Raw genomic sequence first — 57,671 nt, forward strand, 5'->3', positions numbered from 1 at the left:
GTTGATAGGCCGGATCTGGAAGCACCGTGAGGTGTGGAGGTGACCGGTACTAATAGGCCGAGGGCTTGTCCTCAGTTGCTCGCGTCCACTGTGTTGGTTCTGAAACCACGAACAATCTGACTGTGTTGGTCACCGGTTGGTTGTCTGTTTCATAGTGTTTCGGTGGTCATAGCGTAGGGGAAACGCCCGGTTACATTTCGAACCCGGAAGCTAAGCCTTACAGCGCCGATGGTACTGCAGGGGGGACCCTGTGGGAGAGTAGGACGCCGCCGAACAATTATTACGGGAAAGCCCCGCACCGGGAACGGTGCGGGGCTTTCTGCGTTTAGGGGTCATTGGGTTTTGCTTTGGGCGGGGCCTTTTGGCCCCGCCGTCTTTACAGGCGGCCTGCCGCTTTGAGCTCCAGGTAGGCGTCTGCGAGTGCCGGGGGAAGCTCGTCGGGGGTGGCGTCGACGACCGTCACGCCGTGCCGGCGTAGTTGGTCGGCGATGTGACGGCGTTCCGACTGAGCCTGTGCGGCCGCCGCGGCCTCGTAGACGGCGTCCGGGTCGCCGCGGGCTTCGGCCATCCGCGCGACGTGCGGGTCGGCGACCGAGGCCACGAGGACCGAGTGGCGCTGGGTCAGTTGAGGCAGGACAGGGAGTAGCCCCTCCTCGATCGGGGCCGCGTCGAGGGTCGTGAACAGCACGATCAGGGACCGGCGGGGAGCCGAGCGGAGCGCGGTGGCGGTGAGACCGCGCGCGTCGGTCTCCACCAGCTCCGGCTCCAGGGTCGCCATGGAGTTGACCAGGGAGGGAAGGACGTCACCCGCCGTACGGCCCTGGACCCGGGCGCGTGCCCGGCGGTCGTAGGCGAGGAGGTCGACGCGGTCGCCCGCGCGGGAGGCCAGGGCGGCCAGGAGCAGAGCGGCGTCCATGGCGGCGTCGAGGCGAGGGGCGTCGCCCACACGACCGGCCGAGGTACGGCCGGTGTCGAGGACGAGCAGGATGCGCCGGTCGCGTTCCGGGCGCCAGGTGCGTACGGCGACGGTGGAGTGGCGGGCGGTCGCGCGCCAGTCGATGGAGCGGGTGTCGTCGCCGGGGACGTACTCGCGCAGGCTGTCGAACTCCGTTCCCTCCCCGCGGGTGAGGACGCTGGTGCGGCCGTCGAGTTCGCGGAGTCGGGACAGCTTGGAGGGGAGGTGCTTGCGGCTGGTGAACGGCGGGAGGACGCGTACCGTCCAGGGGACCCGGTGGGTGCCTTGGCGGGTGAGGAGCCCCAGGGGGCCGTAGGACCGGATGGTGACGCGGTCCGCGTGGCGGTCGCCGCGACGGGTGGGGCGCAGGCGGGTGGTCACGCGGCGGCGTTCGCCGGCGGGCACCGTCAGGCTGTGGCGGGAGGCCGTCGGCTCGGTGCCGGGCCGCCAGCTGCTGGGCGGCCACGCGTCGCGCAGGCGGGCCCTGAGCGGGCGGCCCGACGGATTGGTGACCGTCAGGGTCACGTCGGCGGTCTCGCCCAGACGGGCGTGCGTGTCGCCGGAGCGGGTGAGGCCGAGGCGGCGTACGGGGGCGGCCAGGGCGAAGTCGCAGGCGCAGGCCGCGGCCAGCGGCGCGTTGACCGCGAGGATGCCCGTCCAGCTGGGGTCCCAGATGCCGACGGGGACGGAGGCCAGGGCCGCGATGAGCGCGGCGCGTCCGGTGAGTGCCATCAGCGGGGAACGGGGACGTGGGCGAGGATCGCGTTGATGACCGAGTCCGTGGTGACGCCCTCCATCTCGGCCTCGGGGCGGAGCTGTACGCGGTGCCGGAGGGTGGGGAGGGCCAGGGCCTTCACATCGTCCGGGGTGACGTAGTCGCGGCCCGTCAGCCAGGCCCACGCGCGGGAGGTCGACAGCAGGGCCGTGGCTCCGCGCGGGGAGACGCCGAGGGTGAGGGACGGCGACTCGCGGGTGGCGCGGCAGATGTCGACGACGTAGGCGGTGATCTCCGGGGAGACGGTCGTCTTGGCGGCCTCCGCGCGGGCGGCCTCCAGGTCGGCGGCGCTCGCGACGGGGCGTACGCCGGCGGCGTGCAGGTCGCGCGGGTTGAAGCCGGCGGCGTGGCGGGTGAGGACGTCGATCTCGTCCTGGCGGGTGGGGAGCGGCACGGTGAGTTTGAGGAGGAAGCGGTCCAGCTGGGCTTCGGGGAGGGGATAGGTGCCCTCGTACTCGACCGGGTTCTGGGTGGCCGCGACGAGGAAGGGCTCGGGGAGCGGGCGGGGCGTGCCGTCCACCGTGACCTGGCGTTCCTCCATGGCTTCGAGGAGGGAGGACTGGGTCTTCGGGGGCGTGCGGTTGATCTCGTCGGCGAGCAGCAGGTTGGTGAAGACCGGGCCGGGCTGGAAGGAGAACTCGGTGGTGCGGGCGTCGTAGACCAGCGAGCCGGTGACATCGCTCGGCATGAGGTCGGGGGTGAACTGGACGCGCTTGGTGTCGAGTTCGGTCGCTGCGGCGAGGGTGCGGACGAGCAGGGTCTTGGCGACTCCGGGGACGCCTTCCAGCAGGACGTGGCCGCGGCACAGGAGTGCCACCACGAGACCGGTCACGGCGGCGTCCTGGCCGACCACGGCCTTGGCGATCTCGGCGCGCAGGGCTTCGAGGGCGGCGCGGGCGTTGCCCGGGGCCGCGGTCCGCCCGGCGTTGTCAGTGGTCGGGTCCATCATGGACGGCGTACCTCTCTTTCGAGGGCGTCGAGTTGGTCGGCGAGTGCGATGAGGGCCGCGTCGTCGCCGGGCGGCGGGCCGAAGAGGAGGGTGTGCAGGGTCTGTCCGTCGCCATGTGCGCCGTGGAGATGGGCGGACAGGGCGGGGAGCAGGGACTCGGGTGTGTGCGCCTGGGTGACGGGGACGCCTACGAGAGGGGCGAGGCGGGTGCGGGTGGCGGAGCGAAGAGCGGTGGCGGCGCGGTCGCGGGCGTTCGCCTTGCGGTAGAGGCGGGCGCGGCCTTCGACGGTTTCGGAGGCGCGGATCGCGACGGGGAGTTTTTCGGGCACCAGGGGGCCGAGTCGGCGTGCCCGCCACAGGGCGGCGAGGGCGGCGGCGATGAAGAGCTGCAGGGTGCCCCAGAGCCAGCCGGACGGGAGCAGGTCGAAGAAGCCGCGTTCGTCGTCCGGGTCCGGGAGGTCGGAGAGGGAGGGGAGGTACCAGACCAGGTGGTCGCGGGAGCCGAGGAGTTGGAGGGCGAGCGAGGCGTTGCCGTGCTCGTCGAGGTGGTTGTTGAAGAGGATGTCCCGGGCGCCGAGGACGACGGTGTCGCCCGTGGTGCCCGCCGCGGACGCCTTCGTGGGCGGGTCGGGGATGCGCAGGAGGGTGGCCAGGCGTCGGCTGGGGTAGCAGGTGTCGGCTTCGAGGTGGGTGCTGTAGCGGATGCCGCCCGTGTCGGCGTTGCCCGCGCGCCGTGCGGCGGGCAGGTCGCAGGCGGGGGCCAGCGTCGAGTCGAAGCTGAGTGCGGGGTCGGCGGTGACGCCGGGGGCGAGGCGTTCGACGGCACCGCCGCCGGGGGCGACGAGTACGGTGCGTCCACCGGAGCCGGTCGTCGCCGAGCGCAGCCGCGTCTGCTGGCGTTCCGTCAGGAGGTCGGGCACGGCGACCAGCAGGGTCGTGTCGGGACCGGTCGCGGCCCGCGCTTCGTCCAGGGTGGTGATCACGCGCGTGGAGACCCCACGGTCGGCGAGGAGTTCGGCGACGGCGCGGCTGCCGTAGGGGTCGGCGGAGCGCGGGTCGAGTTCCCCGTGCCGGGCGTCGGAGCGGACGACCGCGATCGCGACGGCCCCGGCGAGCAGGAGGACGAGGGCGAGCGCGATGCCCCGCGCGCGGGTCCACACCTGGCGGGCGGTGGGCGAGGCCGCGGTGGTGGGGAGCGTGGCCTCGGTGGTCATTCGGCGGCTCCCCGGCGGGTGTCCCGGTCCGCGTCCCCCGTGGGTCCGCCGGCCGCGCTGCTCGTGAGGTGCGGCTTGCTGCGTTCCAGGTCGTGGTCGAGTTCGGTGAGGCGCCGGTACGACTGTTCGCTGCCGGGCCGGCCGCCGTACGCGACGTCGTCGAAGTCCCGTGCGGCCGCGCGCAGCCGGTCTCTGTGGGCGGGCAGGGCGCGGCCTGCCTCGGTGGCCGCCTCGTCGGCGGTGCGGCCGGGGCGGATGTCGAGCAGGGCGCGTTCCTCAAGGGCGCGGACGACGGCCCGCATGCGGTCCTGGACGGCCTGGTTCCAGTGCCCTTGGGCGGCGTGCGCCTCGGCGGCGGCGCGGTGGTCGGCGGCGCTGCGGGGACGGTCGTCGAAGAGGGCGGGGGCGGAGACGGGCCCGCGGCGTGGGGTGCCCAGGCGCCACCAGAGGGCGCCCAGCACCGCCACGACGGCCACGATGACGACGACCAGGCCGAGCGTCCCCCCGGGGGTCGCGGTGGACGCCTTGCCGAACAGTTCCTCGACCCAGTCCCAGAAGGCGTTCAGGGCCCGCTGGAACCAGCCGGGGTCGTTCTCGTGGTACATGCGTTTGGACAGTTCGCGCCGTGCGGCCTCCCGTGCGGGGTCGCGCGGGATCGTCACCGGCGGTTCGTCGCCGGAGCGCGACACCGTTCCTACGGCTGCGCGTGACAGCACCTCTGTGAGAACTCCCCCCGCCGGAATCACTCCGTCAGCTCCCCGGAACCGCGCCGGAGGCTCCGGAGCCCTGGGAGCCGGCGGCACGGGCCAGTTCGAGGTCGAGGGCCTCGCGGCGGATGCGCTGGTCGATGTAGAGCAGTACGGTCACGCCCGCCGTGATCGGGAAGGTGATCATGGAGCCGATCACCGAGCCGATGCCGCTGACGACGAGGAAGGTCCAGCCGAGGTCGCCGGTGCCCTCCAGGAAGCCGCCGACGCCGTCGCCGCCGAGGGTCGCGGCGAGGAAAGCGAAGGGGATCACGATGATGGACGCGACGACGTTGGCGATGACCGTGGCGAGCAACTGGATGCCGAAGACGCGCCACCAGGAGCCGCGCACCAGCTTCACCGAGCGGCCCATGGCCTTCTTGATGCCCTGCTTCTCGAGCATCAGCGCGGGGGAGGCCAGCGAGAAGCGGACCATGAGCCAGACCGCGACGACGCCGCCCGCCAGGAAGCCCAGAGCGGTCAGGGCCACTCCGGCCTCGCCGCCCGCGGTTGCCGTGACGAGGAGACCGGGTGTCATGCCGGCCGTGAGGAGCCCGGCGACGATGAGCAGCAGCAGGACGATCAGGCCGAACAGCTTCAGCACCTGGGGGCGGGCGTCCCGCCACGCCTCGCCGGTGGTCACCGGCCTGCCGAGTACGGCGCGGCTGGTGACGGTGGTAAGCAGGGCGGTGGCCAGTACGGTGCCGATCAGGGAGATCAGGAAGATGACGCCCGAGTTAATCGTGGTGTCGGCCAGCGCGTCACCGAGCTCGCTCAGGGTGGCGTCGGGGTCGTTGAGGGCCTCGCTGCTGGTGTCGTCCAGGACGAGGCCCTGGAGCAGCACGACGATGACCTCGGTGAAGATGGCGACGGTCAGGGAGATGCCGAGGACGGTGCGCCAGTAGGTGCGCATGGTGGAGACGGCGCCGTCGAGGATCTCGCCGACACCGAGCGGGCGGAGCGGGATCACGCCGGGCTTGGCCGCGGGCGGGGGGCCGCCCCAGCCGCCTCCCCAGCCGCCGGGTCCACCGGGGGCGCCGTAGCCTCCGCGCTGACCGCCGTAACCTCCGGGGCCTCCGTAGCCGCCGTAGCCGCCTCCGGGAGGTCCGGGGGGCGGGGTGCCCCAGCCCGGGCCCGGCGGCGGGGGAGGCGGAGCCTGGCCCCGGTCCGCGGGGCCGGTGGGCGCGGACCACTGGCCGGGGGGCGGCTGCTCCTTGGACCACTTCGTGCCGGGGCTCGTCGGTTCCGCGCCCGGCCGGTCCGCGGGCGGCGCGGGCTGATCGGGGCCGGCGGGGCGGTCGGCGGGCTCGGCGGGGCCGGACGCGCCGGGCTCGTGCCCGTCGGACGGGGCGGATCCGGGCGATGCCCAGCCCGGAGTGTCGTTCATCGTCGCTCCTTCACGGTGCCCGTCCGCGGTCGCGGCGGCAGGTTGGCAGCCATCGTGCCATGGGGGCGTCGGGTGCGGACCGGGCGCGGTAGGGGCTGCGCACCTTCAATTGTCCGTCGTACAGGGGGCAGACTGACCGCATGGCTGATCAGGACGCGCGAAACGGCGAGGACAAGCGGCCGACCGGGATACCGGTCCTTCGCTGGGAGGAACCCCCCGAGGGGCCGGTGCTGGTGCTGCTGGACCAGACCAGGTTGCCGGCCGAGGAGGTCGAGCTGGTCTGCACGGACCCGGCCGCGCTGGTGGAGGCGATCCGTTCGCTCGCCGTGCGCGGGGCACCGCTGCTGGGCATCGCGGGCGCCTACGGGGTCGCGCTCGCCGCCGTGCGCGGCTTCGAGGTCGAGGAGGCCGCGGCGGCGCTGGCGGGAGCCCGCCCGACCGCGGTGAACCTCGCCGTGGGTGTACGGCGGGCGCAGGGCGCGCACCAGGAGGCGCTGGCCAGGACCGGGGACACCCGGCAGGCCGCCGCGGCGGCGCTGGACGCGGCGCGGGCGCTGCACCAGGAGGACGCCCTGGCCAGCGCACGGATGGCCGCGCACGGGCTGGCGCTGCTCGACGAGCTGCTGCCCGCCGGAGGGCACCGGGTCCTCACGCACTGCAACACCGGTTCGCTGGTGTCGGGCGGCGAGGGGACCGCCTTCGCGGTGGCGCTCGCGGCGCACCGGTCGGGGCGGCTGCGACGCCTGTGGGTGGACGAAACGCGTCCCTTGCTGCAAGGTGCTCGCCTGACGGCATACGAGGCGGCCCGCAACGACATGGCGTACACCTTGCTCACCGACAACGCGGCGGGTTCGCTGTTCGCGGCGGGGGAGGTGGACGCGGTGCTGATCGGCGCGGACCGCATCGCGGCCGACGGTTCGGTGGCGAACAAGGTGGGGAGCTATCCGCTCGCGGTGCTCGCGCGGTACCACCACGTGCCGTTCATCGTGGTGGCGCCGGTCACGACGGTGGATCCGGACACACCGGACGGGGCGTCCATCGAAGTGGAACAGCGTCCCGGACATGAGGTGACCGAGGTCACAGCACCCCAGGTGCCGGTGGCGGGAGCGGGAGGCGGGATTCCGGTGGCACCCCTGGGGACCCAGGCGTACAACCCGGCGTTCGATGTGACTCCGCCCGAACTGGTGACGGCGATCGTCACCGAGGAGGGCGTGGTTTCGCCCGTGACGGCCGAGGCCCTGGCCGCGCTGTGTGCCAGGTCACGCCAGGTAACGATTAGCTAATGGGATGATGTCGTTTATGAAGGGACGAGTCCTTGTCGTCGACGACGACACCGCACTGGCCGAGATGCTCGGCATTGTGCTGCGTGGTGAGGGTTTTGAGCCATCTTTCGTAGCCGACGGCGACAAGGCGCTGGCCGCCTTCCGGGAGACCAAGCCCGACCTGGTACTGCTCGACCTGATGCTGCCTGGCCGGGACGGCATCGAGGTGTGCCGCCTGATCAGGGCGGAGTCGGGTGTGCCGATCGTGATGCTGACGGCGAAGAGTGACACCGTCGACGTCGTGGTGGGTCTGGAGTCGGGCGCCGACGACTACATCGTGAAGCCGTTCAAGCCGAAGGAGCTGGTGGCCCGTATCCGGGCGCGCCTGCGGCGGTCGGAGGAGCCGGCGCCGGAACAGCTCGCCATAGGCGACCTGGTCATCGACGTGGCCGGTCACTCCGTGAAGCGGGAGGGGCAGTCGATCGCGCTGACGCCGCTGGAGTTCGACCTGCTGGTGGCGCTGGCCCGCAAGCCGTGGCAGGTGTTCACGCGCGAGGTGCTCCTCGAGCAGGTCTGGGGCTACCGGCACGCCGCCGACACCCGCCTGGTCAACGTGCACGTCCAGCGGCTGCGCTCCAAGGTCGAGAAGGACCCGGAGAAGCCGGAGATCGTGGTGACCGTCCGCGGCGTCGGCTACAAGGCCGGACCGAGCTGACATGGCCAGGGACAGTGCCGCTTCGGCGCCCGGGTCCGGGGCCCGCGCCGGACGGCCTGTCGGCCACCGGAGCGCAGGCTCCCGCCTCTTCGGCCGAGTGCTGGAGGGCGGGCTGCTGCACGGCGGGGTGCAGGGCAGCCCGGTGCTCCGTCTGTTCATGCGCTGGGTGCGCCGTCCGCTGCTGCCGGTCATGCGGCTGTGGCGGCGCAACATCCAGCTCAAGGTCGTCGCGACCACGCTGCTGATGTCACTGGGCGTGGTGCTGCTGCTCGGCTTCGTGGTGATCGGGCAGGTACGCAACGGACTGCTGGACGCCAAGGTGAAGGCCTCCCAGAGCCAGGCCACCGGTGGCTTCACCGCGGCCAAGCAGAAGGCCGAGGAGGCGGCGAGCACCAACGGCGACGACAGCACCCCCGCGGACGGCCGTCCCTCGCAGAACGTCATCCAGTGGATGAGCGAGCTGGTGAAGTCGCTCTCCAGCGGCGGCCAGAGCGCCTTCGACGTGGTCACCCTGCCCATGGGCGGGGAGAGCGGCAGCGGACGCGGTCCGCGCGCCTCCGGATCGGTCGACTGGGCGGTCAGTGTCCCCGAGGGCCTGCGGGAGCGGATCGACGGCGACACCGCGGCCGCCCAGAGCTACACCCGGATCGTCTACAACTCCGACCAGGCGTCCCAGCCAGGACTGGTCATCGGCAAGCAGGTCAACGACCCGAACGGCGAGCCGTACCAGCTGTACTACCTCTTCCCGCTCACCCAGGAGGAGAAGTCGCTCAGCCTGGTCAGGGGCACCCTGGCGACGGCCGGGCTCTTCGTCGTCGTGCTGCTGGGGGCCATCGCCTGGCTCGTGGTGCGCCAGGTCGTCACGCCGGTGCGGATGGCGGCGAGCATCGCCGAGCGGCTGTCCGCGGGGCGGCTGCAGGAACGGATGAAGGTCACAGGCGAGGACGACATCGCCCGGCTCGGCGAGGCCTTCAACAAGATGGCGCAGAACCTGCAGCTGAAGATCAGCCAGCTGGAGGACCTGTCGCGGATGCAGCGGCGGTTCGTCTCCGACGTGTCGCACGAGCTGCGGACGCCGCTGACGACCGTACGGATGGCGGCCGACGTCATCCACGACGCGCGCGTGGACTTCGATCCGGTGACCGCGCGGTCGGCCGAACTGCTCGCCGACCAGCTGGACCGGTTCGAGACGCTCCTCGCGGACCTGCTGGAGATCAGCCGCTTCGACGCGGGCGCCGCGGCACTGGAGGCGGAGCCGATAGACCTCAGGGAGGTCGTACGGCGCGTCGTCAGCGGTGCGGAGCCGCTCGCGGAGCGCAAGGGCACGGGGATACGCGTCGTCGGCGACCAGCAGCCCGTCGTCGCCGAGGCGGACGCCCGGCGCGTGGAACGCGTGCTGCGCAACCTCGTCGTCAACGCCGTCGAGCACGGCGAGGGCCGGGACGTCGTCGTCAAGCTCGCCGCCGCCGGGGGCGCGGTCGCCGTCGCGGTGCGCGACTACGGCGTCGGACTCAAGCCGGGCGAGGCCACCCGGGTCTTCAGCCGCTTCTGGCGGGCCGACCCGGCACGCGCGCGTACCACCGGCGGTACCGGGCTCGGCCTGTCGATCGCCCTGGAGGACGCGCGGCTGCACGGCGGCTGGCTGCAGGCATGGGGCGAACCGGGAGGCGGCTCGCAGTTCCGGCTGACGCTGCCCAGGACCGCGGACGAGCCGCTCAGGGGTTCGCCGATACCGCTGGAGCCGACGGACTCGCGCCGCAACCGGGGGCTCCACGAGGCGGGCCTGGACTCCAGCGCGGTGGCGCACGGCGCGGACCGGCCCGTCGGAGTCCCGGCGCAGGCGTCGGCCGGGCAGGCCTCCTCGGTGCCCGCGCGGGGGCCGATAACGCCGCAGCAGGCCGCGGTGGCCCCCACGGCCGATCCGACGGCGCTGCCGGGCAACGGCGCGCGCGTGGTGCCGAGGCCCGTGTCGGGCGCGCGGAGACAGCACGGCGGGCCGGCACCGGAGGCGGCGGACCGCCCGGAGGCCGGCCCCGAGGACTCGAGCAGGCAAGGGGAGGCATCTCGTGGGCGCTGACCGCGGGAGGGGCGGTCGGCGCGGGCCGGTCCGCGTGGTGGCGTACGCCGTCGGCGGTGTCGTACTGCTGGCCGGGTGTGCGTCCATGCCCGACAGCGGGGACCTTCGGGGGGTGGAGTCCACGCCCCGGCAGGACCCGCAGGTGCGGGTGTTCGCGATGCCGCCGCAGGAGGACGCCCCGCCCTCCGACATCGTGCAGGGCTTTCTGGAGGCGCTGACCAGCGACGACCCGCACTACGAGACGGCGCGCAAGTACCTGACCGGCGCCGCCGCGAAGAACTGGCGGCCGGACGAGTCGGCGACGGTGCTCGCGGGCGGGCCCGGGACGGAGTCCGACCACTCGGGCAACCGAGAGGACGCCAACGACTACTCGGTGACCCTGACCGGCGCCAAGGTGGCCACGGTGGACGCCCAGCAGTCGTACTCGCCGGCCGAGGGCGCGTACCGCGAGTCGGTGCACCTCAGCCGGGACGGCAAGACCAAGCAGTGGCGCATCGACGTGCTGCCGCAGGGCGTCGTCATGGGCAAGTCCGACTTCCAGCGCAACTACATGTCGGTCAACCGGTACTACTTCGCCTCGAACACCGCGGTGCGCGCGGACACCGGGACCGGACCGGTGCGGGAGCCGGCCGCCGTCGCCGATCCCGTCTATGTGCGCCGGCGCGTGGATCCGATGACCCAGGTGGTGCGTTCCCTTCTCAGCGGGCCGACGAGCCTGCTGGGCCCGGTGGTCAGGTCCAGCTTCCCGACCGGGACGGCACTGGAGAAGAACGCCGGCGCGCTGACGCCCGACGACCGCAGCAAGCTGACCGTTCCGCTGAACGACAAGGCGGCCCGGGCCGGCGCGGACAAGTGCGACGAGATGGCCGCGCAGCTCCTCTTCACCCTGCAGAACCTCACCCCGGCGGTGGAGGAGGTCGAGCTGCGCGCGGGCGGCGAGAAGCTGTGTTCGCTCTCCGAGGACCGGGCCGAGACGGTGGCGACGCGCGGCTCGGCGCAGCGGCCCGACTACCTGTACTTCGTCGACGAGAAGGACCGCCTGGTGCGGATCGCCGCCGGCAGCAACGGGACCCGGGCCGAACCCGTGCCCGGTCCGCTGGGTGAGGGCAACCGTGCCCTGCGGTCGGTGGCGGTGTCGCGCGACGAACACAGCGCGGCCGGGATCGGTCTCGACAACAAGTCGCTGTACGTCGGTTCGCTGGTGTCGGGCGGTTCGCTCGGCGACCCCGTGCTGACCAGCCAGGGCAAGTCGGAGACGGACCGGCTGACCCCGCCCAGCTGGGACGCGCAGGGCGACGTGTGGATCGCCGACCGCAACCCGGCCGATCCGCGGTTGCTGCTGCTGAAGGACGGCGCGGGCGATCCGGTGGAGGTGCGGACACCGGGGCTCGACGGGCGCGTCCAGGCCGTGCGGGTGGCCGCCGACGGGGTGCGGATCGCGCTCGTCGTGGAGAAGGACGGCAAGCGGTCGCTGCTCATCGGACGGATCGAACGGGACGGGAAGGCGGGCGAACAGCCCGCGGTCACCGTGCTGGAACTGCGCTCCGCGACCCCCGAGCTGGAGGAGGTCACGGCCATGTCCTGGGCCGGTGACGCCCGGCTCGTGGTGGTCGGACGGGAGCGCGGGGGCGTCCAGCAGATCGGGTACGTCCAGGTGGACGGCTCGACGCCGGAGGCATCGGTGCCCGCGGCGCTGACCGGCGTCAAGGAGATCGCCGCGACCGAGGACGAGCGGCTGCCGCTGGTGGCGTACTCGGAGGACCTGATCGTGCGGCTGCCGTCCGGGCTCCAGTGGCAGAAGGTGACGGAGGGGACCGCGCCGGTCTACCCGGGGTGAGGGGTCGGGCCGCCGCACGGCCGGGCCGGGTTTTCCACAGGCCTGGCAGGGTTCCGCGGGCGTTGGCACAGTGGTGGCCATGCGGGGATTGCGGACGGTGCGGGCATGGTGGGCGGACCTCACGGACCTGGTGCTGCCGGCCGAGTGCGGTGGCTGCGGCAGGGCTCGCGAGGTGCTGTGCCCCCGGTGCCGTACGGCGCTGAGCGGGGACCCGCCGTGCCGCGTGCGTCCGGATCCGGAGCCGCCCGGCCTGCCCGTCGTCCACGCGGCCGCGCCGTACGCGGACGAGGTCCGGGCAGCGCTGCTGGCCCACAAGGAGCGGGGCGTGCTGGCCCTGGCGGCACCGCTCGGCGCGGCGCTGGCGGGAGCGGTGCGGGCGGGGCTCCGGGAGGCGTGGACGGCCGCCGGCACAGCGGGTGCCGGTGACGCGGGTGGCAGGCGGGTGCGGGGCCCGGTGCTGCTGGTGCCCGTGCCGTCGGCGCGCGGCGCGGTGCGCACCCGCGGGCACGACCCGGCGCGGCGGATCGCCCTGGCGGCCTCGGGGGAGCTGCGGCGCACCGGGGTGCCGGTCCGGGTGCTGGCGGTGCTGCGGCAGCGGCACGCCGTGGCCGACCAGTCGGGCCTGGACGCACGGCGGCGGCTGGACAACCTCGCGGGCGCGCTGGCGGTGGCTCCCGGCGGCGGCGGGCTGTTGCGCGGTGGTGGGGCGGTCGTCCTGGTCGACGACCTGATGACGACGGGGGCGTCGCTGGCCGAGGCCGCACGTGCGGTGCGCGCGGCGACCGCTGCCGCAGTCGAGCCGGGGGCGGGGTCCGGCACGTACGGGTCGGCGAGATCGGCTGTGTATCCGGCGGCGGCAGGGGAAGGCAGAGAAGAACGGAAGACCGGGCCCCGAACGGCGGGTCGGTACGGAGGCGGTGGCGTGATCCGTGGAGAGATCTGTGCGGCAGTGGTCGCGGCGTCACCAGATTCCTTCGAAACAAACCGGAACTGACTGAGAACTTAGGGCGTTGCAGGTAATGAGAAGGCCAATTCACCGGAACGGAGGTAAGCGGCGGTAGAGGGTGACGACATCCGCCCGGGCGAGATATGTTCGGTGTGAGGCAAAGCCGCAGGCCAGACCTCTCGAATCCGAATGCCGTGCTGCGGGTTTTACCGTCATCACCCGCACCGGTGGAGTGGAGATCCCGCCCGCGGGGGAGGAGGTGGACGTCACCGAGTCCGAGGTTCCGGGATGGACCGGAACCTGGTGCAAAAGGGAGATGCTCCGCCGTCGAAGCGGAGCGATCCGGGAACGGAGTTCTGCGTGGACATCGTCGTCAAGGGCCGCAAGACCGAGGTGCCCGAGCGGTTCCGGAAGCACGTGGCCGAGAAGCTGAAGCTGGAGAAGATCCAGAAGCTCGATGGCAAGGTGATCAGCCTCGACGTCGAGGTGTCCAAGGAGCCCAACCCCCGACAGGCCGACCGCTGTGACCGAGTGGAGATCACGCTCCGCTCCCGCGGTCCGGTGATCCGGGCGGAGGCGGCGGCGAGCGACCCCTACGCGGCGCTCGACCTGGCGGCGGAGAAGCTCGGCGCACGGCTGCGCAAGCAGCACGACAAGCGCTTCTCGCGCCGCGGCGCGCGCCGGATCTCGGCGGCCGAGGTCGCCGACCACGTACCCGGCGCGGCGACGCTCAACGGGAACGGCGACGTCGTCCCGACGGAGAAGCAGGACGGCGTACCCACCAAGAAGATCGGCTCGCTGGAGGTCCAGGGCGACGGCCCGCTCGTCGTCCGGGAGAAGACCCACGTGGCCGCACCGATGTCCCTCGACCAGGCGCTCTACGAGATGGAGCTGGTCGGGCACGACTTCTACCTGTTCGTCGACTCCGAGACGAAGGAGCCCAGCGTCGTCTACCGGCGGCACGCCTATGACTACGGCGTGATCCACCTGACCACGGACACGATGGTCACCCAGGCGCACGCTCCCGACGCGGGCGACGCGCTCGGCGGCTGACACACCCCGCCGGGTGACAGCGAGCCGGTGCCCCTGGAGCGCGTGTGCGCCCCCAGGGGCACCGGCGTGCGACGGTGCGTGAGGGTGTGCGACCCCAACGCTGCCCGTTCGGTCACCCCGCTGTCGGCCGGACATGGAATCATGGCGGCAACGGCCCAACCGGTGGGTCGTTGCTCTGGGTTGGCGATGGCTCAGGACCACGTGCCACAGCCTTCAGGGGGAGGAACGATGGCGGACAGTTTCGGACCGATGCGGAGCGCGGGCGTCGACCACGGGATCGACGACGGGGCATCCGGCATGGGCCCGGACGCGGACGCGGGCTCCGCGCGCGAGGAGCCGATCAGGGTGCTGGTCGTGGACGACCACGCCCTCTTCCGCCGCGGCCTGGAGATCGTGCTGGCGGCCGAGGAGGACATCCAGGTCGTCGGAGAGGCCGGTGACGGCGCCGAGGCCGTGGAGAAGGCCGCCGACCTGCTCCCGGACATCGTCCTGATGGATGTGCGGATGCCGAAGCGGGGCGGTATCGAGGCCTGCACCTCCATCAAGGAGGTGGCTCCCAGCGCCAAGATCATCATGTTGACGATCAGCGACGAGGAAGCCGACCTCTACGACGCGATCAAGGCGGGCGCCACCGGTTATCTCCTCAAGGAGATCTCGACGGACGAGGTGGCCACCGCCATTCGCGCGGTGGCCGACGGGCAGTCCCAGATCAGTCCCTCCATGGCGTCGAAACTGCTCACCGAGTTCAAGTCGATGATCCAGCGGACCGACGAACGCCGACTGGTGCCCGCGCCACGGCTCACGGACCGTGAGCTGGAAGTCCTCAAACTCGTCGCCACGGGAATGAACAACCGCGATATCGCGAAGGAACTGTTCATTTCCGAGAACACCGTGAAGAACCACGTGCGCAACATCCTGGAGAAGCTGCAGCTGCACTCCAGGATGGAGGCCGTGGTGTACGCGATGCGGGAGAAGATCCTCGAGATCCGCTGAGCCGCTCGTCGGTCACCGGTCTCCCGTATCCGGTCGTCGGTCTCTCCCTGCTGGTTCTCGGTCAAGCGAGCAGCCGGGCCAGCTCCCGGGTGAGGGGCTCGCGCAGATCCGGTGTCTCGACCCGCTCCACGCGTACGTCCGTGCAGTCCACCCAGCTCGCCGCCTCGACCAGGGCCTGGGCCACCGCCGGGGCCGCCTTCGGGCCGTCCAGCGTGACCTGCTTGGCGACCAGGGTGCGTCCCTCGCGGGCCGGGTCCACGCGGCCGACGAGCCGGCCGCCGGCCAGGACCGGCATCGCGAAGTAGCCGTGCACCCGCTTCTGCTTGGGCACGTAGGCCTCCAGCCGGTGGGTGAATCCGAAGATCCGCTCCGTGCGCGCCCGCTCCCAGATGAGGGAATCGAAGGGCGAGAGCAGCGTCGTGCGGTGACGGCCGCGCGGCGGAGTCTCCAGGGCCGCCGGGTCCGCCCAGGCCGGCCGGCCCCAGCCCTGCACGGTGACCGGCACCAGGCCCGAGTCGGCGATCACGGCGTCGACCTGCTCGGCCTTGAGACGGTGGTAGTCCGCGATGTCCGCGCGCGTGCCGACGCCCAGGGACTGACCGGCCAGGCGGACCAGCCGGCGCAGGCACTCGGTGTCGTCCAGGTCGTCGTGGAGCAGCGCGGCCGGGACCGCGCGCTCGGCCAGGTCGTACACCCGCTTCCAGCCGCGGCGCTCCACGCACACCACCTCGCCGTACATGAGCGCGCGCTCGACGGCGACCTTCGTGCCCGACCAGTCCCACCACTCGCTGGTCTTCTTCGCGCCGCCCAGGTCCGTCGCGGTGAGGGGGCCCTCGGTGCGGAGCTGCTTGACGACGCGGTCGTAGTCGCCGTCGGGGAGGTGGTGGTTCCAGTGCGGGCGGTTGCGGTACGCGCGGCGGCGGAAGGCGAAGTGGGGCCACTCCTCGATGGGGAGGATGCAGGCGGCGTGGGACCAGTACTCGAAGGCGTGGGTGTCCGTCCAGTACGCGTCGTCGACGGTCCGGCGGCCGACCGCGCCCAGGCGGGCGTACGGGACGAGTTCGTGGGACCGGGCGAGGACCGAGATGGTGTCGAGCTGCACCGCGCCCAGGTGACGGAGGACGCCGCGGACGCCCGCGCGGCGGTCGGGGGCGCCGAGGAAGCCCTGTGCGCGGAGGGCGAGGCGGCGGGCCTCGTCTGCGGACAGTTCCGTGGCGGGGGGCGGGAGGGTCGTCATACGTCCGCACGATAGGGGGTGGGTCTGACAGTGGGGGTGGGGTGCGGGCACCGGCCGGGTGCCGCCGCGCACCGGGAGAGGCACGACTGCCCGCCACTGCGCGGACGCACTGCCCGCAGCTACGCCGGTGCGGGCAAGTACGGGGACGTCGACGGGAGGGCGAGGTCTGAGGGGAGGAGGGAGCCGATCCAGCAGTCGCGGCGGACGCCCTTGTTGTTGATCGCGGAGCGCAATGTGCCCTCCATGGTGAAGCCCGCGCGTTGGGCCACCGCGCGGGAGGCCGTGTTGCCGACCTCGGCGCGCCACTCCAGGCGGTCCACGGCCCGCTCGGTGAAGGCCCAGCGGGCGACGGCGACGGCGGCCTCGGTGATGTGGCCCCGGCCGCGGTGCTCCTTGGCGCCCCAGAACCCGATCTCGCCGACGCCCAGGGAGACCATCGTGACGCCGAGCATGCCCACCAGGTCCCCGGCAGGGAGGAAGAGGCCGAAGGTGAACATCGAGTCGCTCGCCCAGCCGTCGGGGACCAGCTGCTCCGTGAAGCTCCGCGCGTGCTCCGGGAGGTAGGGCGAGGGGATCGTCGTCCAGCGCTGGATGTCCGGGTCCTGCGCGGCGGCGTACACGGCGTCGGTGTCCTGCGGGCCGACCGTGCGCAGGACGAGGCGGTCGGTGGTCAGAGTGACGGGTTCCATCGGCCGATTCTGTGCGGTGCCCGGTGGAGGCGCCAATGTTTTGCCGTCCGTGAACATCCGGTCACCTCGCGTGCGATTCGCCGGAAGAGGGCGGCACCATCCGCGGTGCCCGGACGTTGAAAGGGGTGACAGCAGACAGGGATGCTGGACGCAAGGAGTGGACGGTCCCCGTTGCGGCAGGCCTCCCGGGGCGGCGGGGTCCTCGCATACGATGGCCGTTGCTCAGTCCGTCACAGGAAACCGACCGTCCCAGGCCCGACCGGCAAGGAGACCAACCCCCGTGTCCGTCCTCTCCAAGATCATGCGTGCAGGCGAAGGCAAGATCCTGCGCAAGCTGCACCGCATCGCGGACCAGGTCAACTCCATCGAAGAGGACTTCGCTGACCTCTCCGACGCCGAGCTGAGGGCCCTCACCGACGAGTACAAGCAGCGCTACGCCGACGGTGAGAGCCTGGACGACCTGCTGCCCGAAGCCTTCGCCACCGTCCGTGAGGCCGCCAAGCGTGTCCTGGGCCAGCGCCACTACGACGTGCAGATCATGGGCGGCGCCGCCCTGCACATGGGCTACGTGGCCGAGATGAAGACCGGTGAGGGCAAGACCCTCGTCGGCACGCTGCCCGCCTATCTCAACGCCCTGTCCGGCGAGGGCGTGCACATCGTCACGGTCAACGACTACCTGGCCGAGCGCGACTCCGAGATGATGGGCCGCGTCCACAAGTTCCTGGGTCTGGACGTCGGCTGCATCCTCGCCAACCAGACGCCGGCCCAGCGCCGCGAGATGTACGCCTGCGACATCACCTACGGCACGAACAACGAGTTCGGTTTCGACTACCTGCGCGACAACATGGCGTGGTCCAAGGACGAGCTCGTCCAGCGCGGCCACAACTTCGCCATCGTCGACGAGGTCGACTCCATCCTCGTCGACGAGGCCCGTACGCCGCTGATCATCTCCGGCCCGGCCGACCAGGCCACCAAGTGGTACGGCGACTTCGCCAAGCTGGTCACCCGCCTGAAGAAGGGCGAGGCCGGCAACACCCTCAAGGGCATCGAGGAGACCGGCGACTACGAGGTCGACGAGAAGAAGCGCACCGTCGCCATCCACGAGTCGGGCGTGGCCAAGGTCGAGGACTGGCTGGGCATCGACAACCTCTACGAGTCGGTGAACACCCCGCTGGTCGGCTACCTGAACAACGCCATCAAGGCCAAGGAACTGTTCAAGAAGGACAAGGACTACGTCGTCCTCGACGGCGAAGTCATGATCGTCGACGAGCACACCGGCCGTATCCTCGCCGGTCGCCGGTACAACGAGGGCATGCACCAGGCGATCGAGGCGAAGGAAGGGGTGGACATCAAGGACGAGAACCAGACGCTCGCCACGATCACCCTCCAGAACTTCTTCCGCCTCTACAAGCGCCACGACCACAACGGCAAGGAACAGCCCGGTCTGTCCGGCATGACCGGTACGGCGATGACCGAGGCCGCCGAGTTCCACCAGATCTACAAGCTCGGCGTGGTGCCGATCCCGACCAACCGCCCGATGGTCCGCAAGGACCAGTCGGACCTGATCTACCGCACCGAGGTCGCCAAGTTCGAGGCGGTCGTCGACGACATCGAGGAGAAGCACCGCAAGGGTCAGCCGATCCTCGTCGGCACCACCTCGGTCGAGAAGTCCGAGTACCTCTCGCAGCAGCTCAGCAAGCGCGGTGTCCAGCACGAGGTGCTCAACGCCAAGCAGCACGACCGGGAGGCGACGATCGTCGCCCAGGCGGGCCGCAAGGGCGCGGTCACGGTGGCTACGAACATGGCCGGCCGCGGTACGGACATCAAGCTCGGCGGCAACCCCGAGGACCTCGCCGAGGCGGAGCTGCGCCAGCGCGGCCTCGACCCCGAGGAGCACATCGAGGAGTGGGCCGCGGCCCTGCCCGCCGCCCTAGAGCGGGCCGAGCAGGCGGTCAAGGCCGAGTTCGAAGAGGTCAAGGAGCTGGGCGGCCTCTACGTCCTGGGCACCGAGCGGCACGAGTCGCGGCGCATCGACAACCAGCTGCGCGGCCGTTCCGGCCGTCAGGGCGACCCCGGCGAGTCCCGCTTCTACCTCTCCCTGGGCGACGACCTGATGCGGCTGTTCAAGGCCCAGATGGTCGAGCGCGTGATGTCCATGGCGAACGTGCCGGACGACGTGCCGATCGAGAACAAGATGGTCACGCGCGCGATCGCGTCCGCCCAGTCGCAGGTCGAGACGCAGAACTTCGAGACCCGTAAGAACGTCCTGAAGTACGACGAGGTCCTCAACCGCCAGCGCGAGGTCATCTACGGCGAGCGTCGCCGCGTCCTGGAGGGCGAGGACCTGCAGGAGCAGATCCAGCACTTCATGAACGACACGATCGACGCCTACGTGCAGGCCGAGACCGCCGAGGGCTTCCCGGAGGACTGGGACCTCGACCGGCTGTGGGGCGCCTTCAAGCAGCTCTACCCGGTGAAGGTCACCGTCGAGGAGCTGGAGGAGGCGGCCGGCGACCGGGCCGGCCTGACCGCCGACTACATCGCGGAGTCCATCAAGGACGACATCATGGAGCAGTACGAGGCGCGGGAGAAGCAGCTCGGCTCCGAGATCATGCGCGAGCTGGAGCGCCGGGTCGTGCTGTCCGTCCTGGACCGCAAGTGGCGCGAGCACCTCTACGAGATGGACTACCTTCAGGAGGGCATCGGCCTGCGCGCGATGGCGCAGAAGGACCCGCTGGTCGAGTACCAGCGCGAGGGCTTCGACATGTTCCAGGCCATGATGGAGGGCATCAAGGAGGAGTCCGTCGGCTACCTGTTCAACCTGGAGGTCCAGGTCGAGCAGCAGGTCGAGGAGGTCCCCGTCGAGGACGCGGCTCCGTCGCTCGACAAGGGCGCGCAGGACGCGGTTCCGGCCCAGGCGGGCGCCCGTCCGGAGATCCGGGCCAAGGGCCTCGACGCACCGCAGCGCCGGGACCTGCACTTCTCCGCGCCGACCGTGGACGGCGAGGGCGGTGTCGTCGAGGGTGAGTTCACCGACGGCGAGTCCGCGCAGGCCCAGTCCGACGGGCTCACGCGCGCGGAGCGCCGCAAGCAGGCCAAGGGCGGGCGACGCCGCAAGAAGTGACGGTGCGGTGCCCGCGGGCGCCGCAGCGGTGGGAAGGGCCGGTCACCTCGGGTGACCGGCCCTTCGGCCTGTCCTGACACGCCTGTCCTGACACGCCTGTCGTCGTGCTGCCTGCCCCGGCGGGCCTGTCGCGGCCCACCGGCAGAGCGATGGACCGGCAGGCCCGTGGATCGGTGGGAACGGTCAGTCGTCGTCCGCGCGGGGCCGTCGGGGGCCGCCCAGTTCCACCGCCGTGCAGCGCCAGCGCAGGTCCCGGCCCTGCTCCAGGCGGAACGCCATGGCACGCAGCCGGTCGCCCGCGCCGATGCGCGCGAAGACCTCCAGGGCGCCCGGCCGGGGCTCGAAGTAGCCGATGTCGCGGACGACGGGGGCGGCGCCGCGGGTGCGCAGCGGGCCGCGCTCGGCGAGATCGGCGAGATCGTCGTAGGCGCGGCCCACGGTGTGACGGAGCATCGAGTGGACGGGGCGCCGGCCGCTGAGGACGCCGAGGAGAAGCTCGGCGAAGTGGTCGGTGGGGCGCAGCTGCGGGACGGGGCGGCGCGGGGTCTGCACGGGGACGAGGGGCGCCGCGGCGGGCCGGGTGTACGGGCGGGCCACCGGGGCGGCCGGGCGCGCTGCGGGGGCCGCGCCGGTCCGCACGGCGGGGCCCGGGGCGTACGCCGTGGTGGCGCCGGACCCGGGGAGCGTGGCGGCGACGGGTGTCGCGGGGTTCGGCATCGGGCCCGCTCCGGGGGAGCCCGGTGATGTGGCCGGGCCCGTCCTGGTGGCCCGGGCCTGGCCCGGCGTGGGCGGACGGGTGTCCGCCGGGCGCGTACGGGACCGCTGGGGCCGGCCGGGGGAGCCCGGCGGGCGTCCACCGGGTGCCGCGGCACGCGTGACGCGTCCTCCGGGCCTGCGGGGCGGCAGCCCGCCGGACGCGCGCGGCGGGGCTTCGACGGGGCCGGCCGGTGCTTCGCCGGGGCCGCGGGGCAGCAGTCCGCCAGACAGGCGCGGCGGGGCTTCAGCGGGATCGGCCGGTGCCACGCCGGGCCTGCCGGGCGGCAGGCCGTCGGGAGCGTGGGAGGGGGCGTCGGAGGGGCCGCCGCCCCGTGGGATGCGGCCGGGCGGCTGGGGTGCCGGCATGCGGCCGGGGGCGCGGGAGGGGCCGGCGGCGGGGCCGGTCAGGGCTGCGGGGTCGGGTGGCCGGGGGGCGGGATTGGCGCGGGAGCCGGGCGGCTGGGGGGTCGGCATGCGGCCGGGGCTGCGGGGCGGGTTGCCGGCGGGGCCGGTCAGTGGGGGGTGGCCGGGCGGCTGGGGCGTGGGGCCGTGGGGGGTGGGCGGGGTGAGGGAGTCGGCGGGTGCGTTCAGGGGTGGGCGGCTGGGGCGGAGCTGGGTCCTGGTCATGACCTTGCGCATGGGGTCCCCGTTTCGGCGGCCCGGGTGATACCGGGCAGTAACTTCGCGGTCGTGGATCTTGTACGGGGTGGAGGGGTGGCACGGCAAGGAGGTGGGCGGTCGCGTCGAGGGGGGTGAGAAGTTCACCTATCCGAGTGATCGGGACGGTCCGAGAGCCCGGGATACCAGGGGTGGTCCGGGTGAATGCGGGGCCCGGGATGGACGCGTCGGACGCCCTGGGTGGGGACCCGAAAGGGGACACCCGCACGTATCCTGGAGGCTCTCCCGCCGGGCCGCCGAGCGCTCCGGCGGCGTCCCCGACCACGAAAGCGGCAGACTCATGCGCGTCTACGTCCCCCTGACCCTGTCCGGCCTCGCCGAGGCGCACCGGGCGGGGGAGCTGGGGACCGGGCCGCTCGTCGCCTACGCCGTCACGCCGGCGCTGCGCGAGTGGTACCTGTCGGACGACATCGAGGAGCTGGAGTACGCCGCCCTCAACCGGGCCGCCCTGGCCTCGCTGCGGCTGCTGGCGGCCGACCCGGCCACCGCACGGCGCCGGGTCGTGGTCGCCGCCGACGTACCCGACGGCGCAGCCGCGGCCGACCCGGACCGGGGACTCGACCCGGCGGCGCTGGGCGAGGTCCGGGTCACCGGGCCGCTGCCGCTGGCCAAGGCGGCCGCGGTGCACGTCGACTCCGCCGACGCGGAGGCGGACGTGCGCGCTGCGGCCGAGGCCCTCGCGGCGGCGGACGGCGGGGACGACGACGCCCAGTTCGTCGTGGACGGAGCGGAGGACCACGAACTGCTCTGGTACGCGACGCAGGAGATCCCGAACCTGGTCTGACCTGGGCCTTGACGCCGCGGCATCCCGATTGTCAGTGGCGGCGGGTACGTTTTCGGGCATGGGGATGCAGACGGGCGCACACATCGTGTGGGACTGGAACGGCACGCTGTTCCACGACAACGACGCGATCATCGGAGCGACGAACGCGGCGTTCGCCGAGCTGGGGCTGGCGCCGATCACACTGGAGCGGTACCGCGCGCTGTACTGCGTGCCGGTGCCCAAGTTCTACGAGCGGCTGATGGGGCGGCTGCCCACCGACGCCGAGTGGGAGGTCATGGACGCGGCCTTCCAGCGCCACTACAGCGTGCACCGGAGCCGCTGCACGCTCGCCGAGGGCGTCACGGAGCTGCTCGACGGATGGCGGTCGGCGGGGCGCAGCCAGTCGATCCTCAGCATGTACGGCCACGACGAGCTGGTGCCGCTGGTCAAGGGCCTCGGCATCGAGTCCCACTTCATACGCGTCGAGGGACGCACCGGGCCGTCCGGGGGCAGCAAGGCCGAGCACATGGTGCGGCACCTCGCGCAGCTGGCGCTGGCCGGGGTGGAGCCCGCTCGCACGGTGGTGATCGGTGACGCCGCGGACGACGCGGTGGCGGCGCGCCACGTGGGTGCGGGGGCGGTGCTGTACACCGGGGGGTCGCACAGCCGGGCCAGTCTCGAGGGCGTCGGGGTACCGGTGGTGGACACGCTGGGCGAGGCCGTGGTGGTGGCGGAGCGGCTGGCGGGCTGACGCCGGCGCGCGGCGCCGGGGCGGTGCCCGTCACCCGGCCGTAGCCGCAGCTGTGCGGAACGTCCAAGTTGCGGGTCTGCTTTTGTACACATGCGGCTCATGACGGGGAGCCCTCGCGGGGCGATAGCCTTGTGGCGTGATCAGCGCGATAGCTCGCGGGGGCACTGGTGCCCCTGCCCTGCGCCCGGCACACACGGACGACATCCGTGGCCGGGCGGCGGTCGCTGATCCTCGCGGGCGGGACGGGGCATCGAAGACCCCCGGTACGGCGCCGCGCACTCCCCGGACGGTGACGGCGAGAGCGAAGTCACATCCGGTGGGAGCGGCGACATTGGCTGATATGCCCCCGCTCCTCTCATCTTGCGGCATAGCGTCGGAGCAGACCGGACACCCCGTGTCCCGACGTCATGCCGGAAGGCAGGAGACCGTACTTCCTTCTACGTCACGCAACGGCGCGCGACAGGAGTCAGAGGACAATGCAGACCAAGCTGGACGAAGCCAAGGCCGAGCTGCTCGAAAGGGCTGCGCGGGTAGCTGAGAACAGCCCGGTCGGGGGGCACCTACCGACCGGGACGACGGGCGAGGGAACTCCGGACACCCCGGACGGCCCGGACGGCGCCCCGGACTACGCATCCGTGTCCGCGTTCCTCCAGCGCTACTACCGGCACACCGCCCCGGAGGACCTCGCCGACCGCGACCCGGTCGACATCTTCGGAGCCGCCGTCTCGCACTACCGGCTGGCCGAGAACCGCCCGCAGGGCACCGCGAACGTCCGCGTGCACACCCCGACGGTCGAGGAGAACGGCTGGACGTGCAGCCACTCCGTCGTCGAGGTGGTCACCGACGACATGCCCTTCCTCGTCGACTCCGTGACCAACGAGCTGACCCGCCAGGGCCGCGGCATCCACGTCGTCGTCCACCCGCAGATCGTGGTGCGGCGCGACATCGCCGGCAAGCTCGTCGAGGTGCTCGCCGGTCCGCCCACCGCCGACCTGCCGCACGACGCGCACGTCGAGTCCTGGATCCACGTCGAGATCGACCGCGAGACCGACCGCGCCGACCTGAAGCAGATCACCGCCGACCTGCTCCGCGTCCTGAACGACGTCCGCGAGACCGTCGAGGACTGGGGCAAGATGCGGGACGCGGCCGTCCGCATCGCGGACCAGCTGTCGACCGAGGCCACCCCGGAGGACCTCCCCGCGCGCGAGCTGGAGGAGGCCCGCGAGCTGCTGCGCTGGCTGGCCGACGACCACTTCACCTTCCTCGGCTACCGCGAGTACCGGCTGCGCGAGGACGACTCCCTCGCCGCCGTCGCCGGCACCGGCCTCGGCATCCTGCGCTCCGACCCGCACCACGCCATCGACGAGAGCCACCCCGTCAGCCCCTCCTTCGAGCGGCTGCCCGCCGACGCCCGGGCCAAGGCCCGCGAGCACCGGCTGCTGGTGCTGACCAAGGCGAACAGCCGGGCCACCGTGCACCGGCCGTCGTACCTCGACTACGTCGGCGTCAAGAAGTTCGACGAGAACGGCAATGTCGTCGGCGAGCGGCGCTTCCTCGGCCTGTTCTCCTCCGCCGCCTACACCGAGTCCGTCCGCCGGGTGCCGGTGGTGCGCCGCAAGGTGGAGGAGGTGCTGGAGCGGGCCGGCTTCTCGCCCAACAGCCACGACGGGCGGGACCTGCTGCAGATCCTGGAGACGTACCCGCGCGACGAGATGTTCCAGACCTCCGTCGAGGAGCTGGAGCCGATCGTCACCTCCGTGCTCTACCTCCAGGAGCGGCGCCGCCTGCGGCTCTACCTGCGCCAGGACGAGTACGGCCGCTACTACTCGGCTCTCGTCTACCTCCCCCGCGACCGCTACACCACCGGTGTCCGGCTGCGGATCATCGACATCCTCAAGGAGGAGCTCGGCGGCACCAGCGTCGACTTCACGGCCTGGAACACCGAGTCCATCCTGTCCCGGCTGCACTTCGTGGTCCGGGTCCCGCAGGGCACCGAGCTGCCGCACCTGTCCGACGCCGACAAGGAGCGCGTCGAGGCCCGTCTCGTCGAGGCCGCCCGCTCCTGGGCCGACGGGTTCGGCGAGGCGCTGACCGCCGAGTTCGGCGAGGAACGCGCCGCGGAGCTGCTGCGCCAGTACGGGTCCGCCTTCCCCGAGGGCTACAAGGCCGACCACGGCCCGCGCTCCGCGGTCGCCGACCTCGGCCACCTGGAGCAGCTCGACGAGGAGAAGACCTTCGCGCTGAGCCTGTACGAGCCGGTCGGCGCCACGCCCGAGGAACGGCGCTTCAAGATCTACCAGAAGGGCGGCTCGGTCTCCCTGTCCGCCGTGCTGCCGGTGCTCAGCCGGCTCGGCGTCGAGGTCACCGACGAGCGGCCCTACGAGCTGCGCTGCGCGGACCGCACCACGGCCTGGATCTACGACTTCGGCCTGCGCATGCCCAAGTCCCCGGCCGGCGGTGTCGACTACCTCGGTGACGACGCCCGCGAGCGCGTCCAGGACGCCTTCGCCGCCACCTGGACCGGCAAGGCGGAGAACGACGGCTTCAACGCCCTCGTGCTCAGCGCCGGCCTGACCTGGCGCGAGGCGATGGTGCTGCGCGCGTACGCCAAGTACCTGCGGCAGGCCGGTTCGACCTTCAGCCAGGACTACATGGAGGACACCCTCCGCAACAACGTCCACACCACGCGCCTGCTCATCAACCTGTTCGAGGCGCGGATGGCGCCGGAGCGGCAGCGGGCCGGGCGGGAGATCGTCGACGCCCTGCTCGAAGAGGTCGACGCGGCTCTCGACCAGGTCGCCAGCCTCGACGAGGACCGGATCCTGCGGTCCTTCCTCACCGTCATCAAGGCGACGCTGCGGACGAACTTCTTCCAGGAGGCGGCGGGCGGCAAGCCGCACGACTACGTGTCCATGAAGTTCGACCCGCAGGCCATCCCCGACCTGCCCGCGCCGCGCCCGGCGTTCGAGATCTGGGTGTACTCGCCGCGCGTCGAGGGCGTGCACCTGCGCTTCGGCAAGGTCGCCCGCGGTGGTCTGCGCTGGTCGGACCGCCGGGAGGACTTCCGCACCGAGATCCTCGGCCTGGTCAAGGCGCAGATGGTGAAGAACACCGTCATCGTGCCGGTCGGCGCCAAGGGCGGCTTCGTCGCCAAGCAGCTGCCCGACCCGGGCGTCGACCGCGACGCGTGGCTGGCGGAGGGCATCGCCAGCTACAAGACCTTCATCTCGGCGCTGCTCGACATCACGGACAACATGGTGGGCGGCGAGGTCGTGCATCCCGCGGACGTCGTCCGGCACGACGAGGACGACACCTACCTCGTCGTCGCCGCGGACAAGGGCACCGCGAAGTTCTCCGACATCGCCAACGAGGTCGCCGAGTCCTACAACTTCTGGCTCGGTGACGCCTTCGCCTCCGGCGGCAGCGCGGGCTACGACCACAAGGGCATGGGCATCACCGCCCGCGGCGCCTGGGAGTCCGTCAAGCGGCACTTCCGGGAGCTGGGCGTCGACACCCAGACCGAGGACTTCACGGCCGTCGGCATCGGCGACATGTCCGGCGACGTCTTCGGCAACGGCATGCTGCTCAGCGAGCACATCCGCCTGGTCGCCGCCTTCGACCACCGGCACATCTTCATCGACCCGAACCCGGACGCGGCCACCTCGTACGCCGAGCGCCGCCGACTGTTCGAGCTGCCGCGCTCGTCCTGGGAGGACTACAACACCGAGCTGCTGTCGGCGGGCGGCGGCATCTTCCCGCGCACGGCCAAGTCGATCCCGGTCAACGCGCACGTCCGCGACGCCCTCGGCATCGAGGCGGGCATCACCAAGATGACCCCGGCCGAGCTGATGAAGGCGATCCTCAGCTCCCCGGTGGACCTGCTGTGGAACGGCGGCATCGGTACGTACGTCAAGGCGTCCACCGAGTCCAACGCGGACGTCGGCGACAAGGGCAACGACGCCATCCGCGTCGACGGCAAGGACCTGCGGGTCCAGGTCGTCGGCGAGGGCGGCAACCTGGGCCTGACCCAGCTGGGCCGGATCGAGTTCGCGCTGCAGGGCGGCCGGATCAACACCGACGCCATCGACAACAGCGCGGGTGTGGACACCTCCGACCACGAGGTGAACATCAAGATCCTGCTCAACGGTCTCGTCAAGGACGGCGACATGACCGTCAAGCAGCGCAACAAGCTGCTCGCCCAGATGACCGACGAGGTCGGCGCGCTGGTCCTGCGCAACAACTACGCGCAGAACACGGCGATCGCCAACGCGCTCGCGCAGTCCAAGGACATGCTCCACGCCCAGCAGCGCTTCATGCGGCACCTGGTCAGGGAGGGCCACCTCAACCGGGCCCTGGAGTTCCTGCCCACCGACCGCCAGATCCGTGAGCGGCTGAGCAGCGGACACGGCCTGACCGGCCCGGAGACGGCCGTGCTGCTGGCGTACACGAAGATCACGGTCGCCGAGGAGCTGCTGCACACCTCGCTGCCGGACGACCCGTACCTCAAGGGCCTGCTGCACGCCTACTTCCCGTCGGCGCTGCGCGAGCAGTTCGCCGAGCAGGTGGACAGCCACCCGCTGCGCCGCGAGATCACGACGACCGTCCTGGTCAACGACACGGTCAACACGGGCGGTACGACGTATCTGCACCGGATGCGCGAGGAGACCGGCGCGTCGCTCGAGGAGATCGTGCGGGCGCAGACCGCGGCCCGGGCGATCTTCAGCTCCTCCCCGGTGTGGGACGCGGTGGAGGCCCTGGACACCAAGGTCGACGCCGCCGTCCAGACCCGGATCCGGCTGCACTCGCGCCGCCTGGTCGAGCGCGGCACGCGCTGGCTGCTCAACAACCGGCCGCAGCCGTTGGAGCTGGCCGAGACGGTGGACTTCTTCGCCGAGCGGGTCGAGCAGGTGTGGTCGCAGCTGCCGAAGCTGCTGCGCGGCGCGGACGCGGAGTGGTACCAGCACATCCACGACGAGCTGACCGCCGCCGGGGTCCCGGACGAGCCGGCCACGCGGGTGGCCGGGTTCTCCTCGGCCTTCGCGACGCTGGACATCGTGTCGGTGGCCGACCGCATGGGCAGGGAGCCGCTGGACGTCGCCGAGGTGTACTACGACCTCGCCGACCGGCTCGGAGTCACCCAGCTGATGGACCGGATCAGTGATCTGCCCCGTAACGACCGCTGGCAGTCCATGGCCCGCGCGGCGATCCGCGAGGACCTGTACTCGGCGCACGCGTCGCTGACCGCGGACGTGCTGGCGGTGGGCAACGGTACGTCGACGCCGGAGCAGCGGTTCAAGGCGTGGGAGGAGAAGAACGCCGCGATTCTGGGACGGGCGCGGACGACGCTGGAGGAGATCCGGTCGTCGGACGAGTTCGATCTGTCGAATCTGTCGGTGGCCATGCGGACGATGCGGACGCTGCTGCGCACGCATTCGTAGGCGGCGCGGTGCTTAACGCCATTGCCGTGTGAGGTGCCCCGGGCCGGGTTCGGTCCGGGGCACCTTCGTCGTGGCCGGCGTGAGGGTGGGGACGCAGCCCGGCGTCGCGGGGTGCCTCCCCCAGTGCCTGAACGGCCTGGGAGGTACCCCCACCGCCCACCCGTGCCGCCCCAGCGGCACGACTGCCCGCAGCTACGGGGGGGCGGAGGCGGCTGCCCGCAGCTGCGTCAGTGGAGGACGTTGGACACCAGGCGGGCCGCTCTTCGTGTCCTCGGGGTGGACAGGCGGCGTGCGGCCGGGCGGAGTACGGCAGAGGTGGCCCCCGCCGGTCGCCAGGTGATCCGCAGGCGGCCCGGGTTGTGGCCCTCCGGGCTGAGGGTGATCCGGTGCGGGGTGAGGCCGGCGCGGTAGGGGACGCGGGCCGTGAGGGGTGGGAAGGCCGGCGGCGCCAGGAGGATGCCCGTGTGGGTGCGACCCCGATGGCGGAGGCGGAGCACCGGATGGCGGGTGCCGTCGAAGCCCTGGAGCGGGAGCCGGGCCGCCGCCAGGTCCAGGTGGACGCGGCCCTCGAAGAGGCCGGGGCGGACCGGCGAGAGACGGAAGGGGACCGTGAGGCGTCGGCGGCCGGGGGAGAGGTGGAGCACGGCGCGCTGGGGGCCGACGGGGAGGCGCAGGGCCGGGTCGTAGGTGCGGACGGTGAGGTCGACCGACGCACCGGGGCCGCGCGTGATCTCCGTGATCTCGTGCCGGAGCAGGGCGCTGAAGAACGGGCGGGTGTCCAGTTCGAGGTCGGTCAGGTCCAGCTCGCGCCGGGCCTCGGGGGAAGCCGGGACCTCCTCGCCCCAGTACACGCGGCCGCTCTCCCCGTCCGGCGTCACCCGGCGCGGTGCCACGTCGTGGCCGAGTCCCCGGGCCGCCGTCCGTACGTCGGCCAGGCGCCGGTCGCGCAGCAGCCGCAGGACGACGCGTTCGGCGCGGGGCAGCCGGGCGTAGGCGCCCTCGGCGAGCGTGTCGAGGTAGGGGTTCATCAGGTCGGCGAAGGAGGTCAGCCACGCGTCGTCCCGGTAGGGGAGGTCACCGGCGTACATCCGGAAGTCGTGCTTGAGGAACTTGAAGTCCTTGTCCTCGCGCAGCCCCTCGTGCCCGCTCTCGGCCAGGAACGCGTCGATGAGCCGCTGCACGTGGACGCGGTCGCGGACGTTGGTGAGCTTGTGCCGCTGGTTGGAGATGGAGGCGGAGTCGGAGGCCGCGTAGGGGGCTATGTACCAGCGGTAGACCGGCTCGGGGACCACGGTGAACGTCTTGGCCAGGCAGTACGCCTGTGCCGAGAAGAGCTGGTCCTCGTAGTGGATGCCCTCGGGGAAGCGCAGGCCGTGCCGGTCGAGGAAGGCGCGGGCGTACATCTTGCTGGTCGACAGGTGCTCGAAGAACAGCCGCGGGTCGGCCTCGATGCCGTCGAGGGTGCGGCGCTCGGCGACCAGGTGCGGCATCCAGGTCGTACGGCGCCCGCCGTCCACCCGGACGCGGTGCACGGCGCCCATCGCGAAGTCCAGGTCGCGTTCGCGGTGGGCGGCGAGCAGCACCTCGACGGCGCGCTCGGGGAGTTCGTCGTCGCTGTCCAGGAACATCAGGTACGGCGCCCGCGCGATCTCCAGGGCGCGGTTGCGCGGGGCGCTGCACCCGCCGCTGTTGCGCGGCAGCCGGAGGTAGACGATCCGCGGGTCGTGGGCGGCGAGTTCGCGGGCCACTTCCTCGGTCGCGTCCGTCGAGTGGTCGTCGCTGATGACGACCTCGATGTTCGCGTGGGTCTGGCGCAGCACGGACGCGACCGCGCGGGGGAGGCGCTCGGCGTCGTTGTAGACGATGACCGTGACGGTGACGTCCGGGGTCCTCAGGGGGAGGAGTGTGCCCGTGGCCGGGCTCGTGGTGGCTGTCCTCATGACGCGCAGGCCTCCTCTGGGCTCGGGGCCGGGGTGCGGTCCTCGACCGGCAGGACCGGGGGCAGGGTCCGCTCGTCCTCGCCGAGGAAGACCCGGCGCACGACGCGTTCGGCGGCGCGGCCGTCGTCGTACTCGCAGAACCGGCGCCGGAAGGCGGCCCGTGCCTTCGCCGCGCGCTCGTCGTGCCAGGCGTCGGTGGTGAGGATCTCCGTCAGTTCCGCCTGGGTGCGGGCGACCGGTCCGGGAGCCTCGGCCATCAGGTCGAAGTAGACGCCGCGGGTGGTGCGGTACGTCTCCCAGTCGTCGGCGTGGATGACGATCGGGCGGTCGAGGTTGGCGTAGTCGAACATGATCGACGAGTAGTCGGTGACCAGCGCGTCGGCGGCCAGGCACAGTTCCTCGACGGGTTCGTAGGAGGAGACGTCGACGAGGCGGCCGGTGCGGCGCAGGCCCGCCAGCGGGGCCGAGGGGGAGGCGGCGCTGTCGTAGAAGTAGTGGGCACGCACCAGCAGAACCGTTTCCTCGCCGAGTCGGTCGGCGAGGGTGGCGAGGTCGAGGCGCGGGGTCCAGCCGGCCTCGTAGTCGCGGTGGGTGGGCGCGTAGAGGACCGCGCGGCGGCCGGGCGCGATACCGAGGCGGGCGCGGGCCGCGCGGACCTCTGCGGGGCCGGCGATGTAGTACACGTCGTTGCGCGGATAGCCGTGGTCGAGGGAGATGTGGCGGGACGGGTAGGCCCGCTGCCACATGCGGGTCGAGTGGCTGTTGGCGGAGACGCTGTAGTCCCACTTGTCCACGCGCTCCAGGAGCGCCTGGAAGTCCAGGCCGTGGGCGGCGGCGGGGTAGGGCAGCTGGTCCAGGCCCATGCGCTTGAGCGGGGTGCCGTGGTGGGTCTGGAGGTGGACGGTGCCGGGGCGTTTGACCACCGCGTCCGGGAAGTTGACGTTGTTGACCAGGTACTTGGCGCGGGCCAGCACCTCCCAGTAGCGGCGGGTGCCGGGCACGACGTGGTCGGTGCCGGGCGGCAGCAGGGCCGCACCCTGTGCCGTGACCACCCACACCGGGTGGACGTCCGGGGCGAGTTCGGCGAGCTTGGCGGCGACGGCGGCCGGGTTGCAGGCCACCCCGCGGTTCCAGTACGCCGAGAAGACCGCGAGGTGCGGGTCGACCGGACGGGCCAGGGCGCCGCGGTACTGGAGGGTGCGCAGCCGCGTGCCGGCCCGGCGTCTGCCGGTGCGCACGGCGGAGCGCACCCCGCGGCGGGCGTGGTTGGCGGTCTGGAGGGCGCGGTACTTGCCGTAGGCGCCCTCCTCGAGGAGGGACCGGCGTACGCCCTCCAGGCCGGCCTGGCGCCTCAGTCCCTCGGGGCGGTGGCGCCGGGCGGTGACGGACGCCCGGTGGAAGAACTCCCGCGCCACGTCGTCCGGCATCCCGGCGCGGGCGAAGGTGTGCAGGCAGTCGCGGACCATCAGGTCGTACAGGACACCGTGGACGGCGGTCCGGTCGGCGGTGAGGCCCAGGAGCGCCTCGTAGCGGTCGACCAGCGCGTACCGCTGCGCGGGCGTGGGCGGCGGGAGGCTCTCGGGGCGCAGCCGGCGGTCTTCGTACGCCGGGTGCGGCAGGCAGGCGACGCGGTCGGCGAGCAGCAGCGCGGCGTACGCGGCGAACGGCTCGTCCTCGGTGGTCAGGAGCCGCTCGTGGGCCCGCCAGAACGGGGCGCGCACGGCGCGGTTGCCGAGCAGCGGGGTCAGGCGGAGCAGCGCCGCGCGGTCGTCGAGGGCGAGGCCCTCCTCGGCGCGGCCCGCGCGGGTGAGGCGGGGACCGTCGGGGGACGGCAGTCCGGAGGCCCGCCACGAGCTGCGGACGTGGTCGAGGAGCAGGACGTCCACCGTGCCGGGCAGGCCGCCGACGTGCTCGGCGACGGCGGCCGGGGCGCCCACCGGCAGCCCGTCCTTGGCGTGCACGAAGTGCAGCCACCGGCCCTGCGCCCGGGCCGCCCCCGCCGAGCGGGCCGCGGCGTCGCCGGCCCCGTCCGGGAGCGGCAGCACGGTGAAGGCCGGGGCGTGCCGCTCGGCGACCTCCCGCGCCCAGTCCCCGACGGCCGCGACGATCACCTCGACGCCGGTGAGGGGATGCGCGTCCAAGGAGTCGAGGAGGGCGGGCAGGTGGTCCTGGACGTTGCGGCCGTGGACGATGACGCTGAGGTCGGGGGCCGTCTGAGGGGCCGTCTCGGGCATCGCGGGGACTCCTTCGCCTCGGCCTGCGCTGCGTCGCTCCCGGATCACTCCTGTGGTCGGTTTCTATTCGGTCATAGTGACATCAATCGGGCAAAAGGCTTAATCGTGGGCGCCGTGCGTACGCCGCCCGGGGGACGGCGGCCTCCCCGGGGGCGGGACGCTCACGCCACCGACTTCGCCTCGGCGGCGGGCCTGGGGGCCGCCTTGGGAGCCGCCTTGGGTTTCGCCGCCCGGTCCGGCCCGCCGGTGAACTTCTCGTACTCCTTCAGGACCTCCTCCGTCGGTCCGTCCATGCGCAGCTCGCCGCGCTCCAGCCACAGCACCCGGTCGCAGGTGTCCCGGATGGACTTGTTGCTGTGGCTGACCAGGAACACCGTGCCGGCGTGCTTGCGCAGCTCCCGGATGCGTTCCTCGGACCGCTTCTGGAAGGAGCGGTCGCCGGTGGCCAGGGCCTCGTCGACGAGGAGGACGTCGTGGTCCTTGGCGGCGGCGATGGAGAAGCGCAGCCGGGCCGCCATGCCGGAGGAGTACGTGCGCATCGGCAGGGTGATGAAGTCGCCCTTCTCGTTGATCCCCGAGAAGTCGACGATCTCCTGGTACCGCTCCTTGACCTCGGCGCGGGACATGCCCATCGCCAGGCCGCCGAGGTACACGTTGCGCTCGCCGGTGAGATCGTTCATCAGGGCGGCGTTGACGCCGAGCAGGGAGGGCTGGCCGTCGGTGTAGATGCGGCCGTTCTCCACCGGGAGCAGGCCGGCGACCGCCTTGAGCAGCGTCGACTTGCCCGAACCGTTGGTGCCTATCAGGCCGATGGCCTCGCCGCGGTACGCCACGAAGGACACGTTCTTCACCGCGTGCACCCGGCGCACGCCCGCGGCCTTCTCGGTCTTCTCGCGGCGCAGGATGCGGTTGAGGGCGGCGGTCGCGGAGCCGCGGCCGGCACCGGTGCCGTTCACCCGGTAGACGATGTCGACGCCGTCGGCGACGACGGTGGGCACGCGCTCGGCGGGGGTGTTGTCAGCCACGACCGTAGGTCTCCTCGGCCTTCCAGAAGTAGATGAAGCCGCCGATCCCGGCGACCAGGGCCCAGCCCACCGCGAGCGCCCACACGTGCGGCGGCAGCTGGCCGCCGCCGAAGGTGTCGATCAGGGCGAAGCGCATCAGGTCGATGTAGACGACGGCGGGGTTGAGCTGGAGGGCGGTGCCGACCCAGGACGGCAGGCCGCTGTCCGGGCCGGTCATGTGCTCGATGCTGAACATGACGCCCGAGGCGTACATCCAGGTGCGCAGCAGGAACGGCATCAGCTGGGCCATGTCGGGGATCTTCGAGCCCACCCGGGCCATGACCATCGCCACGCCCGCGTTGAACACGAACTGCAGCACCAGGGCCGGGACCGCGAGCACCCAGGACGGGGCCGGCGGCACACCGAACGCCAGCAGGATCACGACCAGGGCCGCCATCGAGAACAGCAGCTGCTGGAGCTGCTGGAGACAGAACGACACCGGCAGCGCCGCCCGCGGGAAGTGCAGGGCGCGGACGAGGCCGAGGTTGCCGGAGATGGCGCGGGTGCCCGCCATGATCGAGCTCTGCGTGAACGTCCACACGAACACGCCGGTGACCAGGAACGGGACGAAGTCCTCCACGCCGCGCTTGGTGTCCATCAGCAGGCCGAAGATGAAGTAGTACACCGCCGCGTTGAGCAGCGGCGTCATCACCTGCCAGACCTGGCCCAGCTTGGCCTGGCTGTACTGGGCGGTGAGCTTGGCGGTGGAGAAGGCGCCGATGAAGTGCCGGCGCGCCCACAGCTGGCGGACGTACTGGCGCAGGGAGGGGCGGGCGCCGCTGACCGACAGCCCGTGCCGGGCGGCGAGCGCCGCGAGGTCGTGGTCGGCGCCGGCGGGGCCGGGCGCGGTGGCGGCCTGGGCCGATGCCCGGGTCGGGGGTGGGGGGTCGAGAACCTGGCTCACATCCGGTGCTTTCGCTCGGGGGAGGGGGCGAGAGGGCGACGCCCGTCGTTCACCCGGGTGACCGTGTGGGTTCACTTACGTCGGGACGGCACCGTATCGTCGTGACGTGAGCGTAGGGCGTGACGACGCCGGAACGCAACCGTTTCGTCGTGACGCCCTATGCTTGACCCGCATGACGACCAACGCCGCCGCCGACGAGCCGCCGCCGCGCCCGCGCCGCCGGGCCCCCGCGGGGGCGGCGGTGCTCCGCGAGGACGTGACGGAGGCCATCCGGGCGGCGGTCTTCGAGGAACTGGCGGCGGTCGGCTACGCCCGGATGTCCATCGAGGGCATCGCGCGCCGTGCGGGCGTCGGCAAGACCGCCGTCTACCGGCGCTGGCGTTCCAAGCTGCACCTGGTGCTCGACATCGTCTCCGCCCTCGCCGTGCAGGGCCTGCCCGCGCCGGACACCGGCTCCCTGGAGGGCGACCTGCGGCTGCTGTACGAGGTGACGTCCCGCGCCCTGCGCCACCCGGTGGCCTCGCAGGTCATCCCCGACCTCCAGGCGGAGGCGGCCCGCAACCCCGACATCGCCGAGGCGCTTCAGAAGACCCTGCGCGAGGGCCAGGACGGCGTCGCCAGCAGGATCCTCGCGGCGGCGGCCGAACGCGGCGAACTGGACCCCGGTCTCGACGCCGACCTGGCCCTCGACCTGATCTCGGGCCCGCTGTACTGGCGCTCCGTGGTCGTCCGCAGCCCGAAGCTGCCGAAGGGCTACCTGGCATCGCTGGCCCGGGCCACTGCGGAGGGCCTGAAGGCGCTCTGAGCCCGGGGCGGATTGTCAGTGGGTCCTGTCACGATGCCCCCATGGAACGTACGGAACCGATGGAGCCCAGGGGCGTGACGGAACCTGCGGCGATCGTGCGGGAGTTCTGGACCCGCATGCAGGCCCGGGACTGGGCGGGCCTCGCCTCGCTGCTCGCCCACGACCTGGTGGTGGAGTGGCCGGTCAGCGCCGAGCGGATCGAGGGCCGGGCGAATTTCGTGAGCGTCAACGCGGAGTACCCGGAGGGCTGGTCGATCGAGGTGATACGCGTCGTGGCCGACGGCGAGACCGTGGTCTCGGAGGTGGAGGTCCCGCACGGGACGATGGGCGTCCACCGGGCCGTGTCCCTGTGGACGGTCCGGGACGGGCGGATAACCGGCGGCCGGGAGTACTGGACGGCACCGGGTTCGGACCCGTCGCCGCAGTGGCGGGCGCGCTTCGTACGGCCGCTGTAGGCGATGCCGTCTCCGGGAGCCCGGGAGCCCGGGAGCCAGGGCCGCCCCCATACGATCGGGCGGTGACGATCACCTACCTGTGGCGCGGAGACGTCGACAACGCCCTCCTCGAAGCACTCCACGCCGACGGCTTCGGTCATCCGGTGGAGGAGACCGACTGGCGCGCGCGACTGGAGCGGCACAGCCTCGGCTGGGTCTGCGCCCGCCAGGACGGCTCGCTGGTCGGTTTCGTCAACGTCGCCTGGGACGGCGGAGCGCACGCCTTCCTCCTGGACACGGTGGTGGCCCGGCACTGCCGGTCCCGCGGGGTGGGCGCCCGGCTGGTCGAGGTCGCCGCCGAACGGGCCCGGGCCGCCGGGTGCGAGTGGCTGCACGTCGACTTCGAGGACCACCTGCGCCCGTTCTACCTGGACGGGTGCGGCTTCGAGGAGACGGCGGCCGGTCTCCTCGCCCTGTGACGCGCCGGGCGGGCGGCACACTGGTGCGATGATCCCGACCGAACCCAAGGCCGATCTCCGCTTCTACCTCCAGGCCGCCCGCGACGCCCTGCTCTGGAAGCTCGACGGGCTCTCGGAGTACGACATACGGCGCCCGGCGACGCCGACCGGCACCAATCTCCTGGGCCTGGTGAAGCACGCCGCCGGTGTGGAGCTGGGGTATCTCGGCGACACCTTCGGACGGCCGTCCGGTGAGCCGCTGCCCTGGCTCGAAGACGGTGCCGGGCCCAACGCGGACATGTGGGCCACCGCCGACGAGTCACGCGCGTACGTCGTGGGGCTGTACCGGCGGGCGTGGGCCCACGCGGACGCGACGATCGACGCGCTGGCGCTGGACACGGTCGGCAGGGTGCCCTGGTGGCCGGCGGGCAAGGACGAGGTGACCCTGCACCATGCCGTGACCCGCGTGATCGCGGACACTCACCGGCACGCCGGCCATGCCGACATCCTCCGGGAGCTGACGGACGGTGCCGTGGGGATGCGCGAGGACAACACCGCGGTGCCGACGGATGATGCGGCGTGGTGGGAGGCGTACCGGGACCGGCTCGAACACGCGGCCCGGGAAGCCGGGCGCCGGGAGACCCCGGGGCAGGCCCGATGAGGCGGGTGTGGACGGGCCCGGTGCTGCTGCTGATCGCCGGAGCGGGGGCCGCGACCGGGCCGGTCGTCCAGGGGCGCCCGGGGACGGGTGCCGTGCTCCTGCTGGTGTTCGTGCTGCTGGCCGGGCTGACCTCGCCCCTGGTGTTTCCGCGGTCCATCGGTGCGCCGGAGGCGCGGCGGCGCAGTGCCGCCGACGGCCGGCCGGTCGTCTTCTGGCGGCCGGGGTGCGCCTACTGCCTGCGGCTGCGCATCCGGCTGGGGCGCAGGGCCCGGCGGCTGCACTGGGTCGACATCTGGCGGGACGAGGACGGAGCGGAGCTGGTGCGGGGGGCCAACGACGGGAACGAGACCGTGCCCACGCTGCTCGTGGCGGGCCGGCCGTACACCAACCCCGATCCCGCGTGGGTGCGCGAGCAGGTCTCCCGGCCCCGCTGATCCGGCGTCGGGGCCCCGTGTCCGGGCGTCAGTCCCGGGCCGCCTCCGGGTGGAGCCGTACCCAGCCCGCCCAGGCCGACGTGATCATGTCCTCGACGTCGTACTTGGCCTTCCAGCCCAGTTCGACGGCGGCGCGGTCCGACGAGGCGACGACGCGGGCCGGGTCGCCGGGGCGGCGGGGCGTGACCGTCGGCGGCTGGTCGTAGCCGGTGAGGGCGTTGATGCGGTCGATCATCTCGCGGACGGAGACGCCCTCGCCCCGGCCGATGTTGAGGGTGAGGGCACGGCCCGGGGAGGACCGCAGGGCGCGGGCCGCCGCCACATGGGCCTCGGCGAGGTCGACGACGTGGATGTAGTCGCGCACGCAGGTGCCGTCCGGCGTCGCGTAGTCGTCGCCGAAGATCCGGGGGGCCGCGGACTCCGTCAGCTTCTCGAAGACCATCGGGACGAGGTTGTAGACGCCGGTGTCGGCCAGCTCCGGGCTCGCCGCGCCCGCCACGTTGAAGTAGCGCAGGGACGCCGTGGCCAGGCCCGCGGCCTTGCCGGTGGCCCGGACCAGCCACTCGCCGGCCAGCTTGGTCTCGCCGTACGGCGACATCGGCACGCAGGGCGTCTCCTCGGTCACGAGGTCGACATCGGGCATGCCGTACACGGCGGCGGAGGAGGAGAAGACGAAGGAGGGGACCTCGGCCTCGGTGACCGCGCCCAGCAGGACGCGCAGGCCCTCGACGTTCTCCCGGTAGTAGTGCAGGGGCAGGTCCACCGACTCGCCGACCTGCTTCTTGGCGGCCAGGTGCACCACGCCGGTGACGGAGTGGTCGGCCAGGGCGCGGGCGACCCGTTCGCCGTCCAGGACCGAGCCCACCACCAGCGGGACGCCGTCGGGCACGCGCTCGGCGATCCCCGTGGACAGGTCGTCGTAGACCACGGCCTTCTCGCCCGCTTCGGTCATCGCCCGTACGACGTGCGCCCCGATGTATCCGGCGCCGCCGGTGATCAGCCAGGTCATTGCGGCCGTCCCCTTCGTTCAGTGGTCCTTGGTAGCCATGATCCGTCATCCGGACGCACGCCGGGCGCCCGCACCCCTCAGGACGGTTCGGGGGCCGGATCGGTGCCGTACGCGTCCAGCGCCGCCGTGAGCCGGTCGAGGCGGGCGCGCAGGTCCTGGACCTCGGTGAGGTCCAGGCCGGTCGCCGCGGAGATCCGGCGCGGCACCTCGACGGCCCGCTCGCGCAGCGCCGCGCCCTCCTCGGTCAGCCGCACCTCCACCGACCGCTCGTCGCGCGCGCTGCGCTCACGCCGCACCAGACCGGCCGCCTCCAGCCGCTTGAGCAGGGGGGACAGCGTGCCGGAGTCGAGACGGAGGTGCTCGCCGAGCTTCTTCACCGGCAGCTCGCCGTGCTCCCACAGCACCAGCATGACCAGGTACTGCGGGTAGGTGAGCCCCAGGTCCTTGAGGACGACGCGGTAGACGCCGCCGAAGGCGCGCGACGCGGCGTTCAGGGAGAAGCAGATCTGCTGGTCCAGGCGGAGCCAGTCGGTGGCGGGCGTGGTCATGCGCTCCAGGGTAGCCGACCTGCCGATGCCCGCAATTGAGTTGTACACAATTAAGTTGCACCCGACTCGATTGAGTGCTCTACTGGGGGCTGTCAGGCACACAGGCCCCTCCCGAAACGGACGGTTCTCCCATGGACGCGCTCTACACCGCCGCCGCCACCGCCACCCACGGCCGCGACGGCCGCACCGTCAGCTCCGACGGCAAGCTCGACCTCGCCCTCGGCATCCCCGTCGAGATGGGCGGCAACGGGGAGGGCACCAACCCCGAGCAGCTGTTCGCCGCCGGGTACGCCGCCTGCTTCGGCAGCGCCCTCGGTGTGGTCGGCCGGGCGGCGAAGGTCGACGTCAGCGACGCCGCGGTGACCGCCGAGGTCGGCATCGGCAAGCAGGGCGAGGGCTTCGCGCTCGCCGTCACCCTCCGGGTCGAGCTGCCCGAGGGCCTCGACGAGGAGACCGGCCGCAAGCTGGTCGAGCAGGCCCACCAGGTCTGCCCCTACTCCAACGCCACCCGCGGCAACATCCCGGTCGACCTCGTCGTCGAGTAGTCACCCGGAAAGCGCTCATCCGACCCGCGCCAGCACCTCCCCCGTCCGCTCGCTCCACGCCACCACCACCGCCTCCTCGGGCACCGGGTGCCAGCGGGTCAGCAGCAGCCAGCGGACGTGGTAGCGGCGGACGACGGCGGCGCGGTCGGCGCGGGTCGAGTCCGGCGCGAGGTACGCCTCGACGTCGGCCGCCCGCCGCCCGCGCTCCCGCTCGTCCAGCGCCGGGTCCGGCCAGGCCGGCGCCGCGAGGTTCGGCCCGTACCCGGCGATGGCGTGCCCGGCGTAGTAGCCGTCGGTGATCACGACCTCGCCGGGTCCGATGTGCCGGGCCGCCCAGGTGTACGCCGGCCAGTGGGGCGGCTGCTCGAAGCCCACCGGGTCCAGCGCGCGCGGCACCACCGCCCCCGCGTGGACCGTGAGGAACCCCAGCAGCGCACCGGCCGTCGCGGTCCAGCCCAGCGCCGCCCGCCACCGCCCCCACGGCCGGGGCGCCGCCAGCTCCACCGCCAGGGCGAACTGCAACGGCACCAGCGTGAGCCCGAGGATCCGGCCGTAGGTGTAGTGGCCGCTGAACCAGCCGTACGCCACCACCGCGCAGTCCAGGGCGAACATCAGCACCAGCGGGTCCCGCGGCGAACGGCGTCCGCGTGCCCACAGGGCCGGCAGGCCGAGCAGGGCCAGCCAGAACTCCCCGGGCAGGTGGAGGTACAGGACCCGGTGCATCGCGTCCACGCTGTCGTCGTCGGCCAGCGCGAACACGTCGAAGTACGGCCAGGCCGCCGCCGCCCCCACCGCCACGGCGCCGGCCAGTGCCCACCGCCCCACGACCGGACCGCGCCACCCGCGCTGCCACCCGGCCACCAGCGCCACCGCGCCGAGCACCGCCGCCACCGAGGTGATCGGGTGGACGAGGAGGATCAGGCCGTACAGGGCGCCGAGCCCCGCGTAACCGGGCAGGCCGCGCAGTCCGCTCGGCCCCACGTACCGCACCCGGCGCCGGTCCCGGGCCCGTGCGCCGGTCAGGGCCCAGGCCCAGAAGGTGAGCCCGATCGCGAAGGCCGACGGGTAGCCGAGGTTGCCCGTCATCGACATCAGCCCGAGATAGCCGCTCCACCACGCCCGCTCGGTGCCCCACAGCAGCGTCATCGCGCCCAGAGCGAGGACCGGCGCCCACGGCCGCGGGGTCAGCACCCGCACGAAGCGGCCCAGGCCGGTCAGCAGCACCAGCAGGTTCAGCGGCCCGGCGAGCCGCACCACCTCCCAGCCGCCCAGCCCCGTCAGCCGGGCGAACGCGCCCTGCGCCACCGCGTACGGCGAGTAGTACGCGCTGCCCGCGCCCGGCAGGTCGGCCATCGGATGCCGGGGGTGCAGCAGGTTCTCCTTCAGGCGCTCGACGACGGCCGCGTGCTGGCCGGCGTCGCAGCACAGCGGCACCGCCCAGTACGCCAGCGCCATCACGAGGAAGAAGAGGAAGCCGGCCGCCTGGTACGGGGTGGGGCGCCAGGCGCGGCCGCCGCGCAGCGCCGTCGCGCCGCGCACCGGCCGTCGGACGAGGGCGTCGGCGCTCACGACACAGCGGGAGTGTGGGGCATTCGGGACATTTGGCGTATGTTCCCGGCGGGGTCGCCCCCGTCAATCCCTCAGCGGCCCAAGTCACCCGGGTAGCGGACGCTCAGCCGACCGCGCTCGCCCGGTCCGGCTGTCCCTGCGCGGGCAGCGGCACCCGGCCGCCCCGCACCACCGGCTCCAGGAGCAGCGGCACCCCCACCACCGGCAGCAGCCACGCCAGCACGATCAGCCGCTCGCCCCAGATGTTGATGTCCGGGTGCCCGGCCTGGGTGAGGATGCCGGTGAACGCCGCCGCGACCAGGAAACCGCCGACCGCGCCGCCGCGCCGCAGGGCACCCCACGCCCCGGCGGCCAGCGCCGCCAGGAACAGCGGCTGCCACGCCTGCCGGCGCAGCCACTCCACCCAGAAGTTGCCCTGCAACTGCCAGAACTCCGGCCACGGACGCGTGCGGTCGGGACGGGCGAAGTGGTCGGTGAGCAGATCCTGGAGGCTCTCCGCCTCGGACGGATAGTGCAGCAGCCGCGCCAGCAGCAGGGTAGCAACCGCACCGGCCAGGCCCACGGCCGCGAGCGCCAGCACCTCCCGGGGCGCCGGAGCGCCCCGCCCCTGAAGCCGCCGAGCACGTCGCCGGTGCCGGCCCAGGGCGATCACCGCACCGGCCGCCGCCAGGCACAGGCCGAGGAACAGCGCCTGGGAGTGCTTGACCGTGAACAGGGCCAGCAGCGACCCGGCGACCAGCGCCGGCCCGGCCCGTCGCCGGCCCGACCGCAGCGCCAGCGCGCAGCCCCACACCGCCGCCAGGGTCAGTGCCATCAGCAGGCCCTCGGTCATCGGCCGCATCGCGGTCGTCCCGCACGGCAGCACGTAGTACAGCGCCTGCCCGGCCAGCGCGAGCGGCACCCGCACCGACAGCGTCCGCAGGATCAGGAAGACCAGGACGCCGCCCGCGCCCGCGATCACGACCCCCGCGGTCCACAGACCCCACGTCACCCCGAAGGCGAGGACGAAGGGCACCAGGAACGCCGGATAGCCCGGCCGTGCCTCGAAGATCGCCATGAAGCGCTCCGACATGAACGGCACCGTGTGCCCCCCGGTCTCCCCGGCCGCCAGCCGCGGCTGAACCGCCGCCCACTCCTGCTTCCGGCACTGGGCCAGCACGTCGGCGCTGGGGTCGGGGCGGTGGAAGCGGACCACGTGCACGCTCTGGTCCCGGCGGGCCCGCTCCGCCCGGCTCGCGCACACGTAGTCGATGGTGGCCGTGGCCGCCGCGCGCTTGCCCTCGCCCGCCAGGCTCAGGGCGTACGACAGATAGTTCCTGGTGTCGGGGGTGTCCCGGCCGGTGACGTTCGCCAGCTGGAGCGCGGCGAACACGGCGGCCAGGAGCAGCACACCCAGTACCCGGCGGCTCACCGGGCCGCGGGGTCTCATGTGGAGGGCAGCAGGTCGCGTCCGGACGGGACGGCGCGGGCACCGGGGACGCCGGACGGCTCCGGCGCGGGCATCGGCTCACCGAGCAGCAGCGTCCGCACCACCCGCTCGGCGGCCCTGCCGTCCTCGTACTCGCAGTACCGGGCCCGGAAGGACGCCCGCAGCCGCGCCGCCTCCTCGTCCCGCCACGCCCCGGACGCCAGCAGCCACGCCAGCTCCCGGTAGGAGCGCGAGACGTGCCCGGGTGCCTCCTCGGTGATGTCGAAGTACGTGCCGCGGGTCGCCCGGTACGGGCCCCAGTCGTCGGCGTGGATCAGGATCGGCCGGTCCAGGAGGGCGTAGTCGAACATCAGGGCGGAGTAGTCGGTGATCAGCAGGTCGGAGGCGAGCATCAGGTCCTCCACGTGCGGTTCGTCCGTCGCGTCGACCACCACGCCCCGGCGGTGCAGCTCCGCGAGGCCCAGGCCGCGCGCCGGGCCGGTGGCGAGGGACGGGTGCAGGCGCACCACCAGGGTGTGGCCCTCGCCGAGGTCGGCGGCGAGCCGGGCCACGTCGAGACGCTCGACGAGCCCGCCGCGCCGGTACTCGCGGCGGGTCGGCGCGTACAGCACGACGGTGTGGTCCTGGGGGAGGCCGAGCCGCTCGCGGACCCGGCGGCCGTCCTCGGGACCGGCGTCGACCAGGACGTCGTTGCGCGGGCTGCCGGTCCGCGCCGACGCGAAGTGGCAGGGGTAGGCCCGCTCCCAGATCCGCTCCGCGTACCGGCTCGCGACCAGGCTGTGGTCCCAGCGGTCGGCCCGGCGCAGCATCTGCGGCACGTCCAGACCGTGCCGGGCGCCGGGCCTGCCCAGCAGGTCGACGCCCATGTACTTGAGCGGGGTGCCCTGGTGGGTGTGGATGTGGACGCTGCCGTCCCGCTTGGCCACCGTGCCGGGCCAGTTGACGTTGTTGACGAAGAACGCCGCCCGCTCGGTCACCCGGCGGTAGGCGGCACTGCCCAGGACCACGTGCTCGGTGCCCGGCGGCAGCAGGGCGGGGTCCGCCGCGCTCTCCTCGTCCCGCACCACCCACACCCCGCGCAGGTGCGGCGCGAGTTCACGGGCGGCGCGGTGGATCGCGGCGGGGTCGCCGAGCACGCCCCGGTGGGAGAACGCCGAGTACACGACGAGGCCGGGGTCCAGGGAGCGGCGGGGGAGCGCGGCGGCGACCCGGCGGGCCCGCGCCGCGACCGCGCCGCGCGCCTGCCGGGTCCGGCGCTCCGCCTCCCGGGCCGCCCGCCCGGACTGCCGGCGCAACCGGTAGGCGGCGTACGACCCCTCCAGCACCCTGAGTTCGGCCGGAGCCGCCGCGCCCTCGGGCCGGTGCGCGCTGAACATCTCGGCGGTGCGGTGGAAGAACTCGGCCCGGTCGGACGGCGGCAGCCGGTCCGGCTTGGACAGGATGTCCAGGCAGTGCTCGCCCATCTTGGCGTGCAGGAACGGCCGCCACCGGGCCGCCAGCTCCGGGCGGGCGTCGAGGAAGGCGAAGACCCGCTCGTACTGCGCGTGGACGTCGAAGTGCTTGCGGCTGGTGGTGGACAGGATGTTGCCCTGGCGGCGCTGGCGGTAGTTCAGGCAGATCCGGTCCAGTGCGGCGATCCGCTCCGCGCTGAACATCACCGGGAAGGTCCAAGGCGTGTCCTCGTAGTAGCCGGGCGGGAAGGTGAAGCCCTCCCGCTCGACGAAGTCGCGCCGGTAGACCTTGTTCCACACCACCATCAACAGGTCGAGGATCTCGGGGTGGCCGGCCGCCGTGAACGTGCCGTCGCCCGCCTCCGCGAGCACCCGGGCCAGGACGTTGCGGCGGGTGCCGCCCCACCAGTAGGTGCGCGCGTAGTCGAAGACCAGCACGTCCGGGTCGTCGGTCTCCGCGAGCCGGTCCCCCATGGCGCGCAGGGCGCCCGGGGTGAGGGTGTCGTCGCTGTCTAGGAAGAAGAGGTAGTCGCCGGTGGCGTGCGGCAGCCCGGCGTTGCGGGCCCGGCCGAGGCCGACGTTCTCCTCCAGGTGCAGCACGCGCACCCGCTCGTCGCGGGCCGCGTACTCGTCCAGGATCGCCCCCGAGCCGTCCGGGGAGCAGTCGTCGACGGCGATCACCTCGATGTCCCGGAAGGACTGGTCCAGGACCGAGTCGAGGCACTCGCGCAGGAAGCCCTGCACCTTGAAACAGGGGACGATGACGCTGAAGCGGGGCACGGCGGGGTCAGCTCCTTACGAGGGTGGCGGCGGGGGCCGGGACGCGCTCCGCGAGCGGGATCACGGGCGGCAGCGCCTCGGGCGGCTCGCCGAGCAGCACCCGGCGCACGACGCGCTCGGCGGCCCGGCCGTCGTCGAACTCGCAGAACCGCTCCCGGAAGGCGGCCCGCAGTGCCGTCGACTCCGGGCCCGCGTAGGTGCCGTCGGCGAAGACGCGGGCCAGTTCCTCCGGCGTGCGCGCCACCGGCCCCGGGGGCGCCGCCATCAGGTCGAAGTAGACGCCGCGGGTCTCCCGGTAGACGTCCCAGTCCTCGGCGTACACGACGATCGGGCGGTTCAGGTTGGCGTAGTCGAACATGATGGACGAGTAGTCGGTGACCAGCGCGTCCGCGGCCAGGCACACGTCCTCGGAGGAGCGGTGCGCGGTCACGTCGATGATCCGGCCGGTGCGTTCCCGGCTGCCGCCCCGGTCGTAGAAGTAGTGGGCGCGCAGCAGCACCACCACGTCCTCGCCGGCCGCCTCGCAGAACGCCTCCAGGTCCAGGCCGCCCGCGCCGAAGCCGGTCTCCCAGTCCCGGTGCGTGGGCGCGTACAGGACCGCCGTCCTCCCCTCCGGGACGCCCAGTTCGCGCCGGACGCGGGCCACGTCCTCGGCGGTCGCCGTGCAGTAGACGTCGTTGCGCGGATAGCCGTACTCCAGGTGCTCGTAGGAGCCCGGGAAGGCGCGCTCCCACATCTGAGTGGAGTGCCGGTTGGCGGACAGGTTGAAGTCCCAGCGGTCCACCCGGCCGAGCAGCTTGGTGAAGCTGCCCGTGGCCGCCGCCACCACCGGGTACGTCGACTGGTCCACGCCCATCGTCTTCAGCGGCGTGCCGTGCTGGGTCTGCACGTGCACGCTGCCGGGGCGCTTGACGACGCCCTCGGCGAAGTTGGCGTTGTTCACCAGGTACGTGGCGCGGGCCAGCACCTCCCAGTACCGGTGGCTGCCGATGACGGCGTGGTCGACGCCCTCCGGCACGGTGTGCGCCTGGTCCGGCTCGACCAGGAACACCGACTTCAGGTGCGGGGCGAGTTCGCGGGCCCTGGCGTGGATCGCGGCCGGGTTGCAGGCGTAGCCGCGGCCCCAGTAGGCGCAGTACACGACGAGGTTCGGGTCCAGCGGGCGGCGCAGGTGGCGGCGGTAGCGCAGGCGGGTGCGCAGCCCCCGCGGCCACGGCAGGCGGCGCAGCAGGGCGGTCGCCGCGCGGTTGGCGGTGCGCAGCGCGCGGAAGCCCGCGTACGACCCCGACGCCAGCAGCCGGTGCTGCACGCCGAGCCGTCCGCCCGGTGGCCGGTAGCCCGCGGGGCGGTGGCGCCGGTAGAGGCGGCTCGCCCGGCGGTAGAAGACGCGGCGCTCGCGCCGGGTCAGGCGCCGGGGGTGGGTGGCGGTCTTCAGGACCGCCGCGAAGAGCTGCTCGAACAGCGGTCCGCGCCGCTCGGGCGGCAGGCCGAGTCCGGCGGCGTGCGCGAGCGCCAGCTCGGCCTGGTCGAGCAGGTCCGCGTGGTGCTCGCCGGGCAGGTTCAGCCGGTTGCCCTGCCGCCGCACCCGGTGCCGTACGACCACCTCGCGCAGCACCGCCACCCGTTCGGCGCGGGCCGCGACCCGGGCACCGAAGCCGATGTCCGTGTAGTGCCCGGCGGGGAAGTCCAGCCGGCGCTCGGTGAGGAAGGTGCGGCGGTGGACCGCGCTCCAGGCGGGCAGGTGCACGCCGGTCAGCTGCGGGGCGCGGTCGGGGGTGAAGGCGCCGTCCGGGGCCTTCGCCAGCAGCGGGGCGGCCGGGTTGGTGGTCTCGCCCTCCCACCAGGGCACGCGCTCGTACTCGAAGTAGAGGACGTCGACGCCGCCGGTGTCCGCGAGGCGTGCGTCCAGGGCCGTCAGCGCCCCGGGTACGAGGACGTCGTCGCCGTCGAGGAACAGCAGGTACGCGCCGGTCGCCGCCCGCATCCCGGCGTTGCGCGCCCCGGCCAGACCGGCCGACGGCGGCGAGTGCACGGGCGTCACCCGGGAGTCCCGCTCGGCGTGCTCCCCGGCGACGTCCGCCGCGGTGCCGTCCGGGCCGTCGCAGACCGGGATCAGCTCGAAGTCGCCGAAGGACTGGCCGAGGACCGAGTCCAGTGCCTGGGAGAGCCGCCCCGCGACCCCATGGGACGGGACGATGATGCTGAAGCGGGGCATACTGCTCTTTCTCTCGTGGTCCTGGTCCGACTCGTCCCGGTACCAGGGGGGAACTCCCCGTGGGCAAACGGCGGTCAGAGGCTGTCGGTGACGGTGCGGGGCCCCGCGGGTTGCGGCACCGTGGCCAGCGGGGTGCGGGCGAGGACGGCCGCGGCCGAGGGCGCGGGGCGGCGCTCGGCGAGCGGCACGACCGGCGGCAGGTCCGACTCGCCCAGCACCACCCGGCGCACCACGCGCTCGGCGGCGCGGCCGTCGTCGTAGGGGCAGAACCGCTCGCGGAAGGCGGCCCGCAGCCGCGCCGACCGGGCGCCGTGCCACTCGCCGCTGGCGAACAGGCCGATCAGCTCGTCCTCGTCCCGCGCGATCGCGCCCGGCGGGAAGGAGCGCAGGTCGACGTAGGTGCCGCGGGCCGCCTCGTACGCCTCCCGCTCGTGGGCATGGAGCACGATCGGGCGGTCCAGGCCCGCGTAGTCGAACATCAGGGACGAGTAGTCGGTGACCAGGGCGTCCGAGGCCAGGCACAGCGACTCCACGTGCGGGTGGCCGGTGACGTCGAGGACCCGGCCGCCGGACGCGGCGAGCGGGCCGCCGTGCCGGGGGTGGGCGCGGGCCAGCACCATGAAGCGCGGGCCGAGCCGGCGCACGACGCGCTGCAGGTCCAGGGCGGAGCGCTGGGTGCGCCGGTAGTCGCGGTGGGCGGGCGCGTACAGGATCGCGACCGTGCCCTCGGGGATGCCGAGGGTCTCGCGCAGCCGGGCCACGTCCGCCGCCGTCGCCCGCTGGAGGACGTCGGTGCGCGGCTGGCCGTACTCCAGGGTGGTCCAGCCGCCGGGGTGCACCCGTTCCCAGGTCAGGGTGGAGTGGCGGTTGGCGGAGACCACGTAGTCCCAGGTGCCGGCCTCGCGCAGCAGCCGGGCGAAGTCGGTGCCGCGCGCGGCGGCCGGGTGCTCCTGGAGGTCCAGGCCCATGTGCCCCAGCGGGGTCCCGGTCTGCGTCTGGACCAGGATCTGCCCCCGGCGCCTGACCAGGCCCGCGCCGAAGGCGGCGTCGCACACCAGGTAGCGGGAGCGGGCCAGGGCGGTCCAGTGGGCGGCCGTGCCCGGGGTCAGTCGGCGCGTGCCGGGCGGCACGGTGTGGTGGAGCACCGGGTCGGCGGCCCACGCCGTGCGCACGTGCGGCGCGAGGCGGCGGAACGCCTCCTCCAGGGCGCCCGGGTCGCGGCCGTACCCCCGGTCGCCCTCGACGGCGAAGACGGCACGGTCGGCGCGGAGCGGGAGGCAGCGCTGGAGGCGGTAGTGCAGGCGCAGGGCGCCGGTGCGGGCGGCGCGCAGCAGCCCCGCGGTGACCTTCGCCGTGCGGCGGCGCAGGGCGGAGGCGAGGCGCAGCGCCCCGTAGGTGCGGCGCAGGCCGAGGCGGAGCAGGGCGTGGCGGAGACGGACGGGCAGCGGAGCCCGGGCGCCGGGGACCCGGTAGCGGCGGCAGTGCACGCGGGCCCGGCGCAGGAACTCGGCGCGCAGGGAGCGCGGGAGGCGGTCGGGGCGGGTGTACACCATCGTGAGGTGGTCGGCCATGCGGCGGTACAGGACCGGCCGCCAGCGGGCCAGCTCCTCGCGCGCCTCCGGGTGCGTCTGCGTGCGCGACTCCAGGAACGCGAAGACGCGGTCGTACTGTGTGAAGACGTCCAGGTGCCGCTCGCTCGGCGTGCCCAGGATGCTGCCCCGCAGGCGCTGCCGGTAGTGGACGCAGACCCGGTCCAGGGTGGCGATGGAGCCCGCCGTCATCAGCACCGGGTACGTCCACGGGGTGTCCTCGTAGTAGCCCGGCGGGAAGGCGAGCCCCTCGCGCTCGGCGAACTCCCGCCGCACCGCCTTGTTCCAGGCCACCATCAGCAGCTCCAGCAGCCCCGGCCGGTCGCTGAGCCGGAACGGCGCCGGGCCCTGCTCGGTGAGGTGCGCGGCGGCCCGGTTGCGCACCGTCTCACCGGTCCAGTACGTGCGCGCGTAGTCGTAGACCAGGACGTCCGGCTCGCCCGTCTCCTTGATCCGGTCGGCGATGCCGCGCAGCGCGTGCGGGGTGAGGGTGTCGTCACTGTCGAGGAAGACCAGGTAGTCGCCGCCCGCCCGGTCCATCCCGGCATTGCGGGCGGGGCCCAGGCCCTCGTTGCGCGGCAGGCGCAGGACGCGGACGCGCGGGTCGAGGGCCGCGAACTCGTCGGCGATCGCGCCGCAGGCGTCCGGCGAGCAGTCGTCGACCACGATCACCTCGAAGTCCGGGTACGACTGGGCCAGCACCGACTCCAGGCACGCGTGCAGATAAGCCTGCACCTGGTACGCGGGAACGATGACACTGAACCTGGGCACGGGGACATCCATCGGTCGGCGGGATCGGTGCGGGCGTTCGGCCCGGCAACGTCCCGCGGAGCGGGTTGGTTACGGTCCCCGGGGCATTCGGGGGACGTTGTGCCCGTACGGATGAGGGGGCGGACCGGAGACCGGCCCGCCCCCTCAAGGGTGGTGTCGAGGCGGTTACTTGACGGCGCCCGCCATGACGCCGGAGACGAACTGCCGCTGGAACGCGAAGAACACGGCCAGCGGGATCACCATGGAGATGAACGCGCCCGGTGCCAGCACGTCGATGTTGTTGCCGAACTGCCGTACCTGCGTCTGCAGGGCTACCGTGATCGGCTGGCTGTCGGAGTCCGAGAAGATCAGCGCGACCAGCATGTCGTTCCACACCCACAGGAACTGGAAGATGCCCAGGCTGGCGATCGCGGGCCCGCCGAGCGGCATCACCACCCGGACGAACAGCCGCAGTTCACCGGCGCCGTCCAGGCGGGCCGCCTCCAGCAGCTCCCTCGGGATCTCCGCGAAGAAGTTCCGCAGCAGGAACACCGCGAAGGGCAGTCCGAAACCGACGTGGAAGAGGATCACGCCGAGCATCGAGCCGAACAGGCCGATCTTGCCGAAGAGTTCGGCGATCGGGATCAGGGCGACCTGCACGGGTACCACGAGCAGCCCGACCACCGCCAGGAACCACCAGTCGCGGCCCGGGAAGTCCATCCACGCGAAGGCGTATCCGGCCAGGGCCCCGATGACCACGACCAGGACGGTCGCGGGGACGGTGATCAGCGCGGTGTTGAGGAGGGAGGAGGTGATGTCGCCGTTCTTCAGCAGCTCCTCGTAGCTCTGGAAGGTGAGCTGCGAGGGCTCGGTGAAGACCTTCCACCAGCCCTCGGCCGCCATGTCCTCGGGCGTGCGAAGCGAGGACAGCAGCAGCCCGATCGTCGGGACCAGCCAGAACAGGCCGACCACGATCAGGAACACCCGGACGAGACCGCCGCTGACGGCCTCGGTGAGCCGGGACCCGAGCGTCCGCCGGGCGGTGAGGGAACCCGTGTCCGCGGTCATCGCCGCACCTCCCGCCGAAGTCGCCGTACGTTGAACCACATCACCGGGATGACCAGGAGCAGCAGGAACACCGCGATGGCGCTGGCGACGCCCGGCTGGTCCGAGGCGAAGCCCTTGCGGTACAGCTCCAGGGCGAGCACGTTCGCGTCGTCCTGGGAGGAGCCCGGGGCGATGATGAAGACCAGGTCGAAGACCTTCAGCACGTTGATCATCAGGGTGACGACCACGACCGCGAGGACGGGTGCGAGGAGCGGCACCGTGACCCGTCTGAAGACCTGCCACTCGTTGGCGCCGTCCACCCGGGCGGCTTCGAGCAGCTCGCGGGGCATGCCCGCCAGTCCGGCCGCGATCAGCACCATCGCGAAGCCCGCCCACATCCATACGTACGATCCGATGATCGCCGGGGTGACCAGGGAGGGGCCGAGCCAGTTCAGGCCGTTGTACGGCTCCTTGAAGTTGTCGGCGGGCAGCCTGAGCAGCGCCCCGTCCGCCGCCGCGGGCAGCGTGAAGGTGCCGTCCCCGGCCGCCGTGGTCGACGCCACGACCTCGCCGTCCTTGACCGCCTCGATCTTCATCCCGGCGTAGCCCAGCTCGGCCGCGTCGACGCCGCCGAGCTTGCCGACGCCCTTGCCGCGGGTGAAGTCCTGCCAGGTGGTGCCGGTGACCTTCCCGTCCGCGGGCTCGGCGGTCGCGGCCTTCTTCGCTCCGTCGGGCATCAGGTCGGGGGCGACGCCCACCAGGGGCAGGACGACCGGGGTGCCCGCGCTCACCGGCTGCTTCGTGATGAACGCGCCCCCGCCGGCGGGCTTCAGTGGCGAGTCGCGGCCCGGGTGCGCCTTCGGGAACGCGGACGACTCGGCGAACGTGTCGTGCACCCCGACCCACACCGCGTTGGCGACGCCCTTGTCCGGGTCCTGGTCGTACACCAGGCGGAAGATGATGCCGGCGGCGAGCATCGAGATCGCCATCGGCATGAAGACGACCAGCTTGAACGCCGTGCCCCAGCGGATGCGTTCGGTCAGCACCGCGAAGATCAGACCCAGCGCGGTGGCGACCGTCGGCGCGAACACCACCCAGATGATGTTGTTCTTCAGGGCGGTGCGGATGCCGTCGTCGGTGAACAGCGTCTCGTAGTTGTCGAACCCGGCGAAGGAGTCGCCGGACTGGTCGTAGAAGCTGCGGATCAGCGAGTACCCGATCGGGTAGACCACGAGCGCGCCGAGCAGCACCAGGGCGGGCAGCAGGAACAGCGCCGCCACGGACCTGCGGGTGCCGGTCACGCTCCTGCGCGACTTGGGGGCGGCGGGGACCGGCGGGCCTTGGGGGGCCTGGCCGGTTCCCGTCGCCGTGGCCGACGTCATGGCCTCAGCCCCCGTAGGCGGCGGCCGCGTCCGCCTCCAGCTTCGCCTGGGCGCCCGCGACGTCCTTCGGGTTCTTCAGGAAGTCCTGCAGCGCCTTCCACTCGCCCTTGCCGGGGGTGCCGCCGAAGGCCTGCGGGGCCTGGTCCGACATGTCGAAGCGGAAGTCGTCACCGGCCGCGACCAGCGCCTCGGCGATCTTCTTCTGCACCTCGTTCGGATACACCGAGGAGTCGATGCTCTTGTTGGGCGAGAGGAACCCGCCGAGCTTCGCCTGGATCGCCGCCGCGTCCGGCGAGGCCAGCCAGGTGGCCAGCGCCTGCGCCGCCTTGGAGTCCTTGAGGACCACGGCCGCGTCGCCGCCGGACACCACCGGCGCGGTGTCGCCCACCGCCGGGAAGGGGAACACCTTCGCGTCCGTGCCGACCTTCGCCTTGGTCTCGCCGATGTTGACCTGGGCGAAGTCGCCCTCGTAGACCATGCCCGCCTTGGGCTGGTCGCCACCGGTGAAGGTCTGCGTCACCGAGGCCGGGAACTCCGTCTGGAGCGCGCCGGAGGCGCCGCCCGCGACGAAGTCCTTCTTGCCCCAGATCTCCGCGAGGGTGGTCAGGGCCTGCTTCACGGACGGGTCCGTCCACTTGATCTCGTGCTGGGCGAGCTGGTCGTACTTCTCCGGGCCCGCCTGCGAGAGGTAGACGTTCTCGAACCAGTCGGTGAGCGTCCAGCCGTCCGCGCCGCCCACGGAGAACGGGGTGACACCGGAGTCGTAGACCGTCTGGGCCGTGTCGAGCAGCTCGTCCCAGGTCTTCGGCTCGGCGGCGCCCGCGTTCTCGAAGACCTGGGCGTTGTACCAGATCAGCGACTTGTTGGCGGCCTTGTAGTACACGCCGTACTGCTTGCCGCCGACCTTGCCTATGTCCTGCCAGCCCTGCGAGTAGTTCTCGCCGAGTTCCTTGGTCGCCTCGGCGCCCAGCGGCTTGGCCCAGCCCTTGTCCACGGCCTGCTTGATGGCGCCGGGCTGCGGGAGCATCGCCACGTCCGGCGGGGCGCCGCCCGCGATCTTCGAGCCGAGGAAGTTGATGATCGGGTCCTGGGCGGGCACGAAGGTCACCTTGGCGCCGGTGCGCTTCTCGAACTCGGTGAGGACCTTCTTGAAGTTCTCCTGCTCGGTGCCGGTCCAGACGGCGGCGACCTCCAGGCTCTCGCCGTCCAGCTTCGGGAGGGTGACGGAGGTGGCCGGCTGCTTGGTGCCCCCGCCCTTGTCGCCGCTGTCGTCGCTGCCGTTGTCGTCGTCCCCGCCGCACGCGGTGAGCGAGAGCGCGAGTGCTCCCGCGGCGAGGGCGGCGGCGGCCCGGGTGGTCCTCTTGACGGTTCCGCGTGTCCGGAAGGTGCTGCTCGTGCGCATCACTGCCCCGTTCTTCGTTCCTCGTCGAACGCTCGGCGCTGTCCAGTGCGCTCTGGTGTACGCCAGGGGGGTGAGGGCGGCAAGGGCGCGTCCGCGGTCAACGGGGGGATCGTGACCGCGTCGTGACCATGATCAGGCGTCCGGCGTCGGTGCGGGCGTCTCGGGACCGCCGCCCCCGGGCCCCCGCTCCGGCCCGGACTGCCTCGTCCCCGGCCGCCGGACGGGCCGGGTGGGCACGGGCGTTACAGGAGTGACGGGACCTCCGCCGCCGAGACCTCCCGGGCCGCCCGCTCCAGCGCGCTGGCCAGCAGCGCCAAGTCGGTGGGCCCGTTGCCCAGTTCGCGTACGGGGCGGCGGGTGGGCGGGTCGCCCATGCGGTGCCACTCCAGCGGGACCACCGTGGGGCGCAGGGTCGCCGTGCGCGGGATGCGGCCGGTGACGCGGCCGCCCTGGAAGGCGGTGACGTGACCGTCGGGGCGGGTCAAGCGCCCGCGTCCGGGGGCCGGTTCGTCCGGGCCCGGCGCCGTGGCGTCCAGCGTGATGCGCAGGGTCGCGCGCAGGGCGGGCTCGGTACGGTCCGTACGGCCGCCCGGCGCGGTGGCGGCCACCAGATGGACGCCGAGCCGCTCGCCCTCCCGCGCGACGGCCTCCAGCGCCCGCATCACCGAGCCCGCCGCGGGCCGCCCGGGGGAGCCGAGCGGGGGCGTCACCAGGGCGTCGAGGTCGTCGACGACCACGACGAGGCGGGGGAGCGGCGGGACGGGACCCGTCCGGCGCCTGGCGGCGGCCGGGCGAAGCCGCAGGGTGGAGCTGGGCGGGGACTCGACGTCCCCGGAGTCGGAGACCGGCGCGGGCCCCGTGGTCGTCGGGGTGCGCTGGGCGACGAGCCGGCCCGACAGCTCCCGCCCGGTGTGCCACTCGGTGAAGTCCGACCGCCCGAGCAGCTCGGCGCGCCGCTTCAGCTCGGCGCTCAGGGACTGGGCGAACTCCCGCATGCGCACGGGGTCGTTGGCGGTGAGGTGCGTGGTGACGTGCGGTACGTCCGTGCACACGCGCAGGCCCTCGCCGTGGGCGCCGCCCGAACTCACGCTGTCGCGGCCGTCCATGAGGACGACGCCGAGCCGGTCGGGGCGCTCGGCGGAGGCGAGTGAGGCGACGAGCGCCCGCAGCAGCTCGGTCCGGCCGCTGCCGGGCGGTCCCTCGATCAGCAGGTGCGGGCCCTCGGCGGCCAGGTCGACCGGGACGGGGCCGCGCGGACCGGCGCCCAGCACCGCCTGAGCGCGTCCGCCGAGGGACTGCGTGTCGTCCGCCGCGGCGGCCCAGCGGGCCATCAGGGAGGCGGGGGTGGCCCGGGCCAGGCCCAGCTCGTCGAGGAGCCGGGCCGTCTGGGGCAGCGGCGCGGAGACGCGCGTGTGCCGCTCGCCGCCGGTGGCGGTGTCGGTGCGCAGCGGGGCCAGGGCGCGCGCGAACCGCTCGGCCCAGGGCAGGGACACGGCGTCCACCGTGCCGAGGGTGCCGTGACCGACCGGACCGGCGGGGGCGGCCGGGGACGCGTTCGTGCCCGTGCGGGCGACGCGCAGCAGGCGCAGGGTCGTCGCCACGTCGCCGCTGAGCAGCGCCACGGCACCGCACTCCCGGAACACCGGCGACACCGCGCAGGCCGCCTCGTACGTCCGCGTCACCGGGGAGGTGGGGGAGGCGGCGGCCGTCTCGGCGAGGCACACGACGTGGACACCGGCCCGCGGGCCCTCCAGGGCCAGCCGCGCCACCGCCTCGCGTACGTCGGCACCGCCGGGGTCGCCGTCCACGACGACCACCGTGTACGGCCCGGTGAAGCCGCCGGAGGGGTCGGTGCCGGGGTCGTCGGGCCGTGCCCAGGAGGGCTGCGGGCGGACGGTGCCCGTGGCCGCCGCCGTGTCCGTGGCCCTCTCCGTGACCGTGCCTCGGGGGCGTGCTCCGGACCGGGCCTCGTCCGCGAGGCGGTCGTCCAGGCGGCGGAGCAGTTCGGCGGCGCGGGCGGTGGCCTGTTCGCGGTCGTGGGCGAGCAGCAGGCGGCAGTCCTGGCCGTGTCCCGGGCGCACCTGCGGCAGCCAGCCCAGCCAGGACCACTCGGCCGTCCGCTCGGCGAGCGGACGGGAACGGTCCGCGCTGATCAGGACGATCTCCAGGGTGTCCGCGGAGTGCAGCGCGGCGAGCTGCGCCAGCACCGAACGGGCCAGCCCGGTGAGCCGCTCCCGCGGGCCCGCGAGGCCGAGTGCGCCGACCTCGCGCAGATCGGCGGTCACCGGCACGGCGGGCAGCGGGGCGTCGCCGCCGGGCACCACCCGATCGGCCGTACCGAGCCGCACGGTGAGCGCCTCCGGGTGGCCCGGGCCGCGCTCCCACAGCCGAGGTCCCGGTCCCAGCGCCGTCAGCAGCAGCGAGGCGGGGTCCGGCCAGGTCTCCGGGGCGTGCGAGGTGCCGGACGGGGCCGCCGGTGCCGGCCCGGGCCCCGCCCCGTCGCGCGCGTACGTGCCGGACACCGGGGACTCCGGAGCGGCTCCGCGCCCGCCGGCCAGCCGCCGCGCCCACGCCCCTATCCCACCGCGCCTGCGCACCTCCTGCGGCACGTCGGTACCGCGCGGGGGAGTCCCCTTGCGCCCGGAGCGGGCGCCCGGAGCGCCCTCACCGGCCGTGTCCGCACCGGTCGCGCCCCGGCCGGTCGTCCGCGGGGCCGGAGTGCCGTAGTCGCCGGGGCCGGTGCCGCCGGTGCGGGGGGTGCCGGCGCCGGCCGTGTCGGTACGGGCCGCGCCCGGTGCGGAGGGCCCCGCGTCGTACCGGTCGTCCCCGCCGGGCGGGTGCTGGCCGTGTGCCCGCGGGGCCGGTGCGCCGTGGTCGCCCGCGCCGGACCCGCCGGGGTGGGGCGCGCCCGCGCCGGACCCGCCGGTCGCGTACGCCCCCGCGCCCCGGACGCCGCCGTGTGTCTCGCCCCCGGCGGGGGACTGTCGGCGCAGCCCCGCCGTGGGGCCGGTGCCGTGGCTCTCGATGCGGGGCGCCCCGCCCTGGCCGGGAACCTGCGGCGGCTCGACGGGACCCCGGCCCGTCTCGTACCCCGAGGTGCCGTACGCGTGGTGGGTGCGGCCCTGGGGCCGGGGCGTGCCGTCCGGTCCGGTGCCGTGGCGTGCGGTGTCCTGGGGGCTCCCCTCCGCCGTACCGGTCAGGCGCCCGTCCCCACCGACCGCACCGGTCGCCCGGGCGAACCCCGTCGGTCCGTCCGGTCCGGCCGGCCGGTCCGCGGGGGAGTGCGCCGGGCCCGACGCGCGGGAGCGGGCATCCGCGTCGCGCGCCTGCCCCTCGGCCCCGTCGGCCACGCGCGCGTGGGCCACCGCGTCGCCGTCCCCGGCGCCCGACGAGGGCGTCCGGTGCCCGGTCAGCCGTACGTGGCCCTCCCCGTCCGGTGTCGTCTCCACCCGCGCCTCGGCCGCCGGCGGCACCGGCACCAGCCGCAGGGCCGACTCGCCGATCCGCAGCAGCGCGCCCGGCGGGAAGCGGACCGGGCGGTCGCCCACGCGGGTGCCGTCCAGGGTGGTGCCGTTGGTGGAGCCGAGGTCGGCGACCGAGACGCGGGCGTCGGGACCCACGGTCACGGCGCAGTGCATCCGGGAGACGTCCGGATCGTCGAGGGCGACATCGGCGTCGGCGGAGCGGCCGAGCCGGATCTGGCCGCCGTGCAGGAGGTGGACGCCGCCCGCGTCGGGGCCCGCGACCACGTGGAGCTGGGCGGGGACGTCCGCCGGCTCGGTGTGCGGGTCGGGCTCGCCCGGGGCGCCCAGGCAGAGCACGGCGCCGTCGATCAGCGGGGGCTCGCCCAGGGTGCTGCGCTGGGCGTCCAGGCGCTGCGCACCGGCGTACAGCACCACCTGGCCGGAGCCCGGGCCCTCGCCGGGGAGCGCGGCGGACAGCGCGGAGGCGACCGCGGCCAGGGCGGTGCCGGCCGGAGCGGTGACGAGTACGTCACACCGCGCGCCGCGCTCCCCCACGGAAGCGGCCGAAGCGGCCGGGGCAGCCGAAGCATGCGGGCCCAGCGGGTCTACGACGGTCAGCCGGATCTGCATCGCCGTAAGCGGTCCCTTCGCGCGGGCGCCCGCACGCCAGGACAGAAGCCGTCACCACGGTCCCCCACCGCGGACTTCCCCCACCGTCACACGAGCACGTCGGCCAGTACTGCACGCATCCTCGCACCTGCCACTGACAACGCGCCCGTCTCCCGCCGTCAAATGATCTTGATTGGTCGGCTCTGCCCCCAAAAATGCCTGACGGGTGCCCTGCGGATGATCGAATGCCGTCCGCTTGAGATCGCTCACGTGCGGGCAGCGGCAACCAAGGGACCGGGTCGAGCGTCTTTCCTTCGAACGTGGCCCGGAGGGCGGCACTACAGTTGGGTCCGACTGGGACCGACCGGTTCTGGAACAGTGGGTCCGAACAGCCAGCAAGCAACTAGGAGCGCATGACGTGCGGCCGGTAGGCAGCAAGTACCTCCTCGAGGAGCCCCTCGGCCGCGGCGCCACGGGCACGGTCTGGCGCGCCCGCCAGCGCGAGACCGCGGGCGCCGAGGCGGCCGTGGCCGGACAGCCCGGCGAGACCGTCGCGATCAAGGTCCTCAAGGAAGAGCTCGCGAGCGACGCCGACATCGTGAT

The 57,671-nt window shown here is 73.1% G+C and carries 41 protein-coding genes and 1 rRNA gene (1 of these 42 running past the window's edge); 19 read left to right on the forward strand and 23 right to left on the reverse strand.

Features of this window, described 5'->3' with window-relative positions:
• The first annotated feature begins 158 nt into the window (after positions 1-158).
• Positions 159-275, forward strand: a 5S ribosomal RNA gene (gene rrf, locus ACZ6IM_RS00005).
• Positions 276-376: 101 nt separating this feature from the next.
• Here the strand turns inward: rrf and ACZ6IM_RS00010 are convergent.
• From ACZ6IM_RS00010 to ACZ6IM_RS00030, 5 genes are read right to left on the reverse strand one after another with little or no spacing between them, the layout of a single operon-like run.
• Positions 377-1,687: a DUF58 domain-containing protein gene (locus tag ACZ6IM_RS00010; protein WP_469553380.1), complete on the reverse strand. Its 1,311-nt coding sequence runs from the start codon at positions 1,685-1,687 to the stop codon at positions 377-379.
• A complete protein-coding gene (locus tag ACZ6IM_RS00015) occupies positions 1,687-2,676 on the reverse strand; it encodes an AAA family ATPase (RefSeq protein WP_469554232.1) in 990 nt (329 codons plus the stop codon). The genes ACZ6IM_RS00010 and ACZ6IM_RS00015 overlap by 1 nt, the downstream gene beginning before the upstream one ends.
• Positions 2,676-3,893, reverse strand: a complete 1,218-nt coding sequence (locus tag ACZ6IM_RS00020; protein ID WP_469553382.1) for a DUF4350 domain-containing protein — start codon at positions 3,891-3,893, stop codon at positions 2,676-2,678. Before ACZ6IM_RS00020 ends, ACZ6IM_RS00015 begins: the two co-directional genes overlap by 1 nt.
• Positions 3,890-4,639 (reverse strand): DUF4129 domain-containing protein, encoded by a 750-nt coding sequence (locus tag ACZ6IM_RS00025; RefSeq protein ID WP_052843739.1) that lies wholly within the window; start codon positions 4,637-4,639, stop codon positions 3,890-3,892. Before ACZ6IM_RS00025 ends, ACZ6IM_RS00020 begins: the two co-directional genes overlap by 4 nt.
• A gap of 4 nt (positions 4,640-4,643) precedes the next feature.
• Positions 4,644-6,026, reverse strand: coding sequence for a DUF7847 domain-containing protein (locus tag ACZ6IM_RS00030; protein ID WP_052843740.1), 1,383 nt, complete (start codon positions 6,024-6,026; stop codon positions 4,644-4,646).
• Positions 6,027-6,166: 140 nt separating this feature from the next.
• Here ACZ6IM_RS00030 and mtnA point away from each other — a divergent pair, with 140 nt between their 5' ends.
• The 7 genes from mtnA (at position 6,167) to ACZ6IM_RS00065 (ending at position 14,909) form a co-directional block, all read left to right on the forward strand.
• Entirely contained in the window at positions 6,167-7,309 is a 1,143-nt protein-coding gene (mtnA, locus tag ACZ6IM_RS00035; protein WP_052843741.1) for an S-methyl-5-thioribose-1-phosphate isomerase, read from the forward strand.
• 4 nt (positions 7,310-7,313) lie between these two features.
• Positions 7,314-8,003 (forward strand): two-component system response regulator MtrA, encoded by a 690-nt coding sequence (mtrA, locus tag ACZ6IM_RS00040; RefSeq protein ID WP_193776289.1) that lies wholly within the window; start codon positions 7,314-7,316, stop codon positions 8,001-8,003.
• Position 8,004: 1 nt separating this feature from the next.
• Positions 8,005-10,080, forward strand: coding sequence for a two-component system sensor histidine kinase MtrB (gene mtrB / locus ACZ6IM_RS00045; protein ID WP_052843742.1), 2,076 nt, complete (start codon positions 8,005-8,007; stop codon positions 10,078-10,080).
• Complete coding sequence (locus ACZ6IM_RS00050; protein ID WP_052843743.1) at positions 10,070-11,917, forward strand: LpqB family beta-propeller domain-containing protein; 1,848 nt, start codon at positions 10,070-10,072, stop codon at positions 11,915-11,917. Before mtrB ends, ACZ6IM_RS00050 begins: the two co-directional genes overlap by 11 nt.
• A 79-nt stretch (positions 11,918-11,996) precedes the next feature.
• Positions 11,997-12,911 carry a ComF family protein gene (locus ACZ6IM_RS00055; RefSeq protein WP_052843744.1) on the forward strand — a complete coding sequence of 305 codons (915 nt, stop codon included), beginning with the start codon at positions 11,997-11,999 and terminating at the stop codon, positions 12,909-12,911.
• 312 nt (positions 12,912-13,223) lie between these two features.
• A complete protein-coding gene (gene hpf, locus ACZ6IM_RS00060) occupies positions 13,224-13,916 on the forward strand; it encodes a ribosome hibernation-promoting factor, HPF/YfiA family (RefSeq protein ID WP_016326377.1) in 693 nt (230 codons plus the stop codon).
• 228 nt (positions 13,917-14,144) lie between these two features.
• Positions 14,145-14,909 (forward strand): response regulator, encoded by a 765-nt coding sequence (locus tag ACZ6IM_RS00065; RefSeq protein ID WP_052843745.1) that lies wholly within the window; start codon positions 14,145-14,147, stop codon positions 14,907-14,909.
• Positions 14,910-14,970: 61 nt separating this feature from the next.
• Here the strand turns inward: ACZ6IM_RS00065 and ACZ6IM_RS00070 are convergent, their stop codons facing one another.
• On the reverse strand, positions 14,971-16,146 hold the full coding sequence (locus tag ACZ6IM_RS00070) for a winged helix-turn-helix domain-containing protein (protein ID WP_469553389.1): 1,176 nt from the start codon (positions 16,144-16,146) through the stop codon (positions 14,971-14,973).
• Between the two features lie 119 nt (positions 16,147-16,265).
• On the reverse strand, positions 16,266-16,835 hold the full coding sequence (locus ACZ6IM_RS00075) for a GNAT family N-acetyltransferase (RefSeq protein WP_052843747.1): 570 nt from the start codon (positions 16,833-16,835) through the stop codon (positions 16,266-16,268).
• A 280-nt stretch (positions 16,836-17,115) separates the two neighbouring features.
• Here ACZ6IM_RS00075 and secA point away from each other — a divergent pair, with 280 nt between their 5' ends.
• The gene (gene secA / locus ACZ6IM_RS00080; RefSeq protein ID WP_052843748.1) at positions 17,116-19,959 is read left to right on the forward strand and encodes a preprotein translocase subunit SecA; all 2,844 of its coding nucleotides are present in this window, start codon (positions 17,116-17,118) and stop codon (positions 19,957-19,959) included.
• A 183-nt stretch (positions 19,960-20,142) separates the two neighbouring features.
• Here secA and ACZ6IM_RS00085 read toward each other — a convergent pair whose 3' ends face one another.
• Positions 20,143-21,354, reverse strand: coding sequence for an Rv3235 family protein (locus ACZ6IM_RS00085; protein WP_469553393.1), 1,212 nt, complete (start codon positions 21,352-21,354; stop codon positions 20,143-20,145).
• Positions 21,355-21,673: 319 nt separating this feature from the next.
• Here ACZ6IM_RS00085 and ACZ6IM_RS00090 point away from each other — a divergent pair, with 319 nt between their 5' ends.
• The 3 genes from ACZ6IM_RS00090 to ACZ6IM_RS00100 all read left to right on the forward strand — a co-directional run bounded on the left by ACZ6IM_RS00090 (position 21,674) and on the right by ACZ6IM_RS00100 (position 28,345).
• Positions 21,674-22,177 (forward strand): DUF6912 family protein, encoded by a 504-nt coding sequence (locus tag ACZ6IM_RS00090; protein WP_052841764.1) that lies wholly within the window; start codon positions 21,674-21,676, stop codon positions 22,175-22,177.
• Between the two features lie 58 nt (positions 22,178-22,235).
• Complete coding sequence (locus ACZ6IM_RS00095; RefSeq protein WP_052841763.1) at positions 22,236-22,907, forward strand: HAD family hydrolase; 672 nt, start codon at positions 22,236-22,238, stop codon at positions 22,905-22,907.
• A gap of 476 nt (positions 22,908-23,383) precedes the next feature.
• The gene (locus tag ACZ6IM_RS00100) at positions 23,384-28,345 is read left to right on the forward strand and encodes an NAD-glutamate dehydrogenase (RefSeq protein ID WP_469553397.1); all 4,962 of its coding nucleotides are present in this window, start codon (positions 23,384-23,386) and stop codon (positions 28,343-28,345) included.
• Between the two features lie 227 nt (positions 28,346-28,572).
• On the opposite strand, the gene ACZ6IM_RS00105 is transcribed toward ACZ6IM_RS00100, so the two are convergent.
• The 4 genes from ACZ6IM_RS00105 to ACZ6IM_RS00120 form a co-directional block, all read right to left on the reverse strand.
• On the reverse strand, positions 28,573-30,285 hold the full coding sequence (locus tag ACZ6IM_RS00105) for a glycosyltransferase family 2 protein (RefSeq protein ID WP_469553400.1): 1,713 nt from the start codon (positions 30,283-30,285) through the stop codon (positions 28,573-28,575).
• Positions 30,282-32,519: a CDP-glycerol glycerophosphotransferase family protein gene (locus ACZ6IM_RS00110; protein WP_469553403.1), complete on the reverse strand. Its 2,238-nt coding sequence runs from the start codon at positions 32,517-32,519 to the stop codon at positions 30,282-30,284. Before ACZ6IM_RS00110 ends, ACZ6IM_RS00105 begins: the two co-directional genes overlap by 4 nt.
• Positions 32,520-32,680: 161 nt before the next feature.
• A complete protein-coding gene (locus ACZ6IM_RS00115) occupies positions 32,681-33,544 on the reverse strand; it encodes an ABC transporter ATP-binding protein (protein ID WP_469553405.1) in 864 nt (287 codons plus the stop codon).
• The gene (locus ACZ6IM_RS00120) at positions 33,537-34,487 is read right to left on the reverse strand and encodes an ABC transporter permease (RefSeq protein WP_469553407.1); all 951 of its coding nucleotides are present in this window, start codon (positions 34,485-34,487) and stop codon (positions 33,537-33,539) included. The genes ACZ6IM_RS00115 and ACZ6IM_RS00120 overlap by 8 nt, the downstream gene beginning before the upstream one ends.
• A 172-nt stretch (positions 34,488-34,659) precedes the next feature.
• Here ACZ6IM_RS00120 and ACZ6IM_RS00125 point away from each other — a divergent pair, with 172 nt between their 5' ends.
• The 5 genes from ACZ6IM_RS00125 to ACZ6IM_RS00145 all read left to right on the forward strand — a co-directional run bounded on the left by ACZ6IM_RS00125 (position 34,660) and on the right by ACZ6IM_RS00145 (position 37,279).
• Positions 34,660-35,292 (forward strand): TetR/AcrR family transcriptional regulator, encoded by a 633-nt coding sequence (locus tag ACZ6IM_RS00125; RefSeq protein ID WP_052841780.1) that lies wholly within the window; start codon positions 34,660-34,662, stop codon positions 35,290-35,292.
• A gap of 41 nt (positions 35,293-35,333) precedes the next feature.
• Positions 35,334-35,747, forward strand: coding sequence for a nuclear transport factor 2 family protein (locus ACZ6IM_RS00130; protein WP_469553410.1), 414 nt, complete (start codon positions 35,334-35,336; stop codon positions 35,745-35,747).
• 62 nt (positions 35,748-35,809) lie between these two features.
• Positions 35,810-36,205: a GNAT family N-acetyltransferase gene (locus ACZ6IM_RS00135; protein WP_469553412.1), complete on the forward strand. Its 396-nt coding sequence runs from the start codon at positions 35,810-35,812 to the stop codon at positions 36,203-36,205.
• A gap of 28 nt (positions 36,206-36,233) precedes the next feature.
• Positions 36,234-36,845 (forward strand): DinB family protein, encoded by a 612-nt coding sequence (locus ACZ6IM_RS00140; protein WP_052841755.1) that lies wholly within the window; start codon positions 36,234-36,236, stop codon positions 36,843-36,845.
• The gene (locus ACZ6IM_RS00145) at positions 36,842-37,279 is read left to right on the forward strand and encodes a glutaredoxin domain-containing protein (RefSeq protein WP_469553413.1); all 438 of its coding nucleotides are present in this window, start codon (positions 36,842-36,844) and stop codon (positions 37,277-37,279) included. The genes ACZ6IM_RS00140 and ACZ6IM_RS00145 overlap by 4 nt, the downstream gene beginning before the upstream one ends.
• Positions 37,280-37,307: 28 nt before the next feature.
• On the opposite strand, the gene galE is transcribed toward ACZ6IM_RS00145, so the two are convergent.
• Together galE and ACZ6IM_RS00155 are read right to left on the reverse strand one after the other, a co-directional pair.
• Positions 37,308-38,288, reverse strand: a complete 981-nt coding sequence (galE, locus tag ACZ6IM_RS00150) for a UDP-glucose 4-epimerase GalE (RefSeq protein ID WP_052841753.1) — start codon at positions 38,286-38,288, stop codon at positions 37,308-37,310.
• 77 nt (positions 38,289-38,365) lie between these two features.
• Positions 38,366-38,836, reverse strand: coding sequence for a MarR family transcriptional regulator (locus ACZ6IM_RS00155; RefSeq protein WP_052841752.1), 471 nt, complete (start codon positions 38,834-38,836; stop codon positions 38,366-38,368).
• A gap of 131 nt (positions 38,837-38,967) precedes the next feature.
• Between ACZ6IM_RS00155 and ACZ6IM_RS00160 the strand changes: the two genes are divergently transcribed.
• Positions 38,968-39,381, forward strand: coding sequence for an organic hydroperoxide resistance protein (locus ACZ6IM_RS00160; protein WP_052841751.1), 414 nt, complete (start codon positions 38,968-38,970; stop codon positions 39,379-39,381).
• A gap of 15 nt (positions 39,382-39,396) precedes the next feature.
• On the opposite strand, the gene ACZ6IM_RS00165 is transcribed toward ACZ6IM_RS00160, so the two are convergent.
• The 9 genes from ACZ6IM_RS00165 to ACZ6IM_RS00205 form a co-directional block, all read right to left on the reverse strand.
• Positions 39,397-40,950, reverse strand: coding sequence for a hypothetical protein (locus tag ACZ6IM_RS00165; protein ID WP_469553417.1), 1,554 nt, complete (start codon positions 40,948-40,950; stop codon positions 39,397-39,399).
• Between the two features lie 103 nt (positions 40,951-41,053).
• On the reverse strand, positions 41,054-42,379 hold the full coding sequence (locus tag ACZ6IM_RS00170; protein ID WP_052841749.1) for a hypothetical protein: 1,326 nt from the start codon (positions 42,377-42,379) through the stop codon (positions 41,054-41,056).
• Positions 42,376-44,610, reverse strand: coding sequence for a bifunctional glycosyltransferase/CDP-glycerol:glycerophosphate glycerophosphotransferase (locus tag ACZ6IM_RS00175; protein WP_469553421.1), 2,235 nt, complete (start codon positions 44,608-44,610; stop codon positions 42,376-42,378). Before ACZ6IM_RS00175 ends, ACZ6IM_RS00170 begins: the two co-directional genes overlap by 4 nt.
• 7 nt (positions 44,611-44,617) lie before the next feature.
• Positions 44,618-46,825, reverse strand: a complete 2,208-nt coding sequence (locus ACZ6IM_RS00180; protein ID WP_469553422.1) for a bifunctional glycosyltransferase/CDP-glycerol:glycerophosphate glycerophosphotransferase — start codon at positions 46,823-46,825, stop codon at positions 44,618-44,620.
• 74 nt (positions 46,826-46,899) lie between these two features.
• Positions 46,900-49,185 carry a bifunctional glycosyltransferase/CDP-glycerol:glycerophosphate glycerophosphotransferase gene (locus ACZ6IM_RS00185; protein ID WP_469553424.1) on the reverse strand — a complete coding sequence of 762 codons (2,286 nt, stop codon included), beginning with the start codon at positions 49,183-49,185 and terminating at the stop codon, positions 46,900-46,902.
• A 165-nt stretch (positions 49,186-49,350) separates the two neighbouring features.
• Positions 49,351-50,232 carry a carbohydrate ABC transporter permease gene (locus ACZ6IM_RS00190; RefSeq protein WP_052841745.1) on the reverse strand — a complete coding sequence of 294 codons (882 nt, stop codon included), beginning with the start codon at positions 50,230-50,232 and terminating at the stop codon, positions 49,351-49,353.
• On the reverse strand, positions 50,229-51,593 hold the full coding sequence (locus ACZ6IM_RS00195; protein WP_469553426.1) for a carbohydrate ABC transporter permease: 1,365 nt from the start codon (positions 51,591-51,593) through the stop codon (positions 50,229-50,231). The genes ACZ6IM_RS00190 and ACZ6IM_RS00195 overlap by 4 nt, the downstream gene beginning before the upstream one ends.
• 4 nt (positions 51,594-51,597) lie before the next feature.
• Entirely contained in the window at positions 51,598-52,995 is a 1,398-nt protein-coding gene (locus ACZ6IM_RS00200) for an ABC transporter substrate-binding protein (protein ID WP_052841743.1), read from the reverse strand.
• A gap of 242 nt (positions 52,996-53,237) precedes the next feature.
• On the reverse strand, positions 53,238-57,089 hold the full coding sequence (locus tag ACZ6IM_RS00205; RefSeq protein WP_052841742.1) for an FHA domain-containing protein: 3,852 nt from the start codon (positions 57,087-57,089) through the stop codon (positions 53,238-53,240).
• 397 nt (positions 57,090-57,486) lie between these two features.
• Between ACZ6IM_RS00205 and ACZ6IM_RS00210 the strand changes: the two genes are divergently transcribed.
• A protein-coding gene (locus tag ACZ6IM_RS00210) for a serine/threonine-protein kinase (RefSeq protein ID WP_052841741.1) crosses the window boundary here: on the forward strand, positions 57,487-57,671 show its 5' portion. The gene runs 1,456 nt beyond the window's last position; only the first 185 of its 1,641 coding nucleotides appear in the window; its start codon is at positions 57,487-57,489; the stop codon falls past the right edge of the window.

Source organism: Streptomyces sp. NPDC042336 (genome assembly GCF_055581985.1).

Excerpts from the sequence above, each read along its gene's own strand:
- ACZ6IM_RS00010 (WP_469553380.1), bottom strand. The coding sequence starts at position 1,687 with ATGGCACTCACCGGACGCGCCGCGCTCATCGCGGCCCTGGCCTCCGTC.
- ACZ6IM_RS00015 (WP_469554232.1), bottom strand. The coding sequence starts at position 2,676 with ATGGACCCGACCACTGACAACGCCGGGCGGACCGCGGCCCCGGGCAAC.
- ACZ6IM_RS00020 (WP_469553382.1), bottom strand. The coding sequence starts at position 3,893 with ATGACCACCGAGGCCACGCTCCCCACCACCGCGGCCTCGCCCACCGCC.
- ACZ6IM_RS00030 (WP_052843740.1), bottom strand. The coding sequence starts at position 6,026 with ATGAACGACACTCCGGGCTGGGCATCGCCCGGATCCGCCCCGTCCGAC.
- mtnA (WP_052843741.1), top strand. The coding sequence starts at position 6,167 with ATGGCTGATCAGGACGCGCGAAACGGCGAGGACAAGCGGCCGACCGGG.
- mtrA (WP_193776289.1), top strand. The coding sequence starts at position 7,314 with ATGATGTCGTTTATGAAGGGACGAGTCCTTGTCGTCGACGACGACACC.
- mtrB (WP_052843742.1), top strand. The coding sequence starts at position 8,005 with ATGGCCAGGGACAGTGCCGCTTCGGCGCCCGGGTCCGGGGCCCGCGCC.
- ACZ6IM_RS00055 (WP_052843744.1), top strand. The coding sequence starts at position 11,997 with ATGCGGGGATTGCGGACGGTGCGGGCATGGTGGGCGGACCTCACGGAC.
- ACZ6IM_RS00065 (WP_052843745.1), top strand. The coding sequence starts at position 14,145 with ATGGCGGACAGTTTCGGACCGATGCGGAGCGCGGGCGTCGACCACGGG.
- ACZ6IM_RS00070 (WP_469553389.1), bottom strand. The coding sequence starts at position 16,146 with ATGACGACCCTCCCGCCCCCCGCCACGGAACTGTCCGCAGACGAGGCC.
- ACZ6IM_RS00075 (WP_052843747.1), bottom strand. The coding sequence starts at position 16,835 with ATGGAACCCGTCACTCTGACCACCGACCGCCTCGTCCTGCGCACGGTC.
- ACZ6IM_RS00085 (WP_469553393.1), bottom strand. The coding sequence starts at position 21,354 with ATGCGCAAGGTCATGACCAGGACCCAGCTCCGCCCCAGCCGCCCACCC.
- ACZ6IM_RS00090 (WP_052841764.1), top strand. The coding sequence starts at position 21,674 with ATGCGCGTCTACGTCCCCCTGACCCTGTCCGGCCTCGCCGAGGCGCAC.
- ACZ6IM_RS00095 (WP_052841763.1), top strand. The coding sequence starts at position 22,236 with ATGGGGATGCAGACGGGCGCACACATCGTGTGGGACTGGAACGGCACG.
- ACZ6IM_RS00100 (WP_469553397.1), top strand. The coding sequence starts at position 23,384 with ATGCAGACCAAGCTGGACGAAGCCAAGGCCGAGCTGCTCGAAAGGGCT.
- ACZ6IM_RS00105 (WP_469553400.1), bottom strand. The coding sequence starts at position 30,285 with ATGAGGACAGCCACCACGAGCCCGGCCACGGGCACACTCCTCCCCCTG.
- ACZ6IM_RS00110 (WP_469553403.1), bottom strand. The coding sequence starts at position 32,519 with ATGCCCGAGACGGCCCCTCAGACGGCCCCCGACCTCAGCGTCATCGTC.
- ACZ6IM_RS00125 (WP_052841780.1), top strand. The coding sequence starts at position 34,660 with ATGACGACCAACGCCGCCGCCGACGAGCCGCCGCCGCGCCCGCGCCGC.
- ACZ6IM_RS00130 (WP_469553410.1), top strand. The coding sequence starts at position 35,334 with ATGGAACGTACGGAACCGATGGAGCCCAGGGGCGTGACGGAACCTGCG.
- ACZ6IM_RS00140 (WP_052841755.1), top strand. The coding sequence starts at position 36,234 with ATGATCCCGACCGAACCCAAGGCCGATCTCCGCTTCTACCTCCAGGCC.
- ACZ6IM_RS00145 (WP_469553413.1), top strand. The coding sequence starts at position 36,842 with ATGAGGCGGGTGTGGACGGGCCCGGTGCTGCTGCTGATCGCCGGAGCG.
- galE (WP_052841753.1), bottom strand. The coding sequence starts at position 38,288 with ATGACCTGGCTGATCACCGGCGGCGCCGGATACATCGGGGCGCACGTC.
- ACZ6IM_RS00155 (WP_052841752.1), bottom strand. The coding sequence starts at position 38,836 with ATGACCACGCCCGCCACCGACTGGCTCCGCCTGGACCAGCAGATCTGC.
- ACZ6IM_RS00160 (WP_052841751.1), top strand. The coding sequence starts at position 38,968 with ATGGACGCGCTCTACACCGCCGCCGCCACCGCCACCCACGGCCGCGAC.
- ACZ6IM_RS00170 (WP_052841749.1), bottom strand. The coding sequence starts at position 42,379 with ATGAGACCCCGCGGCCCGGTGAGCCGCCGGGTACTGGGTGTGCTGCTC.
- ACZ6IM_RS00180 (WP_469553422.1), bottom strand. The coding sequence starts at position 46,825 with ATGCCCCGCTTCAGCATCATCGTCCCGTCCCATGGGGTCGCGGGGCGG.
- ACZ6IM_RS00190 (WP_052841745.1), bottom strand. The coding sequence starts at position 50,232 with ATGACCGCGGACACGGGTTCCCTCACCGCCCGGCGGACGCTCGGGTCC.
- ACZ6IM_RS00195 (WP_469553426.1), bottom strand. The coding sequence starts at position 51,593 with ATGACGTCGGCCACGGCGACGGGAACCGGCCAGGCCCCCCAAGGCCCG.
- ACZ6IM_RS00200 (WP_052841743.1), bottom strand. The coding sequence starts at position 52,995 with ATGCGCACGAGCAGCACCTTCCGGACACGCGGAACCGTCAAGAGGACC.
- ACZ6IM_RS00205 (WP_052841742.1), bottom strand. The coding sequence starts at position 57,089 with ATGCAGATCCGGCTGACCGTCGTAGACCCGCTGGGCCCGCATGCTTCG.